The sequence below is a fragment of the Methylobacterium sp. J-088 genome (assembly GCF_022829295.1).
GTDB lineage: Bacteria > Pseudomonadota > Alphaproteobacteria > Rhizobiales > Beijerinckiaceae > Methylobacterium.
Genome location: NZ_JAKSYH010000089.1, coordinates 1 through 52,227, shown reverse-complemented (window position 1 = coordinate 52,227; position 52,227 = coordinate 1). Strand labels below are relative to the sequence as shown.

Here is a 52,227-nt window from a genome sequence, read left to right as displayed (position 1 = left end):
CCGCCGCCACGCAGGCGCGCACGCCCGCGATCCGCGGGGCGGCCGGTGAGGCCGGGCTTTTACGAGCCAGGACCGGCTGGCGGCCCCGGATGGGCTGGGACGCGCCCGTGAACCGGGTGCTGTACGCCGCGCGGGCGCGGCTGGCGACCGAGAACACCCCCCAAGCTTGAGCGCGGGTTCCCCTCGCCACGCCTGCGGGGAGAGGCCCGAACGGACCGGGGCGTCCGTGCGGGAAGCGGAGGTGAAGCCGCAGCGGCGGTGAGGGGGCGGCTCCGGAAGAGACTCCTCCGTTCGTGCCCCCCTCACCTTCGGCTGCCGCCTCGCTCCGGCGACGACAAGGTCGCCGGAGCGCTCTCCCCGCAAGCGGGGCGAGGGGATCACCCGGCTTTAACGATGCAGCCGAATCAAGAGCGGCAGAGCGCTGTGTGAATCCGGTAGCCCCTCTCCGGAGGAGGGCGTTTCGCGGCAAGTTCACAGCTCAACCTGGGCCGCCTCCGGATCCATCCAGTGCCAGCCCTCCCCCATCTGGTGGCGGAACCACGTGAACTGGCGCTTGGCGTAGGCGCGCGTATCCGCCTGCCCCCGAAGAATCGCGTCTTCGAGGCTCACCGCCCCGTCGAGATGGGCGATCAGGCCCGGCACCCCGTGGGCGCGCATCACCGGCAGCATCGGGTCGAGACTCCGCGACCGCAAGCGGGCAACCTCATCCAGCGCGCCCTCCGCGATCATGGTCCGGAACCGGACATCGATCCGGGCGCGCAGCACCGCGCGATCGGGCGCCAGGAAGATCTTTTCGAGGTTCCATCCGGCCAGCGGGCCGGGAACGGGATCGCCGTAGAAGCTCGCGATCGGACGTCCGGTGGCGAAAAAGATTTCCAGGGCGCGCATCACGCGCATCCGGTCGCTCGGGCGCAGGCGTGCCGCCCCCTCGGGATCGTGCCGGGCGAGGTCGGTGTGCAGCGCCTCGGTCGGGCGCCCCTCCGCCGCGCCCCGCACCTGGGCGCGCACCGCCTCGGGCACGGGCGGCAGCTCCGAAAACCCCTGCTCCAGCGCCCGGAAATACAGGCCCGTTCCGCCCACGAAGACCGGCAACCGTCCGTCCAGGGTCAGGAGCAGCGCCGTCGCATCCCGGGAGAAATGCCCCACGGAATAATTCACGGCGCCGTCGACATGGCCATAGAGCCGGTGGGGCACCCGCGCTTCCTCGTCGGGATCGGGCCGGGCGGTCAGACGCCGAAGGTCGGCGTAGACCTGCATGGAATCGGTGTTGATCACCACGCCGTCGTGACGCTGCGCCAGCCGGGCGGCGAGCGCCGACTTGCCCGAGGCGGTGGGCCCTGCGATGAGGATCGCCGCCGGGCGCCCCCCGGCCTCTCGGTCTGGCAAGGCGAACCTCCACGATGCTGGTCGCGGTCCTGATAGCAAACCCGGATCGGCCGTCCATCACCGACGCGGTGCTGGCCGAGACACGCGCGGTGCTGCGGACGGAGCACCAGCCCCGAATCCTGCACGGTGAGGTGGCGGCCGAGTTGCTGGTGCCCGGCGAGCCCGCGGCTGCAGCGGCCCTGACCGACGCACTGCGGACGGCGCTGGCCGGGGAGCCGATCGACCTTGCGGTGCTGCCGGCCGATGCGCATCGGCGCAAGCGCCTGTTTCTGGCCGACATGGATTCCACCATGATCGAACAGGAATGCATCGACGAACTCGCCGGGACCCTCGGCCTCAAGGACCACGTGGCGGCGATCACCGAGCGGGCGATGCGGGGCGAGATCGCCTTCGAGCCCGCGCTCCGGGAGCGCGTCGCGCTCCTGAAGGACATTCCGGTCGATGCGGTCGACGGGCTGATCGCCGAGCAATTGAGCCTCACGCCGGGCGGTCCCACGCTGGTGCGGACCCTGCGGGCACACGGCGCCCGGACCTGTCTCGTCTCCGGCGGCTTCACCCTGTTCACCGGCCCGATCGCCGCGATGATCGGCTTCCACGAGCATCGATCCAACGTGCTGGGTGTGGCGGACGGCCGCCTGACCGGCACGGTCGAGGATCCGATCGTCGGCAAGGCGGAGAAGCGTGCGACGTTGATCGAACTGCGCGGCGTGCTCGGCCTCGACGCCGCCGACACGCTCGCGGTCGGTGACGGCGCCAACGACCTCGATATGCTGGCCGAGGCCGGCCTCGGCGTGGCGTTCCGGGCCAAGCCCGCGGTGGCCGCGGCGGCACAGGTCCGCGTCGAGCACGGCGACCTCACCGCGCTCCTCTACCTGCAGGGCTACGCGGCTGCGGAGTTCGTGGGGTGAGCGCTCAGGGGATGGTCCGGGTCAGGGCGACCACGGCACCCAGCACGGCCAGCGTCTGAAAGCCGATCGCGCCGACGAGCCAGCGCACCGTCTCGACCTTTGCGGCGGCGATCGCACCCTTCACGGCTTCGATCTCGACCTTTGTTTCCAGGCGCAGACCACCGATGTCCGCCTGTGTCGTGAGACGCAACGCTTCGATATCCGACCGGGTCTGAATCTTCAGGGCCTCGATATCGCTTCGAACGATTTGAATCTCGGCTTGCACATCCCGGATATTGGTTTGCAGGTCACGGATGTCGGCTTTCGCAGCGATGTTCCCATCGAAGACGTCTACGAGTGCGTCGGCCAAGCCCTCCGCCTGTTCGGGCGCCAGCTTTGCCTTATCGCGCAACGCCCGGGCAAACTTCAGGGTATCGAAGGCGACAGCTGTCATAGGTCCAGGACTGTCCGAGCCGCACCGACTCGCCGGATCAGTGTGCCGCCCCGCAGCGCCGCGTCAATGCGGCGTCCCGCATGCAAAAGGCCGCCGCTTCTCACGTAGCGACGGCCCCTGATCCTGCGTGAGAGCCCGCTCAGTCCAGCCCGACCGCCACGAAGCGCACGTCGCCCGTCGCGCTCGCCACCAGCAGCAGCACCGACTTGCGCCCATCCTTCTTCAGGGCATCGATCCGCTTGGTCACGTCAGCCGGCGTGTTCACCGCCTCCTGGCCGACCTCGACGATCACCTCGCCCGGCTGGATCCGCTTGTCGGCCGCCGTCGAGTTCGGATCGACGCGGGTGACGACCACGCCCTTCACCGTGTCCTTGATGGAGTACTTCTTGCGCAGATCGTCGGTCATGCCGGACAGGTTGAGGCCCAGCGCCTGACGCGTGGCGCTCTCCGGCTCGGGCTGGCGCAGGTTGGCGGGCTGCGGCTTGTCGCTGTCCTCCAGGCGGCCGAGGGTGACGGGCTTGGTCACCTCCTCGCCCTTGCGCATGACGATCACATCGACCTTCTGCCCCACCGGGGTGGAGGCCACGATCCGCGGCAGGTCGCCGGAGGCCTTCACGGGCGTGCCGTTGAACTTGAGGATCACGTCGCCGACCTCGATCCCGGCGGTCTTGGCCGGGCCCTTTTCGTCGACGCCGGCGACAAGAGCGCCCCGCGGCCCACCCTTGAGGTTCAACGCCTCGGCGGTGGCATCGTCGACGTTCTGGATCCGCACCCCGAGCCAGCCGCGGCGAACCTCGCCGAACTCGCGGAGCTGGTCGATCACCGGCTTGGCCGTGTCCGAGGGGACGGCGAAGCCGATGCCGACCGAGCCTCCGGTGGGCGACAGGATCGCCGTGTTGATGCCGATCACCTCGCCGTCCATGTTGAACAGCGGACCGCCGGAATTGCCCTTGTTGATGGCCGCGTCGGTCTGGATGTAGTTGTCATACGGACCGGACTCGATGTTCCGGCCCCGGGCCGAGACGATGCCGGCCGAGACCGAGCCGCCCAGCCCGAACGGGTTGCCGATGGCGATCACCCAGTCGCCCGGCCGCATCTTGTCGGAATCACCGAACGGCACCGCTTTCAGCGGCCGATCGGCTGTGGGCTTCACGCGCAGCACCGCGAGATCGATCTTCGAATCCTTGCCGACGATCTCGGCTTTCAGCTTGGTGCCGTCGTGCAGGATCACCTGGATGTCGTTGGCATCGCCGATGACGTGGTTGTTGGTCACCACGAGCCCGGAGGCGTCGATGATGAAGCCGGAACCCAGCGAGTTCGACTTGCGCTGCGTCCGCGGCGTGTCGTTGTCGCCGCCACCTCCCCCGCCTCCCCGACCGCCGCGGCGATTGAAGAATTCCTCGAACAGATCCTCGAACGGCGTACCCGGAGGCACCTGAGGTCCGGCGCGGCTGCCGCCGCGTGCCTCGACCGTCGTGGAGGCGGAGATATTCACCACCGCATCGGTCACTTGGTCGGCGAGGTCGGCGAGCGACGCCGGACCCTTGGCGAAAGCCGGGATCGGCAGGGCCGCCGTCACCGCGGCGGCGCCCACGAGGACGGCCGCCACAAGGCTGCGGGCGCGGGAGCGGGCCAGGATACGGGGCTGCGCCTCAGCGCGGCCGAAGGGCGCCACGGGGGCGCGCACGGCGGGGTGCATGATCGACCTCTTCAAGACCGCGTTTCCGGCTCCGCGGATCCCTCACCGGAGATCAGGGTCCGCGTGTTGTCGCACTCAGTAGTCCCGGGGGGCCGGGACGCCGACACGCTCAGCGTGCGGCGCCCGCGGTGGACCCGGTGGTCGCGTTCGGATCTGCAGGGCGCGGGGGACGCGTTGCCGCGGCGCGGCCCTGTGGATCGCTGAAGTAGCGGAAGAAGTCCGTATTCGGGCTGATCACGAGGCGCGTGTCCGATCCCTTCAGCCCAACCTCGTAGGCCTGCATCGAGCGGTAGAAGCTGAAGAAGTCCGGGTCCTTGCCGAACGCCTCGGCGAGGATCCGGTTCTTGTCTGCGTCACCCTGACCGCGCAGCTGCTCGGATTTCTGGGTCGCCTCAGCCAAAATCACCGTGACCTCGCGATCGGCCTTTGCACGGATCGTGGCGGCGATCTGATCGCCATTCGCCCGGATGTCGGCGGCCTCGCGCTCGCGCTCGGTCTTCATCCGCTTGTAGACAGCGGCCGAGTTCTGCGCCGGCAGATCGACGCGGGTCATGCGCAGATCGACGATCTCGATGCCGAGCGCCTTGGCCTGCCGGTTCACGTCCTCCTGGATCTGGTGCATCAGCTGGCCGCGATCGGTCTTCACGATGGCGTCGCGGGTCGAGCGGGCCAGCACGTTGCGCAGACCGGAATTGGTGAAGCTCGCGAGCCGCTGGTTGGCCAGCCCGATATTGCCCACCGCCTGATAGAAGCGCAGCGGATCGAGAATCCGGTAGCGGGCGAAGGCGTCCACCTCCAGGTTCTGACGGTCCGCGGTGAGCACCGTCTGAACCGGTAGATCGAGGTCGAGCACGCGCTTGTCGAAGATCACGACGTTCTCGACGAACGGGACCTTGAAGTAGAGCCCGGGCTTCTCTTCGCCGGTGGCGTTGAGGACGGCGCGGACCCGGCCGAATTGCAGGACCAGCGCCTGCTGCATCTGGCCGACGGTGAAGATCGAGGCGTAGAGCCCGATCGCGACGATTGCGGCGACCGCGATCAGGCCGGTGCGAAGAGCCTGCTTCATCGGGCGGCTCCCGTCTGGGTCTGGGTCTGGGCCCGGGCGCCGAACTCCGAGAGCGGCAGCACCGGCAGCACGCCGGCCGCCGTCGCGGCGCCGGGCTGTGTCCCGTTCTGGTCGATGATCACCTTGTTCACGGAGCCCAGAACCTTCTCCATCGTCTCCAGGAAGATCCGCTCGCGGCTGATCGCCGGGGCAGCCTTGTAGGAGGCGTAGACCTCGCTGAAGCGCGCCGCCTGGCCGGTGGCATCGGCGGTCGCCTTGGTCCGGTAGGCCTCGGCCTGCTGGAAGATCTGGGACGCCTTACCGCGGGCCTGAGGGACCTCGCGGCTGGCGTAGGTCTTGGCCTCGTTCTGCGCCGTATCGGCATCCTGCTGGGCGGCGTTCACGTCGATGAAGGCCGGGCGCACCTCGGGCGGCGGGTTCACCGAGACAAGCTGCACCACCTCGATGCGCACGCCGGCGCCGTACTCGTCCAGCGCCTTTTGGACCATCTCCTTGACCTCCTGGGCGATGCTCGACTGCTCGTTGGTCAGGATCGCCTGAATGTTGCGGCGGCCGATCACCTCGCGCATCGCGCTCTCGGAGATCGCCTTGATGGTGCCCTCGGGGTTCTGGAGGTTGAACACGAAATCGGAGGCCTTCAGCGGGTTGATCCGCCACTGCACCTCGAAGTCGAGATCGACGATGTTCTCGTCGCCGGTGAGGATCAGGCTCTCGTCCGGCACGTCGCGGTTGCGGCCCTGGCCGCCGGGACCGGCGCGGAAGCCGATCTGGATCGAATTCTGCGATCCGACGTCAGGCTTGACCACGCCGCCGATCGGATAAGGGAAGTTGTAGCGCAGGCCCTCGCCCTTGGTGCCGACGTAGCGGCCGAAGATCGTCTCGATGCCGACCTGACGCGGGTAGACGGTGTAGAAGCCGGTGGCGAGCCAGACCGCGACGGCGAGCGCCGCGATCACCGCCGCGCTACGACCGCCACCGAGGCCGGTCGAGCCGCCGCCGCCATAGCCGCTGGAGCCGCCACCGCCCGGGATCAGGCCGCGCAGCCGGTCCTGCCCGCGCCGAAGCAGGTCCTCGAGGTTCGGCGGGGTCTTACCGCCGTTGCCCCACGGACCTCCACCGCCGTTGCCGCCGTTCCCGCCGGGCCGGCCCCAGGGGCCTCCGCCGCCGCTCTGATTGCTCCAAGGCATCCTAGCCGTCGTCTCCCGCCTGTCCGCGCCCGACCTTCATGCCGGCCGGCGCCCCTTGCCTGAACGGCCACGCTCGCCCGCCTAGTCCCGCCGATCCGGGTCGATAGCCGGGCGACCTGGGCCTGTCGGAGGCCTAAGAGCCTGCACGCACGCATCTTCCTGTAAGATACGCAAGCCCGACGTGAGCACGCGCACCAGACAGGCACCTGCGGGCGCACGCCCCGTGCTGTCAAGGCTGGCAGGTGGGCATCCCGGTCCCCAAAGGCAAATGCGGCCGCGCGCCTCAGCGCACACGTTCCCAATCTACGAACGCGAACGCGTGCTCGTCGCGGGGGCCGGCGGGGTGCGCCTCGCGCAACGTCTCGCGGAACCAAGCTCGGTCGAAGGCCGGGAATCGCACGTCGCCTTCGGGCTCGGCCGCAACCTCGGTCAGATGAAGGCGATCGGCCTGCGGCAGTGCCAGGGCGTAGATCTCTGCGCCGCCGACCACCATCAGCTCAGAGCCGGACGCGGCCGCCAGTGCGGCTTCCCAGTCGTGAACGACCTCGACGCCCTCGGCCCGGAAAGCGCGGTCGCGGGTCAGGACGAGCGTGCGGCGGCCCGGCAGCGGTCGGCCGATCGAGGCCCAGGTCCGGCGGCCCATCAGCATCGGCTTGCCCATGGTGAGCGCCTTGAACCGCTTCAGGTCGCTGGACAGGTGCCAGGCGAGGCCGTTGTCGCGGCCGATCACGCCATTGCGGGCGACGGCCGCGACCAGGGAGACGATCGGTCTCATACCGCCACCGGCGCCGCGATGGCCGGATGCGGGTCGTAATTCTCGATGGCGATATCCTCGTACCGGAAGGCGAAGAGGTCCCGCACCGCCGGGTTCAGCCGCAGCTGCGGCAGCGGACGCAGCTCCCGGGCCAGCAGGGCCCGGGTCTGCTCCAAGTGGTTCCGGTAGAGATGCGCATCGCCGAAGGTATGGATGAAGTCGCCGACCCCGAGGCCCGTCACCTGCGCGATCATATGGGTTAGGAGCGCGTAGCTCGCGATATTGAACGGCACACCCAGGAAGGCGTCGGCCGAGCGCTGGTAGAGCTGGCAGGAGAGCCGCCCCTCGCTTACGTAAAACTGGAACAGGCAGTGGCAGGGGGCGAGCGCCATCCTGTCGAGATCGGCGGGGTTCCAGGCCGAGACGATCAGGCGGCGCGAATCCGGGTTGCGCCGGATCTCGTCCAGCACCCAGGCGATCTGATCGACCGTGCCGCCATCGGGCTTCTGCCAGGAGCGCCACTGTTTGCCGTAGACCGGGCCGAGGTCACCGTGCGCGTCGGCCCACTCGTCCCAGATCGTCACGCCGTTCGCCCGGAGCGCGGCCACATTGGTGTCGCCGGCCAGGAACCAGAGCAGCTCGTGAATGATCGAGCGCAGGTGCAGGCGCTTCGTGGTGACCAGGGGAAATCCGGCCGACAGGTCGAAGCGCATCTGGTGGCCGAACACCGAGAGGGTGCCGGTGCCGGTGCGATCCTCCTTGGGGGCGCCCGCGTCGAGGATGCGCCGGAGCAGGTCGTGATAAGCGTCCATCCGCCATTCCTGCGCGCGACCGGGCCGCCGGGCAAGCGCGCCGGCAGCATCTATGCACCGCCGTCGCGCATCAGGGTGATCAGCTCGGCCAGAGCAGATAGGTCACGAGCGCGAGGTTCGACCAGCCGTGCAGGGCGATGCCAGGCCAGAGCCGGCCGGTCCGCCAGCGGAGCCAGCCGAGGGCCAGGGCCAGCGGCAGCAGCGAGACCGGCCGGGCGAGCCCCCAGGACGAGACATGGGCGGCCGCGAAGATCAGAGCGGTGACCAGGATCGCCCCCACGGGCCCGACGGCGGCCTGGGCGCGGGCGAAGGCCTCGCCGCGCAGCAGCAGCTCCTCGGCCACGGGGGCCAGGATCGTGAGATAGGCGAGCCACGCCGCCACTGCGGCCTGGCTCATGAAGGGCGACAGCCGCACGTGCTGGCCGAAGCTCGCGCCGAACAGCTCAGCCGTACCGGTCACCCACACGATGTGCAGCACCGGCCAGGCCAACAGGATCCCCAGAAGGAGGACGGGTCGCATCCCGTTCGGGCGCTCGCGGTCGAGGGCAAGGCGGCGGCGCCACCCGGCCCGGTCCCGTAACCACGCCCCGCCGATGACCAGGAGGGCGAGGAAAACCTGCCGCAGGGCGTCGACCGCGAAGGCCCGGTGGGCGAGTTCCACCGCGCCGAGGAACGGGCGCCGCTCCGGCGGCAGGAACGGGTCGATCCCGCTCCACAGATCGAACCCGACGCGTACGGCGGCGAGCGACAGCACGCTCGCTGCGCCGAGATAGAGGATCACCAGGCCGATCAGGGCACCGAGGCGCCAAGTCGCGGACCAGATCCGGTCGAGACGGCCTCGCTGATCCGGCATGGGGGCGCCCGACTGCGCACTTCCGGCAACAGCCTCGCCCGGAGGCGCGATAAGAGGCGGTGGCGCGACACGATCGGGCTTCAAAACCGGACCGATCCCCTCTATATCTCGGGAGCCGGTCGCGAGGCCGGCTATGGCGATAAACGTTCTTCGCAATAAACCTATCGGACCCGGGGGCGGTACCCGGCGCCTCCACCGGAACCCAGGACATGCTGCCGCAAGGCGCGTTGTCAGAAGCCTGGGCTCCGGCGGGGGCGACTTAGGATCGACGAGGGCGTAAAGGTTGGACTTTCGCTCGGCATGGTTCCGCCGTTATCGGGCCGTTGCAAGAGTTGCCAACGACAACTTTGCTCCGGTGGCGGTGGCCGCGTAAGCGGCCCCCAATACCGACTTGAAGACCTAGCGGGTAGCACCGCATAGGCGGGGTTCGGAGGCACCCGGCACCAGAAGCTTCCACTCCAAGTCCTCGGTCCGGCCATCCGCGGCGGGGCGCCGGGCAGACCGGGCGAGAGCGCAACCGCTGATGGCAGACGACCTGATCCGCTACGATCTCTTGGTACAGGACGCCCTGCGTGGCGTCGTGCGCAAGGTGCTGACCGACGCGGCCCGCGAGGGGCTGATGGGCGAGCACCATTTCTACGTCTCGTTCCGGACGGAGGCGCCCGGCGTGCGGATGTCGCAGGCCCTGCGCGAGAAGTACCCGCAGGACATGACGATCGTCCTGCAGCATCAGTTCTGGGACCTCAACGTCACCGAGCACGCCTTCGAGGTCGGCCTGTCCTTCTCGGGCGTTCCGGAGCGGTTGCTGGTGCCGTTCGACGCGCTGTCAGGCTTCTTCGACCCCTCCGTGCAGTTCGGGCTGAAGTTCGATCTGAGCGAGGCCGGCGAGGCGCCCGAGGAGGCGAACGCCACCCCGGCCAAGGCCGGCCCGCGCGGGGCTGGTTCCGAGCCCGGCGAGGTTCGCCCCAAGGGTGCGGGGCTCGCTACGATCGGCGCAGCTGCGCCGAAGGGTCTGCCGGCTCCCGCGGCGGCGAGCGACAAGGGCTCGCCCAAGCCGGACGAGAAGGCACCCCGACCCGCCGCCAAGAAGGAGGGCGAGGAAGCCGGCGCCGAGGTCGTGAGCCTAGACGCGTTCCGCAAGAAGAGCTGAACCGGCCGGGCCGAATCACATGTCGGCCCTCGGCCTCGGCGATCTCATCATTGCGTCCCGGCTTTACGATCGCATTACCCGTCAGCTTGAGGCGTGACGGGGCGCTTAGCCCCGCCCCTCGGCCTCCATGCGCAGCCCGTGCTCCGGCCGCAGCGTCACCCGGTGCAGCGGCGTGACCGGCGGGTGATCGGCCGGCAGGTGGAACCGCACGGCCCGCACGATATGCGCCAGCAGGATCACCGCCTCCTGCACCGAAAAACTCTGCCCGATGCAGACCCGTGGCCCCGCCCCGAACGGCAGGTAGGTGAAGCGCGCGATGCTGTCACGGTTCTCGGGAAGGAACCGCTCCGGAACGAAGGCCTCCGGATCGTCCCAGAGCAACTGGTGGCGGTGGAGCACCCAGGGGGCCACCATGACCAGCGAGCCCCGCGGCACCTTGATCCGGCCAAACCGGTCGTCCCGCACCGCCTGTCGGCTAAGGAACGGCACCGGCGGGAACAGCCGCATCGCCTCCTCGATCACCGCCCGCGTGTAGGGTAGCCGCTCCACGGAAAAGTCCCCCGGTCCGGCGGCATCGATTTCGGCTTCGATCCGGGCTTGGGCAGCAGGATCCTGCGACAGGCAATACAGCGTCCAGGTCAGGGAATTGGCGGTGGTCTCGTGACCGGCGGCGATGAAGGTCACGATGTTGGCCTTCACGGCGAGGTCCGAGAGGCCGGTGCCGGTCTCGGGATCCTGCGCGGCGAGCAGCAGCGTCAGCAGATCGCGCGGCGCCTCGTCCTGCGCCATCAGCGCCCTGCGCCTGGCGATCAGCTCATCGACTACCTCGGCGAAGAAGCGACCCGCCGGGCGCGCCCGCAGGCGGCCGATCCGCGGCACGAAATCGGGTACGCCGAACACGTCGAGCGGGTCGATCGGTCCCACCGCCTCTAAAAACCGGGTGATCGCGCGCCCGAGGGCGTCCGGATCGCCCGGCAACCCCTGCGTAAAGATCGTCCGCTCCAGCACGTCCAGCGTGACCCGGGTCATCTCCAGGGCGACGTCGACCTGCTTGCCGGCCCGGCGGGCGAGACGCCGGCCGAGCCGCGCCCCGGCGGCGTTCATGGCGTCGGAAAAGCCCTGGACCGTGCGGGCGTTGAAGATCGGTGCCAGCGTCCGGCGCTGAAGCCGCCACTCGTCGCCCTCGGCACTGAGCAGGCCGTTACCGAGCCCAGGGGCGAGAACCCGGCGCTGGAGGTCGTCCTTGCGGTAATTCTCGGCGTCCTCGATCAGCACGTAGCGAACCAGCGCCGGGTCGCTCACCAGGGTGATCCGGCCCATCGCACCCTCGGCCGCCACCACCGGCAGCTTGAAATGCGCGTCCATCCACGTGGTAATCGGATTCTTCCGCGCCGCCCGCAGGAACGCGAACAGGCCGAGCGGTTCCTTGAGCGGAGGTGGCACGGTAGGGCGGAACCGGGTGGCGGGCTCGGGCAGGTCGATCGTCGCGCTCATCGGCTCCTTCCGGCGGGAACAGAGCCCCGCCCTTGTCGGCGCGCTGCGGAAAACCGGCATCGCGATTCATCGGCGCCTCATTTAAGTAGGCACCGCACTGCACCAGACGTAGAGGCCACGATGTCGCCCACCGAGACCGCCACCCGCACCGAGTCCGATACGTTCGGTCCGATCGAGGTCCCGGCGCATCGCTACTGGGGCGCGCAGACGCAGCGCTCGATCCAGAACTTCAAGATCGGCACCGACCGGATGCCGGCGCCGCTGGTGCACGCCCTCGGGGTGGTGAAGCAGGCCGCCGCCCTGGTGAACAAGGATCTCGGCGCCCTCGACCCGAAGCTGGCCGACGCCATCGCGACCTCGGCCGCCGAGGTCGTGGAGGGCCGCTACGACGACGAGTTCCCCCTGGTCATCTACCAGACCGGCTCGGGCACGCAGTCGAACATGAACGCCAACGAGGTGATCGCGAGCCTCGCCAACGAGCGGCTAGGGGGCCAGCGCGGCGGGAAGTCCCCGGTCCACCCGAACGACCATTGCAACCGCGGCCAATCCTCCAACGACACTTTTCCCACCGCCATGCACATCGCGGTAGCCCGCGAGATCCAGGGGCGGCTGCTGCCGGCGCTCTCCCACCTGCATGGAGCGCTCGACGCCAAGGCCCAGGCCTTCGCGTCGATCGTCAAGATTGGCCGCACGCACCTTCAGGACGCGACGCCGGTCTCGCTGGGCCAGGAATTCTCGGGCTACGCCGCCCAGGTGGCGCTGGGCGGTTCGCGGGTCGCCGCAACGCTGCCGGGGGTGCTGGCGCTCGCCCAGGGCGGCACCGCGGTCGGCACCGGCCTCAACGCCCATCCGGAATTCGCCGAGCGCTTCGCCGCCAAGGCCGCGGAGCTGACTGGATTGCCCTTCACCTCGGCCGACAACAAGTTCGAGGCGCTGGCCACCCATGACGCCCTGGTGTTCACGCAGGGCGCGCTCGCCGCGCTCGCCGCCGGCCTGTTCAAGATCGCCCAGGACATCCGCTTCCTCGGCTCGGGCCCGCGCTCCGGCCTCGGCGAGCTGTCGCTGCCGGAGAACGAGCCCGGTTCGTCGATCATGCCCGGCAAGGTCAACCCGACCCAGTGCGAGGCCTTGACCATGGTCTGCGCCCAGGTGATCGGCAACGGCACCACAGTGAGCTTCGCAGGCTCCCAGGGCAATTTCGAGCTCAACGTGTTCAAGCCGGTGATCGCCAACGCGGTGCTGCAATCGATCCGCCTGCTCGCCGATGCGGCGATCAGCTTCACCGACAATTGCGTCGTGGGCGTCAAGGCCAACGAGGACAAAATCGCCGACCTGATGAGCCGCTCGCTCATGCTGGTGACCGCGCTGGCCCCCTCGATCGGCTACGACAAGGCCGCCGAGATCGCCAAGACCGCGCACAAGAACGGCACCACCCTCAAGCAGGAAGCGCTGCGCCTCGGCTACGTGACGGAGGAAGAGTTCGAGCGCGTGGTCCGGCCGGAGACCATGCTGGCCCCCCGCGTCGACTAAATTTGCGACTTGGCCGGCGCGGATGTCACGCGCCGGTCGGCACTATCGGGAGGCGATCCGTGGCCGAGATCATCAACCTGCGTCAGGTCCGCAAGGCGAAGGCTCGCGCGGCCGACGATGCCAAGGCAGAATCGAACCGGATCGCGTTCGGGCAGCCGAAGAAAGCCAAGACCCTGCAGCAGCGGCGCAAGGCCCTGGAGACCGAGCGCCACGAGGGCCATCGCCTCGAACGGGGCGAGTCCGATCCGGCGGAATGAGGATCCGATCCTATACCCGTGCGGCCGCCTCTGTATGAGCGCGGGCCTTACCAAGCACTCCGTGATGATCGCGGGTCACCGCACCAGCGTGTCGCTGGAGGATCCGTTCTGGGCGGCCTTGCGCGAGGTCGCGGCGGCACGGGGCCAATCGGTCCAGGCGCTGATCGGCGCCATCGATGCCGGGCGCGGCGGCCAGAACCTGTCCTCGGCGATCCGGGTGTTCGTACTGGAGGCCGTGCGCCGACCGCCGATCCGGCAAACGTGAAGCAGCCCCAGGCCAGCCCGAGCTTCCCGCCTGCGGCAAAGTGTGACATCTGCGCGACAGACCAACGTAGGGTGCATCGCTCATGACCACGCGCGAACCGCTGCTCAAACCCGTTCCGATCGCCGACTTGCGGCCGACTCAGATGACGGTCGGCTACCGGGAGGTTGCGGAGAAGCGCCGTCGCTGGCGCAGCTATGACGGCGAGAAGAAACGGGCCTTCCTCGGCGCGCACATGATCCCGACGGTGCTGGGCCCCAAGAAGCGCCATTACGTGGTGGACCATCACCACCTCTCCCGCGCCCTGCAGGAAGAAGAGGTGAAGGAGGTGCTGGTGACGGTGATCGCCGACCTGCACCATCTTGAGAAGGATGCGTTCTGGACGGTGTGCGACCACAAATCCTGGGTCTACACCTACGATGCCGAGGGCGTGCGCCGGGATTTCGAGGATCTCCCGAAGGCGATCGCCGATCTGGCAGACGATCCCTTCCGCAGCCTCGCAGGCGAGTTGCGCCGGGCCGGTGGCTTCGCCAAGGACACGACGCCGTTCAGCGAGTTCCTGTGGGCGGATTTCCTCCGGCGCAACATCAAGGAGAAGCGGGTCGAGAACGATTTCTCCGACGCCCTTGAGAAGGCCATGGCGCTGGCTAAGTCGAAGGGCGCCGGGTACCTCCCGGGCTGGTGCGGCCCCTCGGAAGGCTGATCAGATCCCCCAGTAGGGCGCCACATCGTAGTAGCGGTGGATCTGCTCCACCCAGGCGCCGTCCGCGGCCGGATCGGTGCCCTCGGGGGAGCGAGCCGGGGCAGCACGCAACTGCTCTTCCGTGAGGTCGAGCACGTAGGCGTCCTGCCGGGGCTCGAACTGGAGCACCGACCAGGGCAACGTGTAAAAATCTTCACCAAGCCCCAGGAAGCCGCCGAAGCTCATCACCGCGTAGACGACCCGGCCGGACACCTTGTCGAGCATCAGACGTTCGATCCGGCCGATTCGACTCCCGTCGCGCCGGCGCACATCGGTGCCGATGACCCGGTCGCTGGCGATCAGGCGGCGGGGTTCCCGCGGGGCAGGCTGACCGGTCCCTGGCATGGGCGCCTCCCGATATGTCGCGTGTTTGCCCGAAAAACGCCCCGGGCGTGGGCCACGTTCCAGCACGCACCCGCCGGCACGCACCCGCGCCCGCGCTTCTAGACGGACGACCATCACCGCATGCCGATGCCGCGCCTCGCCTCGTCCTTGGCCCAGAGCCTCGCGCTCGCCGCCCTGCTCCTGCCCGCTGCTGCGCAGGCCCAGGACCGCGGCAGCGTCGCCCCGAAACCCCTGCCGCCCCTGGAGCATCCGGACGCGCCCTCGACGCCCGCCAAGGCGTTGTTCGGGCGCGTGACGAAGGCCACCGCGGGACCGGCCCACATCTATGGATTCTACGCGAAGGGCTGCTTCGCCGGCGGCGAGGCGCTGCCGCTCGACGGACCGAACTGGCAGATCATGCGCCCGTCCCGCAACCGGATGTGGGGCACGCCCAATCTCGTCGATTTCGTCGAGCGTCTGTCGCAGAAGGCCGCCCGGGTCGGCTGGCCTGGGCTGCTCGTCGGCGACATGGCCCAGCCCCGGGGCGGTCCGATGATCACCGGCCACGCCTCGCACCAGATCGGCATCGACGCCGACGTCTGGCTGACGCCCATGCCCGATCACCGCATGAGCCGGGCGGAGCGCGAGGAGACCTCCGCCACCGACATGGTCCGACCCGACCGGCTCGACATCGACCCGCGCGTCTGGACGCCGACGCACCTGCAATTGATCAAGCTCACCGCCGAGCAGCCGGAGGTGGAGCGCATCTTCGTCAACGCGGCGATCAAGAAGGCCCTTTGCCGTGACGCCGCGGGCAGCCGCTGGATGTCCAAGGTGCGCCCGATGTACGGGCACAATTACCACTACCATATCCGGCTCGCCTGCCCTGCCGACCAGGAGGATTGCCAGCCGCAGGGCGCCCCCCCGAGCGGCGACGGCTGCGACGACCTCGGCTACTGGTTCTCGGATGCGGTGTTGCACCCGAAGCCAACGAAGGTGCCGCCGAAGCCCAAGCCCGCCATGACCATGGGGGCGCTCCCGAACGCGTGCCGGGCGGTGCTGAAGGCACCGTGAGGCGATCAGGGGCAGTTCACGAACCGGCGCGATGTGCTAACGCCCCGGAATGCCCCGCTGGCTCTTCCTCATCTTCGCCACCGCCATCGCCCTCTCGGTCCTGGGCAGCGTGCTGATCGTGCTGCGCAGCCCGAACAGCACGCCGCCGCTCGTGGGCAACGCTCCCGCCCCCGCCTCGACGGGCATGCCGCCCAAGCCCCGCGGGAGCCCGTAAGGATCGTCCGGCGGCAAGTCCTGAAAGGCGTCAGGCGGCGACGCCGGTCCCCACCGGGCAGCTGACGCCGGTGCCGCCGAGGCCGCAATAGCCGCCCGGGTTCTTGGCGAGGTACTGCTGGTGGTAGCCTTCCGCGAAGTAGAAATGCTCCAGCGGCTTGATCTCGGTGGTCACGTTCGGGAAGCCGCGCTGCCGCAGTGCTTCGGCATAGGCTTCGCGCACCGCCCGGGCGGTCGCCTCCTGAGCGGGGCCGTTCGTGTAGATGCCTGAACGGTATTGGGTGCCGACATCGCTGCCCTGGCGTAGGCCCTGGGTCGGATCGTGGCTCTCGAAGAAGGTCCGCAGCACCGACTCCAGCGGCAGCAAAGCCGGGTCGAAGGCGACCAGCACGACCTCGTTGTGGCCTGTCTGGCCGGTGCAGACCTCCTCGTAGGTCGGGTTCGGGGTGTAACCGCCGACATAGCCCACGGCCGTCGCGAACACGCCCTCGGGCAATTGCCAGAAGCGACGCTCCGCGCCCCAGAAGCAGCCGAGCCCGAGGACGATCGTCTCGATGCCCGGTGGATAAGGCCCTTTGAGCGGGTTGCCGTTGACGAAGTGGGTCTCGGCCGTCGACAGCGGCGTCGGACGCCCCGGCAGGGCCTCGGCGGGGCTCGGCATCTCGGGGCGCTTGCGGAACAGAAACATCGGGTTGCCTCCCGGTCTCGGGTCCCGCCCAATATGGGTAGATGTCCACTTCGGAGAAAGCATCCGGCAGCCGGGGGACATCCGGCTCATCGACGGCCGATAGAGGGCCCTATGCGTTCCGGGCAGGCGACGCCGTCACGGGTGTCGTCCCACTCACGCCCTCATCCTGAGGTGCCGCAGCGCAGCGAAGGCCTCGAAGGTGCCCTTCAGAGGGCGCCGCGATCCCTGGAGCCTTCCTTTGAGGCCCGCTTCGCGGTCACCTCAGGATGAGGGAGCAGGTGTGATAGCCGCATCCCGAAACCGTCCGGCATCCCTATCTTGGATTGTGCTTGGCGATCAGGGCTTCGTGAGGAACCCGATCGGCTCACGGCCCGGCTGGCCGAGCCAGAGCAGGACCGCGCCGAGACCAAGCCCGATCAGCGAGGCCGGCGCCAGGGTGAGCGGCAGGCCCAGCACATGCCAGAGCCAGGGCGCCGCCCCCTCGACGCTGCCCTGCAGGGCGCCGGCCCGGTCCTTGAACAGGGCGGCGATCACCTCTGAGAGCGGCGTCACCCGCAGGCCGTTATTGGCGATGGAGCGGGCACCGTCATAGACCAGCGCGACGAAGCCGCCGGCCATCAGCAGGAAGCCCAGGACGCGGACCAGGAAGCGGAACATCGCGGACGTCTTCGAAGCCTTGCGCGCCCGGCGGGCGCCCGTCCCGGGAGTATGGGGCCGGGCCGCCGGTTGCAACCACCGGCGCGTCCGGTTGCCGGTCCGGGACGCCCATGTCACAGGCAGCGGGCGGCGGCGGGCCGTGCGGGAACGGTCGGCCTTGGACGCACGCGCGACGTCACTCTCCCTCGGCCTCGTGATCTTCGATTGCGACGGCGTCCTGGTCGACAGCGAGCCCCTCAGCCTCGCCTGCCTCACGACCGGCCTCAACCGGATCGGCGTGGCGATCGACCTCGCCACCGTGCGGGCGCGGTTCACCGGGACCTCCATGCCCTCGATCATGGCGCATATCGCCCGGGACTATGGGGTTACGGCGCCCGAGGGCTTTGTCGAGGCGGTCAAGGCCGAGACGCTCGCGCTGTTCGATGCCGAATTGCGGGCGATGCGTGGCGTCGCCGAGGCGGTGGCGGCCCTCGGCCTGCCGCGTTGCGTGGCCTCCAGCAGCGATCCGGTCCGGCTGCGCCATTCCCTGACGCTGACCGGGCTTCTGCCGCTGTTCGGCGCGCATGTGTTCTCCTCGGCGCAGGTGAAGCGGGGCAAGCCGTTCCCGGACCTGTTCCTGTTCGCCGCCGACCGGATGGGGGTCCCGGCCGAGGCGTGTCTGGTGATCGAGGACAGCGTGCCGGGCGTCACGGCCGCCCGGAGCGCCGGCATGCGGGTCGCCGGCTTCACCGGCGGCGGCCATTGGGTCCACGACCTCGCCGGAGCGGACCTCGTGCACGCCGGCGCCACCCGGATCTTCTCGGATTTTTCCGATCTTGCCGCGGTGATCGCGGAGGCTTGAAGGGTCTCGTCTCTAGTGCATCGATCCAGACTGAGGCGTCAGCCAAGTCTGGAAAAATTGATGCAAAACCAAAGAACTAGTGCTCACTCGCATGAACGAAGTGAATGCGTCAGAGCACTAGGAAGCGGAACCGGGGCCACTTCCCTCCCAGGCGCAGCTCCGAAAACGGAAATCGCTTCCGTTGACGGTCCGTCGCCGCATCGCCATCTTCGGAAGTGCCGATGTGGCTTCGCGCCCGCGTCGGTCGCGGTGATTTGAGAAGCGTAGCTTGCGCCGCGTCATCAAACGCTAAAGCACTGCGACGGCCTTCGTGCCGCGCGGTCCTTCAGTCTGGAGGACATCCGATGTCGAAGAGACCCCCGGTCGACCACCCTACGCTCCCGAACGTGCCTTGCTGCCGCGCCCGACACCGGCGCTGTCGACGCTAGCGTGTCGACCATCATCCAGCAGTCATCGCTATCCGGCATGGCTTCACGCCGGCCCAGGGAGTTCCAAGTGCCATGCACAGTCTCTTTGCAGAACACATGCCCGGAGAGGGCCTGAAGGCGGCCGATCCGGCCACCATTCCGTTGCCTGGTCCGGCCGGGCCGCCGCGGGTGATCGAGATCGGTGAGATCACCGCCGGGATCGCCGTGCCAGAAGGGCGCGGGGTCCGGTTCTTCTCATCCGCCCGTGATTTCGATGGGCTCGACGGCACCCTCTTCCGGACCGCCGAGCAGGCGACCCGCGCGGCCCGGGAGCGCGTGCGCGCCCGCGCTCACCCCGGCGCCGGGCAGGAGCGGGCCCAGCTCCGCCGCGCTTGATCGGTGCATCGCAACACCCCTCCGCTGAAGCAGCCGACACGCTTCGGCGGAGGGGGGATCATCCGGTTCGAGCGCGCTACCGCCCGCATTCCTCGCGGGTGCGCTTCATGGCTTCGGCGAAGCCGCCGAGCGCGTACTCGTCGCTCGTGGGATTACCGCGCATCGACGTGGTCTTGATGATGAGCTTCGGGTTGCGGGTGCTCATCTCGGAAACGACCCGGGCCTCCTCGGCCGGGTTCTGCAGCCACGCGTTCCCGTCCTTCACCACGAGGCCGTAGCGGTTGCTGCCGAGGTTGAGGCTCGGGTCCGTGGGGGTGGCGGCCGAGCCGGGTTTGACTTGGGAGGCCGCGGGCTTCGAGGGGAAGCCCAGCATCACCGCCACCTCGTTCTGGACGTTCTCGCCCTTGCGCACGCTGACGAACAGGTAGGCGGTATCGCGCTTGAGGGTCTTGGGCGAGCGGGCCTGCGGCTGCGCGATCGCGTAGCAGAGCTTGGTGCGGCCGTCGCCGTTCACGAATACGTTCCAGTCACCGAAGATCGCTACCGGTGTGGCCTGCTGCATGCCAGGGGGCGTCACCGCCCTCTTCTCGGCCCGGGCCGCCGGCCGCTGGCGACCGCGCCGACGCCCACGCTGGGCCGGGGCCGCATCGTCCCCACTGGTATCGACCGCAGCGTCCTGTGCCCACGCGACCGTGGCGGACAGGCCCGGGACGCCGAGCAGACCTCCGAAGACACCGGTGACGAGACCGGATGAGAGCAAGAAGAGAGCTCCGACCGGGAGCAGACGTGAGGCGCGGACCATCTTCACTTCCTGACGACGGGCGGCCCTTTCAAGGGCCGGACCGGGGTTCAGGATTAGTGAAGCTTGCGTAAAACGTCTGCAAGATGGCGAGAGAGCGCCATCCGCATCAGATCGCGCGTGCCTCCACGGCCTGCGCGGCGATCACCACCGCTGCGGCGGCAACCGGTTCGACCGTCTCACCGATAGCCATCGGAACGGCGTTCGGTTGCGCGGGGACGGCCTGCTTGCGGGGCGGATCGTTGTAGGGGGTGTTGTAGCCCTTGCGCACGGCGGCCCAGTAGGCCTCCCGGGTCAGGCCGGAACCGGTCAGGGCGGCATCGATCATCGCCGTCGCCCGTGCCGCCAGATCCGAAACCTCTTCCGGCTGCAGCCAACTCTCGACAGGCATCCTGCGCACTCCGTTCCACACGGCAAAGCTTGTAGCGGGTCGGACTTAGCCAGATGGTGAACGCACGACTTGGCGGATGGTTGCACCGCACAATTTTCTTCCCCGCCTGTGGGTAAGCGGGATGGCGCACACACTGGCCTGGCGTGAGCCGGGACCAGCCCCGCGCACCGGTTTTTGTCATCAAGGATTCGCTGACCAAACCAAGAAGCATCCGGGCAAGCCATAGAATTGCCCTGCACCTAGGAGGCTAATCCGCTCCAGATCGGAGCTTACGGCTCCGGGCAAGTCAGGCCCTCGCCAAATAATTCGCTTTCTAATTCCAGATGCTGCGAACTCATCTCGACATTCGGATTTTATCACTTGCAAATCCCGCGTCGATGCGGGACCATTTCTTTGCCGCATCGTATGAGTCCGTCACTCAACTCAGGGCCGCTCCCACGGACGGTGAAGCCGCCATGATCGGAGCCGTGAACAGGGTGCTGCCGGTCCCGCGCTCCGCGACGGCGGTGAGGGATCCGGCTCCCGGGGAGCGCCGGGCGCGGGCGCAGGACGACGTCCGGACCGACCCCGCCCTGGAAGCCCTGCGCCGCGCGCGTCGGGCCGAGATGGAGAGCCTGCTCGCATCCATGGCTTCGGCCCCGCCGGGCGCGCACGCCGTGGCGGCCCATACGCTGCAGGAGGCGGAGCGGAAGCTCGCGCGGCTCAAGGCGGAGGCCCGGGCGGCAGCGGCCTCCAGCGACCGGAAGGCGGCCCGCCAGATCGCCCGGGATCTGGCCATGCTTGCCCGCGTGATCGCTGATGCCGCCCAGGATTACGCCGTCGCGGAGGCGCAGCCGGACGTCGTATCGCCCGCCCTGGCCAAGGCCGCCGCGCGGATGAATGCCCCGTCCCGGGCCGGAGACGCGATCGATGCGGGATCCCTGATCGGAGAGGCAGCCTCGGCCGCCGCCGAGGTGACGCAGGCCAAGACGAAGAGCGAGGCGCCGGATACGGCAGCGCCGAAGAAGGCCGAGGCCAACGGCGAGATCCGGCGGCCGGTGGATTCCGGAACCGCACCCAACAGCGCTTCTCCGAGTGGAGCGGGCAGCCCGGGCGATGAGGACATCCTGGTCAAGGCCCACAGACTGTTCGAAGAGGCCGTGGCGTGGCTGCACGCGATGGCGGCCTTGATCAGCAGGCGGCCGAGCCGGGCAGGCCACGCCGAGCCGGACGAGCCGATTCCGGTCTGGCCTTTGGGACTGTCCCTGCCTTCCACCAGCGCCCCTCGACCGGTTGCCTCTCACGGCTGGTGAGTGACGAGATCGAAGCCTTCCTCCGGCGCGGGCGGGACGACATAGCGGCTGACCAGATCGAAATCCGCCTCCGTCACCGTGAAGTCGTGCGTGCCTTCGGCGTTCCGTCGGAGCAGGCGGGCCTTGCAGACCGCATCGGGCACATCGAAGACGTGGAGCTGGTGCGCGACACCGGCCGCCTCGAACAGGGTCCGCATCCAGGCCCGGTTGGTCAGCGTGTTGGCCGGAAAATCCAGAACCACCGACACGCCGAGGCTCAGAAGGGACACGATGTGCGGCCCCATAGCGTCGCGCAGCCGCGCCGCGTTGCGGGCGTAGTCGGCGAGACAGGTCTGCGCGTCGGGATAGAGCCGGGCGAGCCAGTGATCTTCTGCGATCACGACGGTGTCGGGTTCCTGCCCGAGGCGGGCGGTGAGCGTCGATTTTCCGGCCGCGATCTTGCCGCACACAAGGTGCAGCGTCGCATCGTTCCTGGACATGGTGGGAGACCTTGAGCTTGCGGCACCGAGGCCGCGAAGGCGTTCACATGCGGGATCGCCCGGCCTGACGGATCAGACCGGGTATCAAATGCGACCGCGAATCGCGGTCCCCGCGCTGTGAACCCACAAGGTCATGGGCGAACCGTGCCATCGCCCGGCCGCCTTGGCCAGGGGGTGTCCTGCACAGGGCGGCCGGATCCGCTCAGCCGAGCCGCTCGATCCAGCCCTGCGCCTGCTTGCGCACGTTCACGGGCGCGGTGCCGCCGTAGCTGGTGCGGCTCGCCACCGAGTTCTCGACGCCGAGCACCGCGTAGACCGCCTCGGTGATCCGCGGCTCGGCCTCCTGCATCTCGGCCAGCGACAGTTCCTCAAGCCCGACACCCTTGGCCGAGGCGGCGCCGACGAGGCGGCCGGTGACATGGTGCGCCTGACGGAACGGCAATCCGAGTTCGCGCACCAGCCAGTCGGCGAGATCGGTGGCGGTGGCGTAGCCCGAGCCGGCGGCTTGGCTGAGCACCGCGGCGTTGGGCTCGAGGTCCTTCACCATGCCGGTCATGGCGGCCAGGCACAGGGACAGCGCTTGGAGCGCGTCGAACGTGCCCTCCTTGTCCTCCTGCATGTCCTTCGAATAGGCGAGCGGCAGCCCCTTCATGACGACGAGCAGGCCGGTCAGCGCGCCGATGATCCGGCCGGACTTCGCCCGCACCAGCTCGGCGGCATCGGGGTTGCGCTTCTGCGGCATGATCGACGAGCCGGTGGTATAGCCGTCCGACAGCCGCACGAAGTTGAACTGCGCCGAGGTCCAGACCACCAGCTCCTCGGCGAAGCGCGACAGATGCACGGCGCAGATCGAGGCAGCCGCGAGCGATTCAAGGGCGAAGTCGCGGTCGGCGACCGAATCGAGGGAGTTGGCGGTCGGCCGGTCGAAGCCGAGCGCCGACGCGGTGGCGTGCCGGTCGATCGGGAAAGAGGTGCCGGCGAGCGCGGCGGCGCCGAGCGGGCATTCGTTGAGCCGCGCCCGGGCGTCGCGGAACCGCCCCCGGTCGCGGGCCAGCATCTCGACATAGGCCAGGCAATGGTGGCCGAAGGTCACCGGCTGGGCCGATTGCAGATGGGTGAAGCCCGGCATCACGGTCTCGGCGTGCGTCAGCGCCTTTTCGGCCAGCGCCCGCTGCAGGTCGGCGGCCTGCTGGTCGAGGGAATCGAGGGTGTCGCGCACCCAGAGCTTCATATCGGTGGCGACCTGATCGTTGCGCGAGCGCGCCGTATGCAGGCGCCCGGCGGCCGTGCCGACGATCTCGGTAAGCCGACTCTCCACCGACATGTGGATGTCTTCGAGTTCGCGCTTGAACACGAAGGTGCCGGCTTCGATCTCGTCGCGCACGGACTTGAGCCCGGCCTCGATCGCAGCCACATCCTCCGCGGGCAGGATGCCGGCTTGGCCGAGCATCGCCACATGCGCCAGCGAGCCGCGGATATCCTGGGGCGCGAGGCGCTTGTCGAATCCGATGGAGGCGTTGATCTCCTCCATGATCTCCGCCGGGCCGCTCGCGAAGCGGCCGCCCCACATCCGGTTGCTCATGTCGATCCTTCCGCGCCCTGAACGTCCCGGCAGGCAAAGCTGATGCCCAGCCGCACACCCATCCTGGCCGGCGCAGGCGTCGTCGCGCTCGCCGTCCTCGGGATCGCCCTATACGGGAGCGGTCTCCTGCCCGGCAACACGGGCGGGGCGCTCCAGCCCTGCGCTGCCGCCAAGCCGGCACTCGCCCGGGTCGACGCCGCCGCGAAGGGCGAGGTCGCCGCCATGCAGGCCCTGCCGCAGGCCCGGCCCGCTCCCGAGATCCGGTTCAAGGGCCCGGGCGGGGCCGAGACCGAGCTCACCGATCTCAAGGGCCGGCTGCTGCTGGTCAATCTTTGGGCGACGTGGTGCGCCCCCTGCAAAGCCGAGATGCCGGCGCTCGACCAGCTTCAGACGCAACTCGGTGGGTCGGATTTCCAAGTCGTCGCCATCAATGTCGACACCCGCAACCTGGAGAAGCCGCCTGAATGGCTGAAACAGGCCGGCATCCACGATCTCGCCTTCTATGCCGATCCCGGCGGGCGCGTGCTCCCGGCGATCCAGCGCGACACCCAATCCCCCGGCCTGCCGACCACCATGCTGATCGACGCGCAGGGCTGCACCCTCGGGGTGATGAAGGGGCCGGCCGCGTGGTCGAGCCCGGATGGGCTGGCGCTGATCCGCGCGGCTCTGGGGCGGACGTCGTAGAGGTTTTCTGTCCAGCTTGCTTGCCCCCGCCTCCGATGCGCGGCAAGGCCTGCCGCGATGACATCGCCAGCCCCCCATCGCACCCCGCCGAGGCGCGGCCCGCGCCCCCTTTCGGCCATCCGCACGCTGCTCGCCAGTGAGGCGGCGGGCGGGCTGATCCTGATGGGCGCGGCGGCGCTCGCCCTCGTCATCGCCAACGGGCCGTTTGCCGGGACCTACGCGCACGCGCTCCACAACGCCCTCGGGCCGATGAGCGTCCAGCACTGGATCAACGACGGGCTGATGGCCGGGTTCTTTCTGCTGGTCGGCTTGGAGATCAAGCGCGAGGCGCTGGACGGGCGGCTGCGCACCTGGCCGGACCGGATGCTACCCGGCTTCGCGGCACTCGGCGGCATGGCGGTTCCGGCCGGATTCTACGCGCTCGCCAATGTCGGCAGTGACACCCTGCGGGGCTGGGCAATCCCGGCCGCCACCGACATCGCCTTCGCGCTCGGTGTCCTGGCACTCCTCGGGTCCCGGGCACCGGTCTCCCTGAAGATCTTCCTCAGCGCGGTGGCGATCATCGACGATCTCGGCGCCGTGTTGATGATCGCACTGTTCTACAGTTCCGGCCTCGACCTCACGATGCTGGGACTGGCCGCCCTCGTGGTCGCCGGCCTCTACGGACTCAACCGGGCCGGCGTATCGTGGCTTCCGGCCTACCTGATTCTCGGCCTCGTGCTCTGGGTCCTCGTGTTGCGCTCCGGGATCCATGCGACCATCGCGGGCGTGCTCCTGGCGCTCACCATCCCGATCCGGGTCAGCCCAGGTCGCCCCGAGGACGCGCTCTCGCCGCTGCATCGGCTGGAGCACGCGCTGGCCCCCTGGATCACCTACGGGGTGGTGCCGGTCTTCGGTTTCGCCAATGCGGGCGTGAACCTGACCGGCCTGACCGGCGACGCGCTGCTCCAGCCCGTGACGCTCGGCATCGCGGCCGGCCTGTTCCTGGGCAAGCAAGCCGGCGTATTCGCGAGCCTGCGGCTCGCCGTCGCGCTCGGGCTCGGGCAGCGCCCGGCCGGCGCGGGGTGGGGGCAGGTCTACGGCGTCGCCGTGCTGTGCGGCATCGGCTTCACCATGAGTCTGTTCATCGGCGGCCTCGCCTTTGCGGACCCGCAGCACGAGACCGCGGTGAAGCTCGGCGTGCTCACGGGCTCCGCGCTGTCGGGCCTCGTGGGCGCGGCGATCCTCCTCCTCGCCCGGCCCCGCGCTGCCGCGGCCTGAACCCGTCCGCGCGACCCCGGCTTCGCGGCACGGGCCGAAATGCGCTACCCCCTGCTGGCATGCGCTTCTATCTTGGCCTCGCCACCACCTTTCACGATCCGGCCCTCGCACTGGTCGGGCCCGACGGCACCCTGCTCTTCGCCGAGGCTGCGGAGCGCCACCTCCAGTACAAGCGTGCGCCGAACTGCGAGCCGGACGCCCCGGCCCGGATGGCCTCACTGCTGAAGGAGCACGTGCCGCCGGGCTCGGAACTCGTGATCGCCTCCACGTGGGGTGCGCAGTTCAGCGACTTCCTGCGGGGCCAAGCCGGCGCCGGCGCCTTCGACCTGATGGCGCTCGCCGCCCACACCACCGCGCTCAACCGCTCCTTCGTCCCCGAACAGGCGGAGCGGGTGTTCATCGCCGATCTTCACGGCGCGCAGGAGCGGGCCGGCCACGGCACCCTGCTGGCGCTGAACCAGGAGGCGCGGATCACCGGTGCGGCCCCCCGGGCCACGATCGCCGGGCAGCGGCGCTACCCGCACCACCTCTGCCACGCCGCCTACGGCCTCTGGGGCAGCCCCTTCGCGGAGGCCACCGCCCTGGTGGTCGACGGCATGGGCGAAACCGGCGCGGCTGCGATCTACCGGATGGAGGAGGGCCGGATCACCGAGCTGCGCCGCCATCGCGGGCGCGGGTCGCTCGGCTTCCTCTACGGGCTGATCACCGATCTCGCCGGCTTCGACCAAGTGAAGGGCGAGGAGTGGAAGATCATGGGGCTCGCCCCCTACGGCCAGCCCGATTTTGACCTCGCCGCGCTCCTCGCCCGCCTCTGCACGGTCGAAGCCGGTCGCCTGCGCTACGCCGACGCCGAGACGATCCGGGCCGTCGCCGAGGAGATCCGCGCGCGTCGCCCGGCGGATGCCCTGGAGAACGGCTGGGCCAACCTCGCCCGCTGCGGCCAGGATTTTTTTGGGATTTTGATGGACGCGTTGGTGGCGGAGGCGTACGCGCTGGCGCCCTCCGAGAACCTGGTGATCGCCGGGGGCTGCGGCCTCAACTCGTCCTTCAACGGCCGGGTTCTGGGCCGCTCCGGCTTCGCCCGGCTGCACGTGCCCTCGGCCCCGGCCGATGACGGCAACGCGGTCGGGGCCGCGTGGCTCGCCTACGCGGAGGATCATCCGGACTGGGCCGGGCCGCCGCGCGAGCAACGCCCGCTCTCACCCTATCTCGGCTCGCGGGTCTCGACCGCCCCCATGGAGCGCCTTGCCGAGCAGGAGCCCCGCGCCCGGCGTGTCGGCCACGCGGAGGCGACGCAGGCCGCGGCGCGAATCCTAGCGGAGGGCGGCCTCGTCGGCTGGGTGCAGGGCCGGGCCGAGTTCGGGCCCCGGGCGCTCGGCAACCGCTCGATCCTCGCGGATCCACGGCCGGAGGGCGCCAAGGACGCGCTTAACGCCAAGGTGAAGTACCGCGAGGCGTTCCGGCCCTTCGCCCCCTCGGTCCTGGCCGAGGCCGGGCCGGACTGGTTCGAGGATTACGCCGACAGCCCCTACATGGAGCGCACCCTGGTCTGGCGGGAGGCGGTCCGTGCCCGCGTGCCGGCGGTCGTGCACGCAGACGGCACCGGCCGGCTCCAAAGCGTCACGGCGGCGCGCAACCCCGCCTACGCCGCGCTGATCGAAGCCTTCGCCGCTATCACGGGCGTGCCGATCCTGCTCAACACCAGCTTCAACGTCATGGGCAAGCCGATCCTCCACAGCGCGGAGGACGCGATCCTGATGTTCTACACCACCGGCCTCGACGCCCTCGTGGTCGAGGATTGGCTGGTGGTGAAATGAGACGCGCCGCGCCCGGAAGAGACGCGGCGCGTGATTTGGTGCTGCAGCCCGTGCGAAAAGCTTACTCGCAAACCTCGACGCGGCGGTAGGTGAACTCGCCGTCGCCGAGCCACTCCTTGCGGCGCTCGTAGTGGCAGATCGGGCCGCGGCGCTCGCGGATCACGACGGGCTCGGGCTCCTCGACGAGCACGCGGCGCGGACGGTACTCCGGCGGCGGGGGCGGAGGCGGGTTGTTGGCGCCGTTGATGAGGGCGCTGCCCACGACGCCGCCGACCACGCCAGCCGCGAGGCCGCCGACGATGGCGCCGGTCTGGTCGCGGGCGGTGGCCGGGGCGACGGCCCCGAGCACCAGGGTCGTCGCAAGGGCGGCGGCCCCGGCGCGAGTCATCGTGAAGGAACCGCTGAAGGACACGCGCAACATCTCCCGTTCGTGTTGAGCACAATCCAACACCGGAGGATTAAAAATCCCCGAAGCCGCCCAATGCGAACATGTGCCATATGAACCGGACGATTCGAGCTCGGATGGGATCAGAGCAGCCCGTCGAGGCTCTCCACCACAGTCATTGGGGCGAGGTCGGCGTATTCCTCCGGCAGCCCCTTGCGGTTGACCCAGGCGGTGCGGAACCCGAAGGCGGTCGCCCCCGCCACATCCCAACGGTTTGAGGAGCAGAACAGCACGTCCCTTGCCCCGACAGCGAGCCGGGTCAGGGCGCTCCGGTAGGCGTCGGGGTGAGTCTTGAAAACCTGCGCGTCGTCCACCGACAGCACGGCGTCCAGGTGATCGGCCAGCCCCGCCGAGGCTACGGCGCGGTCGACCATGGCGGCGTTGCCGTTAGTCAGGATCGCGGTGCGGATGCCGCGCTTGCGCAGGGCCGCCAGCACGCCCGGCACCTCCGGATAGGCCTCGAGGTCGCGGTAGGCGTCGAGCAACCGCTCCCGCAGGCCCGCATCGACGTTCGGGTGGACCGCGAGCGCGTAGTCGAGGGCCCGTACGGTCAGGTCCCAGAAGGCGGCGTAGCGACCCATCAGCGACAGGGTCCAGCTGTATTCGAGCTGCTTGGTGCGCCAGACCTCGGACAGGTGGTCGGCGTCCGGCCCCACCGCCCCAGCGTAGCGCTGGACCGCGGCGTTGACGTCGAACAGCGTGCCGTAGGCGTCGAAGACGGCGGCCTTCACGCCCGCGAGCAGTCCTGATGCGTCGGTCATGGCGATCCTCTCTAGGTGCTACCGCCCGATCTGGGGCCGGACCCGCACCGCGGCGAGCCCGACCTTTTTCTCACGCACGGCGCAGGCGCAGGCCGAACAGGTGCAGCAAACCTGCCAGCAGGCCGCCATAGACCACCGCGCCGGCGAGCCCGAGCAGTGCCAGAACGGCGAGTTCGCGCCCGTGCGACAGGGCCGGAACCAGCGCCTGGGCGAGGCCCTGGCCGTAGACGGCCACCACCGCGAGACCGAGGCAGGCGAGCACGACCCCCGCGACGGTGAGCCCGAGCGTGCGCCCCGGTGCCGTCCAGTTCCGGCGTTTGGCTAGGACGAGCAGCAGGATCAGGTTCACCCACTGGGCGACCGCTGTGGCGAGCGCCAGTCCGGTCACACCATAGGGACCGGTGAGCCAAAGCTTAAGGGCGACGTTCACCCCGATCGCCGTGAGCGAGGCCCAGAGCGGGGTCTTGGTGTCCTGGCGGGCATAAAAGCTCGCCGTCGCGCTGCGGACCAGCACCACGGCCGGCAGCGCGAAGCCGTAGGCCGCCAGCACCGAGGCGGCCCGGGCGGCATCTTCCGCGCTGAAGGCGCCGCGCTGGAACAGGGCCGCCATGATCAAACCCGGGATGGTCAGGAACGCCACCGTGAACGGCGCCGAGAGCGCCAGGGAGAAGCCCGCCGCCCGGTTCTGGGCCGCATGCGCCCCGGCGACGTCCCCAGCGGCGATCCGGCGGCTCATCTCGGGCAGCAGCACCGTGCCGGCCGCGATGGCGATGACCCCGAACGGGAGCTGGTAGAGCCGATCGGCGTAGTAGAGCGCCGAGACCGCGCCGGTCGGCAGCCAGCTCGCGATGATCGTGTCGGCGAAGGCCGCGATCTGGAATCCGGCGGAGCCGATCACCGCCGGCCCGAGCACCGCAAAGAAGCGTTTCAAGGCCGGATCGGCCCGCGGCACGGCGAGGTCCGGCATCACGCGCACTCGCCGGCAGCCCCACCAGAGCAGGCCGAACTGGAGCACGCCCGAGACGGCCACTCCCCAAGCGGCCGCGTAGGCAGCGTTCGGGAACAGGAAGCTCACCGACAGGGCCGCCAGCATGGCGAGGTTGAGCAGCACCGGCGCGCCGGCCGCCACGGCGAAGTGCCGGTGGGCATTGAGGATGCCCGACAGCAGCGTCACCAACGTCATGAACAGCAGGTACGGGAAGGTGATCCGGGTCAGCGCCACCGCGAGCTGGAAACGCTCGCCATCCTCGGCGAAGCCCGGCGCCAGGGCGTGAACCACCCAGGGCATCGCCGGAAGAGCAAGGTTGAGCAGCACAAGCTGCACGATCAGCATCAGCGTGAAGACGCGATCGGCGAAGCGGTGCGCGACCCCCGGTTCACCGGCCTCCGCGAGCCCGGCATAAGCCGGCACGAAGGCGGTGTTGAACGCGCCCTCGCCGAAGATCGCGCGGAAATGGTTCGGCAGCCGGAACGCCACCACGAACGCGTCCGCCATGGGCCCGGCGCCCATCACGGCGGCCATCACAACGTCCCGGGCGAAGCCGGTGACGCGCGAGACCAGGGTCCAGCCGCCGACCGAGAGGATGGAGCGGATCATGGATTCGGGCGCAACGCTGTTCGGCGCCGCTCTCCCCGCAGAAGGGTGAAGGAGCGCTGTTCCACCGTCACGGATATTGATCGCAAAGGAATGGCCGGACCCTTCAGCACCGGGTCATCCGATGATGCGCGCATCAAGAGCCGGTTTCTTCGGCCACCTCAAGGGTGCCGCGGACACAAGGCCCGCGACACCGGCTGGACGCCTCAGGCGGTTGCCTCGGCGTACATCTTCTCGACGTGCTCCCAGTTCACGAGGTTCTCGATGAACGCCTTGAGGTAGTCGGGCCGGCGGTTGCGGTAATCGATGTAGTAGGAGTGCTCCCAAACGTCGACGCCGAGGATCGGCTTCGCACCGTGGACCAGCGGGTTCTCGCCGTTCGGGGTCTTCATGATGGCGAGCTTGCCGTCCTTGACGGCCAGCCACGCCCAGCCCGAGCCGAACTGGCCAATGCCCGCCTGGATGAAGTCCGCCTTGAACTTCTCGGCGCCGCCGAGATCCTCGTCGATCTTCTTGGCGAGCGCACCCGGGATCGCGCCGCCGCCGTTGGGCTTCATCCACTGCCAGAAGTGGATGTGGTTGTAGTGCTGGCCGGCATTGTTGAAGAGCGGCTGATTCGTGTTGTAGGCGGCCTTGACGATCTCCTCGACGCTCTTGCCCTGGAGATCGGTGCCCTCGAGCAGCTTGTTGCCCGTATCGACATAGGCCTTGTGGTGCTTGTCGTGGTGAAACTCGAGGGTTTCCTTCGACATGTACGGCCCGAGCGCATCATACGCGTAGGGCAGTTCCGGCAGGGTAAAGGTCATCGCGTCTGTCTCCGCTTGGCAAAGAACATGGGCAAAGGGCAGCCTCGTCCCGGCGGGGGCTCCCGAGTCGAGAGACCGCTAGGTAAGTCGGGCGCCGCAGGACGGCAACGCCGTTCCGGGCCGGCCACGTGGGAACTTCCGGAAACGGAAGCCGCTAGGCTGCTCGGGCCCCGCCACAGACAACCGGCGGCGTGCGCTATCCCGGGAGATCTCGCCGTCCGGTTTTGCAATATCCCGGCCAGGCCTTACTGTGCGCAACGCCTTTAGGGCCGGCGGGAGCCGGCACGTGCCAGAGAGTCTCATGATCGCTGCGCTGTTCGCGCTCGCCGCCGCCATGATCATCGGGGGCTGCGCCGCCGTGATCCAGGGCTTCCCGTATGTACGGTTGGAGAGCGGACTCGCGATGGTGATCGCGGGCTCGGTGGCGGCCTCATCGGGGGCGGTCCTGCTGGGCCTCGGCGTGCTCGCCGTCAGCTTCCGGCGCGTCGCGCGGGCGATCGAACAGGTTCCGACATCGGGGCCGCGGCAGGTCTCGCCCGAAGCTGCGCTCCTTGCCTCGCCCGGCGCGGCGCCGAACACCGCCGACGAGGGCCGGGCTCGGCTGCCGATTCTGCCCGCGGCCCCAGCCTTCATCGTGCCATCGGTGGTCGAGCCGCCCTTCGATCCCGAGCGCCCTCGGATCGAGCCAAACCTGGATCTCCGGCCGGAGGCGGCTTCACCTGTGCCGGCCGATCTACCGAAACCGGTCCGGTCCGAGCCGACCCTGTACACCCCTGTACCGCCCATCGTCCCGCGGGGGCCGATCCCCCCGTCCCAGCCGGAGACGCCTCGATCCGAGGCGGTGCAGTCCGTGGGGGTGCAGCCGGCAGGCGTGATCGCCCCCGAGGATGATCTGTTCGCCGCGCCCGAGTCCCTCCTTGGACCGGGGGCAGGGCCGCCTGCGCATCTGACCCCCGAGCCCGAGCCGAAGCCCTCGGCCCCGCAGCCCGACACGCGCACCGTGGTCGGGCGCTACGCCTCGGGCGGCAACACCTACGTGATGTTCGAGAACGGCTCGATCGAGGCAGAGACGCCGCAGGGCCGGTTCACCTTCGCGTCCCTCGACGAGCTGAAGGCCTTCGTGGACGGAGGCGGCGAATCCGGCACGCGGGGCGCAGCCTGAGCGCCCGTTTCGGGGGGATCACACCAGCGGGTTGAGGCTGTCGTTGCGCGGCGGGATCGGGGCCCGCATGGTGAGGGCGAAGCCGCCGGGGGCGTAGTCGGTCGTCACCTCGGCCTGGACCTGTGCGATCAGGACCCTCTGGAGCAGCCGCGAGCCGAAACCCTGGCGGCTCGGCGGTGCCACCGGCGGCCCGCCGGTCTCCCGCCACGAGAAGCGCAGGATCCCGGCCGGTCCGCCGGGCTCCAGGGTCCACTCCACCGCGACCCGTCCCGTGCGGTTCGAGAGCGCCCCGTACTTGGCGGCGTTGGTGGTGAGTTCGTGGATCGCCATCCCGATCGGCACCGCGATCTCGGAGGGCAGGTCGATGGCCGGCCCCGACAGGCTGATGCGACCCTCCGCGCCGCCGTCCGCGGTCACCTCCGCGTAGGGCTTCAGCTCGTTGAGCAGGAGGTTCTCCAGCGAGGCCATCTGCCACGTGTCCTCGGTGAGCACCGAGTGCGTGTGGGCCAACGACTTGATGCGCCCGACGAAGGCCTCGTAGAAGCTCTCGATGCTGGACGCCGTCCGCGCCGTGGAACCCACGATCGCCTGGACGGTGGCCAGCGTGTTCTTCACCCGGTGGTGCAGTTCGCGGATCAGCAGGCTCTGGCGTTCCTCGGCGAGGCGCCGGTCGGTCACGTCCGCGACCACGCCGATCAGGCGGCGCGGCAGGCGGCCGGGGGCATCGCGCTCGAACCGGCCGGCCATGTCGATCGTGCGCCAGGCGCCGTCCGATTTGCGCCGGATGCGGCCACCGATCTGCAGGATCCCGTCCTCACGCAGCGCCCGCGAGATCGCCTTGCGCACGGCCGGGCGGTCCTCCGGGTGGAGGATGTCGTTCAGGAACTCGGCCTTGCCGATGGTGCCGTCCTCGGGCGCGTGCCCGAAGATCTCGTACATGTGCTCGTTCTCCCAGATCGCTTGGTCCTCGAGCATGTGCCACTCGAAGATGCCGAGCTTCGCGATCGTGGTCGCGACCCGCAGGCGCTGGTCGCGGGACAGGATCTCGTCCCGGGCCTCGACCCGGGTGGTGATGTCCTGGATGACGCCGACCATGCTGGCGGGCTCGCCGTCGGAGCCAAGCACAGCCTGTCCCCGAACGCGCAGGATCACCGTCCGCCCGGCCACCGTGATGGGCGTGTCGAACTGATAGGGCGAACCGGTCGCGCCCGCCTCGGCGATGAGCGCGCTGAGGCGCGCGAGTTCGGCCTCCGACAGGCTGGTCTTCATGTCCTCCCACGAGACGGAGCGGCCCGGCGGCCGGCCCAGGATCCGTGCCGCGCGCCGAGACAGGGTGAGGAGACCCGTCGCCCGGTCCCAGCGCCATTCGCCGAGACCCGCGGCGGACAGCGCCTCGCTGTTCGCCTCGGAATGGGCGGCCACATCCACGTCGACGGCTTCAACCACGAGGGTGCGGCCGGCCCGGCTTACCCGCACGTCGAGGGGGCTGCCACTCGTCCGTCGCCAGACCTGGAGGCCAGCCTGAAGGCCGATCTGACGGTCTCCTGGGCCTCCGCCAAGCACGTCGGCCACCGCCCGGCCGGGCAGCGTGCCCGGCGCCCATCCGATCAGATCGTGCAGGGTCCGGTTTGCGGCGGCGATCACGCTCTCGTCCGCCGACAGCACGAGGAGGCCGATCGCGGCCTCCTCGAAGCCGGCGCGATATGGGTCGTCCGCCGCCGGGCCCTGGGCCACCCGCTCACTCACTTGGACGAATCCTCGAACCCGCCCCAGCGCGCTCCCGCAGGAGCTGGCCCCTCGCCCGCCACGACCGAATCAGGATGGCGCCCGAGCGTGGCCGTGGCAAGGTGGTCCACTGGAATTGCGGTGCCCCGTTCCCGCGGGCTTAGAGCCTGGGCGGCCGAAGGGGAAGCCGGGCTTGCGTCAGGCCGAAGTTTCGGAGCCGCGCGGCAGGCGGGCGAATTCCAGGTAGGTCGGCCGCCGTCCGGCCGCCAGCGCCTTGGCCTCGTAGCGGGTGCCGGGCCAGCCCGGGAAGGCTCTCGTCCAGTCCGACGCTGCCCGCGCCGTCCAAGTCAGGACCGGGCAGCGCGCGGCCCGCACCAGGGTCCAGCCGGCATAGTCGTCGATGTCGCTGGCGAAGCGGAACAGGCCGCCATCCTTGAGGACCCGGCCGATCTCGGCGAGCGAGGCGTCCGAGACGAAGCGGCGCTTGCGCTGGCGCCGCTTCGGCCACGGATCGGGATAGAGCAGGTAGACCCGGTCCAGGCAGGCATCCGGCAGGCGCGCCAGCAGGGCGGTCACGTCTTCGTCGAGGATGCGGATGTTGCGTACGGACCGCGCCTCGATCGCGGCGAGCAGCTTCACCACGCCGTTGACGAAGGGCTCTGCCCCGATGAAGCCGATCTCGGGCTGGGCCGCGGCCTGCGCGGCGAGGTGCTCTCCGCCGCCGAAGCCGATCTCGAGCCAAACCGCTTCGGGTGGAGCGGGGAAGAGCGTGCGCGGATCGAGGGTCCGATCGTCCGGCGGCAGGCTCACGCGCAGGTTAGGCAGCAGATCGGCGAGTCGCCGCTCCTGCTCGCCTCGCAGACGCTTGCCCTTGCGCCGGCCGAAGAAGGCGCGTTCCGGCTCCTCGGCCGAGGGACCGGGCTGCCGGCTCATCTCAGACATGGCAACGACTTGGTCTCGGCCCGTTCAGCGCAGAGCGAAAGGATTCCAACGGGCGCGAGCCCTTTGGCGGGTCGTCAGGGCTGAGCCCGACAGCAGGGCTCCGCCCTGCACCCGCAAAAGGTCTCGACCTTTTGAAACCAGATTGCGCGAGGCTCAGGCCAGCGCCGACTTCAGCTTGTCGGCGAGGTCGGTCCGCTCCCAGGAGAAGCCGCCATCGGCCTCGGGGGCGCGGCCGAAATGGCCGTAGGCCGCGGTGCGCGCGTAGATCGGCTTGTTGAGGCCGAGCGCCGTGCGGATGCCGCGGGGCGAGAGGTCCAGGGCGTCCATCAGCACGCCCTCGAGCTTGGCCTCGTCCACGTTTCCGGTGCCATGCAGGTCCACATAGATCGAGAGCGGCTTCGACACGCCGATCGCGTAGGCGAGCTGGATCGTCGCGCGGCGGGCGAGCCCGGCGGCCACGACGTTCTTGGCGAGGTAGCGGGCCGCGTAGGCCGCCGAGCGGTCGACCTTGGTCGGATCCTTGCCCGAGAAGGCACCGCCGCCGTGGGGCGCCGCGCCGCCGTAGGTGTCCACGATGATCTTGCGGCCGGTGAGGCCGGCATCGCCGTCCGGGCCGCCGATCACGAACTTGCCGGTCGGGTTGACGTGCCAGGCCGTGCTCTCGTTGACCCAGCCCTCCGGCAGGGCCTTGCGGATGTAGGGCTCGACGATGGCGCGCACATCCGCCGAGTCCAGGGACTCGTCGAGGTGCTGGGTCGAGAGCACGATCTGGGTCACCTCGACCGGGCGGCCGTTCTCGTAGCGGACCGTCACCTGGCTCTTGGCGTCGGGGCCGAGCTTGGCGGCATCGCCCTGCTTGGCCCGGCGGGCGTCGGCGAGGTCCTTGAGGATCCGGTGGGCGTAGAAGATCGGGGCCGGCATCAGCTCGGGCGTCTCGTCGGCGGCGTAGCCGAACATGATGCCCTGGTCGCCCGCACCCTCATCCTTGTTGCCGGCGGCGTCCACACCCTGAGCGATGTCGGCCGACTGGGCGTGCAGGTGGATGGCGACGTCGTTGTTCTTCCAGTGGAAGCCGGCCTGCTCGTAGCCGATATCCTTCACCGCCTCGCGGGTCAGGGCTTCGAGATCCTTGAAGGTGACCGAGTCCGGCCCGCGCACCTCACCGGCGATGACGATGCGGTTGGTGGTGGCCAGCGTCTCAACCCCGAGCCGCGCTTCCGGCATCGCCGTCAGGTAGGCATCGACCACGGTGTCCGAGATCCTGTCGCAGACCTTGTCCGGATGCCCCTCGGAGACGGACTCGCTGGTGAACAGGTAGTTGGAACGCGGCATGGACGGCCTCGCCTGCAGAGCACGCCTGCGCGATCGCGGCGCTTGACCCTAGTTTGGGTCGGGGTTCTCGCACCCGACCCGAGTCCGGTCAAGACGGATTGCCGAACGGATCCGCTATAACGGACGATGTGAGTGGAAAAACGGCCGGTGCTGAATACCGAGTCCATCGTGTCGAAAATCGCAATCGACACGATGCTGTCAGTTATCGCTCGGGCTCAGCTTTTTGCCAAAGCCGATGATGCCTGTCGGAGCACCGTTCTAGTTGCCGAGCTTGCTCTCCAGGGCGCGGATCGCGTCGGCGACGTCGCGGCGGGTCTCCTCGGAGCAATTCTCGATGATGTGGCGACCCACGACCTCGGCCAGCCCCTTCAGCCCGCTGTCGGACAGGGATGCCTGCTCGCGCTCGCCGAATCCGGGGGCGACGAAGTCATCGGTCCGCGGCATGCCCTTGAAGAAATAGTCCATCGGCACACCGGTCATCCGGGAGAAGATGTCGAGATGGACGGCGCTGATCCGGTTCGTGCCCTTCTCGTACTTCTGGAGCTGGGCGGCAGACATACCGAAGCTTTGCGCGACGCGGCGCTGCGTGAGGGATGCCTTCCGCCGCTGCTCAGCGATGCGCTGCCCGACATAGACGTCGCGCTGATCGGTTTTCTGACCCGCCATGAAGAAGCTCGCCCACCCCCTTGCCACGATTCCTGGCGGCAAAGCTTAGCGCGCGCCGGCGATCTTGTCACCGGTGGGCGATCGACAAGGTGAAGGATCCGGCTGTGCGGCACCTTAGGACCGGAAAGGATGGCGTCCCCGGCAGGGCTCGAACCTGCGACCCCAGGTTTCATACCACTTCGGCTTTCGCCGCCGCACCCCGAGGGCTGCGTTCGTGGTCTGGACTATCCCTTCACCTTGGACCGGACTCGCGCCCGGCCTTTAGGTGCCGCCCGTCTAGTCTCTACACCTTCCTGCGAGGCGCGGGTGCGCCGGGCGGGCTTGGCTCGGGATCGGCAGGGTGCCGGGCGGTGAGGCGCCGGCGCCGGAAGCTTTCCCCGACTTTGAGCGGATCCGCCGCGCGGTTTCCCGATGCGACGCCCAATTGAACCTGTCTAGGAAACCTGTGCTCTGTCCAGCTGAGCTACGGAGACAACCGCAGGCTCCATAGCATTTCCCCCGCCGCAGGCCAACTACGCCCGGGTGGACAGGCGCGTTTCACGGCGCATGATGTCCCGGGGTGTCGGATGCGCGGTACGGTGGGCGCGGCGAAGCGGATCGGGGCCGCGCTGCTGGCGGCGTGGGCGACGGTGACCTCCGTGCGGGGCGCACCGCGAGGCGGTGTGGCGGATTGCATGGCGGGACCGGCGCGCGCCGAGGTGTTGGCGGGCGTCGGGCTCCGGGGCGAGATCCGCCTCGCCTCGGGGGGCCGTGCGGTGCTTGACTCGCTGCGCTGGCCGGACGCCCCGGAACCCGCCGCCGCGGCGCGGGGCTGGCTTGAGGCCCGGCGGGTTAGCGGACTCACGGTGATGCCCCGCGGGCAGCCCGATCGCTGGGGCCGGGAGCGGGCCGACATCCAGGTCGCGGAGGGCGACACGGATCTCGCGGGCGGGCTGATCGGCGAAGGTCTCGCCTTTGCCGACGCGAACGAGGCCGATTCGCTGTGCCGCCCGGCCCTGCGTCTGGTCGAGGCCGCTGCGCAGGCCAAACGCCGCGGCCTGTGGCGGGAGCCGCTCCCGGCGGCAACCGACGGCCCGGCGCTCCGCGCGTTCTCCGGGCGCTTCGTCGTGGTGGAGGGCCGGCTGCGCCATGTCGGCGAGCGCGGCGCCCGGACCTATCTCGATTTCGGAGCCCGGGGCGCGGACGCGCTCACGGTGACGGTATCGAAACGCACTTGGCGAATGGTGCGTGCCCGTGGTTTGAGTGCGGCCTCGCTCGAAGGCCGGACCGTGCGGGTGCGCGGCATCCTGGAGATCTGGCGCGGTCCGACCCTGGAGGCCGGGGCCGACGCCATCGAGGTCCTCAGCGAGGCGGACCGGCCCGAGGCCGGCCCGGAGACGGAACGGGGGCTGCGGCGCTGATCGCGATGGGCGGGATCTCGGGGGAATTTCGGGGGGCGGGACGTTTCCCGCGCAAGGCGGCGGCAGCCTGTGCCGCGGCCGTGGCGTCCAGCATCCTGCTGGGTGCCTGCGTGGCCGACCAGACCACGGCGACCATTCAGCCGGCGGTGGTGCGGGTTCCTGTGGAGGCGCCGCGCACGACGGGCCGCGAGCGCGTCGCGGATGCCGACCATCTCAAGCTCGTGGCCTCCTTCGGGGGCGAGGCCCGCGCGCCCAACGTGACGCGGATGCTCACGGAGGTGACCGACCGCCTCGTGAAGGCGAGCGACCGGCCCGACCAGAGCTACGTGGTGACGCTGCTCGATTCGCCGGTGGTCAACGCCTTCGCGCTCCCGAACGGGCGGCTCTATGCCACCCGCGGGCTGGTGGCGCTGGCGAGCGACACCTCGGAGGTCGCGGCCGTGCTGGCGCACGAGATGGCGCACGTGACCCTCAACCACGCCACCGCCCGCAGCGAGCTGGAACTGCGCTCGGCGCTGGTCAGCCGGGTCGTGCGGGACGTGCTGAACGATCCCGATACCGGCGCGCAGCTTCAGAGCCAGTCGCGCTTCGCCCTGGCCCGCTTCTCCCGGGAGCAAGAGCTGGAAGCCGACGCCACCGGCGTGCGCACGCTGGCCAAGGCCGGCTACGATCCGTTCGCGGCCGGCCGCTTCCTCACCGCCCTCAACCGCTCGACGGGGCTGAAGGCGAACAGCGCCACCGAGCCCGACATGCTGGCGACCCATCCGGGCACGGCCGAGCGCATCACCCAGGTCACCCGGGCAGCCCGCCGCATCGGCGCGCCGGGCATCGGCACCGACGACCGGGCCGCCTACCTCGCCGCGGTGGACGGGCTCGCCTACGGCGACAACCCGCGCGACGGGGCCGTGCGGGGGCACCGCTTCATCCATCCGGGGCTGGGCATCGCGTTCGAGGTGCCGGAGGGGTTCGCCCTCGAGAACACCCGCTCGGCGGTCCTCGGCACGACCACGGACGGCAACCGCCGCCTGCTGTTCGACCAGATCGAAGCCAAGGACGGCCAGCCCCTCGACGCCGTGCTGAAGGCGAGCTGGAACGACGCGTTCGATCCGGCGGGCTTCGAGACCCGGGAGGTGGCCGGCCACCCGGCCGCCTTCGCGCTGTCGCGGGGCAAGGAATGGACCTTCCGCCTCGCGGCGATCCGGATCGGCGATTCGACCTACCGGATGATCATGGCTGCCAAGGGCGCGACCGATCCCGACCCGGCCTTCCGCCGCTGGACCGAGACCCTCGGGGCGATTTCCCCCGATGAGGCGGTGCTGCGCCCCCTGCATCTGCAGGTAGTCCAGGCGGCCTCGACCAGCGCCGAGGAACTCGCCCGCCGCATGGCGGTGCCCGATCGGGCGCTCGACCGGTTCCTCGTCCTCAACGGACTGGAACGGGGCGCCGCGCTGGTGCCGGGCCGCAGCTACAAGATCGTGACCGAATAGCCGCCCTGCGCGGTTGCGGCTTGTGCCGCGCGCGGCCCCGGACATTCTTCCGGGATCGTTCAGGGAGAGCGCCGTGATTCGATTCTTCTACAATCTCAGCCCCAACCCCATGAAGGTCGCCCTCTGTCTTGAGGAGATGGGCCTCCCCTACGAGACGGTGCCGGTGGATACCCGCAAGGGCGAGCAGTTCGACCCCGGCTATTCGGCAATCAACCCGAACGGGAAAGTGCCGGCAATCGTCGACGGCGACGTGACGGTGTTCGATTCGAACGCGATCCTGCTCTACCTCGCGGGCAAGACCGGGCTGTTCCTGCCCGAGGGCGAGCCGGCGCGGGGCGAGATGCTGTCCTGGCTGATGTTCGTGGCCACCGGCATCGGGCCGTTCTCGGGTCAGTGCGTGCATTTCCGCCACTTCGCGCGGGATGGCGGCGCCTACGCCACCGAGCGTTACACCTACGAGGCGCGCCGTCACTGGGGCGTCCTCGACCAGCAGTTGAAGGACCGCGCTTACGTGCTGGGCGAGACCTACACGATCGTCGACATGGCGGTGTGGGGCTGGGCCCGTATGGTGCCGTTCGTGCTCGGCGATGAGGCCTTCAAGGACATGCCCAACGTGAAGCGTCTTCTCGACGCGATCAACGCCCGGCCGGCTGCCCAGGCGGCGGAAGCGTTGAAGGGTCGCCACACGTTCAAGGCCGAGATGGATGACGAAGCTCGGGGCTTCATGTTCCGCGCCACCCAGACCGCCGCCTGACGGACGGACGATCCCCGAGCCCGGCCAACCTCCGATTCGGGATCGTCAAAGGGCTTCGCCCAACCCCCCCAAGGTGTTCGGGCCGATTGCAAGGATCGCAATTCGTGACTCTGCGGTATTGAAAGAGAACCGTGATTTGCCCTCCCCCCTTGCGGGGAGGGGTCGGGGGTGGGGGTGGTGCAGGATGGAGCGTTCCGGTGCCTTGTGCACCACCTCCAACGCCTCCCCGCAAGCTTGAGCGATCCCGGGCAAGCCCGGGATCGCCAAGAGAGGAGAGCGCGCTTGCCAGTGTCCCGGTGCTTCCGCAAACACCCTGAAAGGGCTGGGGCTTCGCCCTTTGGCGGGGTGCGCGGGGCAAAGCGCTGAGAGGGGTTCCAGGGCTCCGCCTTGGAACCGCGACATGTCTTGACCTTTCGGATCCATAATTTTCGATGGGCAGCCTTCAAATCCAAAATGTTTTTATGGTCGTTCCGATAAATCATTTAATCGCAATCGGCGACCAGTAGAAAATGTCAGATCGTTGTTTTTCAAAAAACGCAAACTCGTACCTAAGTCGAGATGAAGGATTTCACGGAACTGGGTGCGCAACCCCATTGTCACGGACACGATGCGCCGCTCGCGCTCGTCGCGGAGTCGAGCGGCGGCCCCGCACTCATCGTCGGGCTGCTGCTGTTCCTCGGGCTGGGAGCGGGCGTCTACAGCTACACCGTGCGGAACGCGGCATGAGGGGAGGCGCCTCAGGGCGCGGGGGCGGTCACCGTGAGCATCGGCAGCGTGATGGCGAGTGCGCCGCTTGGCGACCTGTCGGTGCCCAGCGTCAGGCAGGCCGCGAGTCCGAGACACAGGGCGAGACCGAGGAGCGAGGTCTCGAAGCCGCGGTAGAGCCAATCCATGGCGGTCCCCTTGCACGAGGCACCGCCAGAATGCGCCGGTCGGGTTAACGGATCGGTGTGCGGCGTCACCAGCCGGAGGCGACGAGGGCGGCCCCGGCGGCGATCAGAGCGACCCCGGTCCAGGCGGCGAGGCTGAGCGTTTCGCCGAGCAGGCTCGTCCCGAGGATCGCCACAAGCACGACGCTGAGCTTGTCGAGGGGCGCGACCCGGGCGGCATCGCCCAGCGACAGCGCCCGGAAGTAGCACAGCCAGGACGCCCCGGTGGCGAGCCCGGACAGGATCAGGAACACGAGGCTGCGGCCGGAAATCTGCGCCAGCCCGCTCGCCTGCCCGGAGGCGACGACGATCAGGCCGGCGAAGATCAGGATGACCGCCGTGCGCACGAGGGTCGCGACGTCCGACGGGACGCCCGACACGCCGAGCTTGGCGAGGATCGCGGTGAGCGCCGCGAACCCCGCGGCGGCGAGCGCCCAGAAGCGCCAGGATTGCAGCAGGTGGCTCACGGGCTTTCAGAGAGCGCCGCTATGCAGCGTGCCCTTACGCTGAGCCCCGGGTGGCATTCGGCTGATCCTGCATGCGCCCGGAAGAAGGCGGCGCGATTCATTCTGCGCCGCCCTTTCCCGAACAGGTTGAGCGTCATCGGAACCTGATCTCGGATCCCGCACACCTTCCACGAAGCGGCCCTCCGCCCCCGCACCTCACAGCAGCTTGTCGACCGTGATCGGCAGATGACGCACCCGCTTGCCGGTGGCGTGGAACACCGCGTTGGTAATCGCCGCCGCGGTGCCGACGATGCCGATCTCGCCGAGGCCCTTTACGCCCAGCGGATTCGCCTTGTCCTCCTCGTCCACGAAGATCACGTCGATGTCGTAGATGTCGGCGTTTACCGGCACATGGTACTCGCCGAGATTGTGGTTCATGAACCGGCCGACCCGGTGGTCGAGCATCGACTCCTCCTCCAGCGCCGAGCCGATCCCCATCACCACGCCGCCGAGGATCTGGCTGCGCGCCGTCTTCGGGTTCAGGATCTTGCCGGCCGCGATCGCCGAGACGATGCGTGTGACCCGAACCTGCCCCAGTTCCTCGTCGACCTTCACCTCGGCGAAGATCGCCGAATGAGTGTAGGCCTCGTAGGCCTGATTGAAGTCCTTGTCCGGGCCGGCTTCCTCGACCGCCTCGACCTTGTCGACGCCTGCCGCCTGCAGCACCTCCACCAGGGCAACGCTGCGGCCCGGATCGCCGGCGACCGCAATGCGGCCGTCCGCGAACACCGCCCGATCGAAATCGACATTGGCGAGCGGCGAGTGTTCCATCGCGCGGGCGAGCTTGAACACCTGTTCGCCGACGGTGCGGCAGGCCTTCATCACGGCGGTGCCCGAGGAAGCCGCCGTCCATGAGCCGCCCGCGACCGGAGCCTCGGGCAGGCGGGTGTCGCCGAGCTTGGTGGTGACCGACTCCATCGGCAGGCCGAGCGTGTCGGCGGCGATCTGGGTCAGGATCGTGTAGGTGCCGGTGCCGATGTCGCCGGTGGAATTGCCGACCGTCAGGCGGCCGTCCGGCGTCAGGGTCGCGATGGCGCTCGACTGCATCATCATCGATTCCCAGATGCCGGTGGCTACGCCCCAGCCGACCAGCTCCCGTCCCTCGCGAGTGGCGCGCGGCTCGGGCTTACGCTTCGCCCAGCCGAAGCGTTCGGCGCCGAGCGCGAAGCAGCGGCGCAGCTCCTTCGAGCCGAACGGCTTGCCTTCGGCGGTGGCGTCGGATTCGGCGTAGTTCTTCAGCCGCAGCGCGATCGGGTCCATCCCGATCGCGTAGGCGAGTTCGTCCATGGCGGTTTCGATGGCGAACACGCCGGTGACCGCGCCGGGGGCGCGCATGTCGCCCGGCGTCGGCGTGTCGAGCTTCACCAGCCGGTAGCCGAGGGCGACGTTGTCGCATTTGTACAGGACGCCCGACCAGTTGACGACGACCTCCTGGTAATCCTCGTACTGCGAGGTGCCCTGGACGGCGTCGTGCCGCAGAGCCGTCAGCGTTCCGTCCGGCTCGGCGCCGAGCGCGATCGTCTGCAGCGCCTCGGACCGGTAGGTGAAGCTCCACATCTGATCGCGGGTCAGGGTCACGCGGACGGAGCGCTTCAGCTCCTGCGCGGCCAGCATCGCCAGGAACAGCTGGTACTGCGGGCGCAGGCCCGAGCCGAAGCCGCCGCCGAGATAGGGGTTGAGCACCCGCACCTGATCGGGCTTCAAGCCGAAGACGTTGGTGAGATACTGGTGGCTGTTCGAGACGCCCTGGATCTTGTCGTAGACCGTGTAGGTCCCGTCCTGCTCCACAACGACGGTGGAGGCATGCGGCTCCATCGGGTTGTGGTGCTCGTCGGCGAGGCTGTAGGCGCCCTGCACGCGGACCGGTGCGCTGTCGAAAGCCGCGTCGGCGTCGCCCCAGGGCTTCGGCGGCGGCTTGATGCCCTGGCGCTTGCCCGGCGGGTCGTAGGCGGTGCCGCGCAGAGCCCCCAGGTCGGTCCGCGGCTCCTGCGCCGCGTAGGTCACGTGGACCAGTGATGCGGCGTAGCGCGCCGTTTCGAAATCCTCGGCCACCACCAGGGCGACCGGCTGGCCGCTGAAAGCGATCAGGTCGTCGTAGAGGGCGCGGAACGGCGAGCCGGGGGGCGCCACCTGATCCTGGAAGTTCTTGTCCCGCCACGCGGTGCGCGGCCGATTTTCGTGGGTGAGCACCTTGAGGACGCCCGGCACCGCCTCGGCCTTGGTCGCGTCGATCGCCGCGATCCGGCCCTTGGCGATGGCGCTCGACACCACGTACCCATAGGCGAGGTTGGGGGCGGCGAACTCGCCCGCGTATTTGGCGAGGCCGGTAACCTTGGCGGGGCCGTCGATGCGGCTGCGCGGGGTGCCCACGAAGGTGTCGCGGCCGGTGGAGCTGAAGGTCTGGGTCATGGCGGGCCTACTGGATGCGCTTGTCGCTGAGCGACTGGGGCGTGCCGGCAGCGGCCTGTTCGAGGCCGCGCACAATGGCTCGCCGGGCGAGATCGATCTTGAAGCCGTTCTCCGATTGCGGCTTCGCCTCGGACACGATCAGGTCGGCCGCCGCCTGGAAGCTCTCGCGCGTGGCGGACTTGCCTTCGAGCAGGGCCTCGGCCTCGCGGTTGCGCCAGGGCTTGTGGGCGACGCCGCCGAGCGCGAGGCGCGCGGTCTTCACCCGGTCGCCGTCGAACTCCAGGGCCGCCGCCACCGAGACCAGCGCGAAGGCGTAGGACAGGCGATCGCGCAGCTTCAGGTAGGTGTAGTGCTGCGGAAAGCGGCTCTCCGGCAGGTCGACCGCGACGATGATCTCGCCGGGGGCGAGATTGGTGTCGGTCTCGGGCGCGTCGCCCGGCAGGCGGTGGAACTCCGAGAACGGGATCGAGCGGTCGCCCTGCGGCCCGCTCACCTGCACGGTGGCCTCCAGGGCGGCCAGCGCGATGCACATGTCGGAGGGATGGGTGGCGATGCAGTTCTCGCTCGTCCCGAAGATCGCGTGGATGCGGTTCATCCCGCCGATCGCCGGGCAGCCGGAGCCGGGCTCGCGCTTGTTGCAGGCGGTGGCCGTGTCGTAAAAGTAGTAGCAGCGGGTCCGCTGGAGCAGGTTGCCGCCGGTCGAGGCCGCGTTACGCAGCTGCGCCGAAGCGCCGGCCAGGATGGCGTTGCGCAGCAACGGATAGCGCTCAGCGACGCGGTCGTCGTAGGCCACCTTCGCGTTGGTGGCGAGCGCTCCGATCCGCAGGCCGTTCCCGTGAGCCTCGATCCTGTCGAGGGGCAGGCGGGTGATGTCGATCAGCCGGCCCGGCTTCTCGACGTCGTACTTCATCAAGTCGATCAGGTTGGTGCCGCCCGCGATGAAGCGGGCACCCGCCCCAAAAGCCTGCACCGCCTCCGCCACTGTGCCGGCGCGGACGTAATCGAAGCGGTTCATCGGGCGCCTCCCTGCATGACGTCCTCGATGGCGTCGACGATGTTGGTGTAGGCGCCGCAGCGGCAGATGTTGCCGCTCATCGCCTCGCGGATCTCATCGCGGGTGTGGGCGTGGCCCTCGTTCATCAGGCCCACCGACGAGCAGAGCTGGCCCGGCGTGCAGTAGCCGCACTGGAAGGCGTCGTGCTCGATGAACGCCTCCTGGATCGGGTGGAGGGCGTTGCTGCCCGCCCGGTCGCCGAGGCCGGCGAGGCCTTCCACCGTGGTGATCTCGGCGCCGTCCTTCATCACGGCGAGGGTCAGGCAAGAATTGACCCGGGTGCCATTCACCAGGACCGTGCAGGCGCCGCACTGTCCGTGGTCGCAGCCCTTCTTGGTGCCGGTGAGATCGAGCCGTTCGCGCAGCAGATCGAGCAGCGTGGTCCACGGGGCGACCTGCAATTCGCGCCGTTGCCCGTTGATCGTGAGCATGATGCCAATGGGCGTATCCGCCGACACGGGCGGCTGGTTCTTAAGGCGCATGGCGTGTCCATGGTGCGGGGCGGCGGGTTCTGTCGATAACCGTTCCAATCTGCGCCCGTTCCGGGGCAGCGATTCTCGGTCTCGGATCGGACGCCTGTGGCTGCGGATTCGTGGGGACGCGGTGTCGCTCTGCGACGTCTTCGTGTGCTGGATCCCGGATGAGGTTCCGTTTCACTCCACCTGTCCGGGCAAGGCGACAGTGCAACATGAAGCGCGACGCCCCCTCCCGGGCGCATGCCGCGCCAGCGGAATGCGACCCGGGATCCAGCACAAGACGCGCCGCGCAGCGGCTCCAGATCCAATCCATCGGCCGCCCGACATTGCCGCCCGCACCCCGCCTCGGCTAACCCTCGTCCCGCGAGAAAACCCCGGAGCCCCCGATGGCCGCGCTCGACGCGATCCTCAACGACATCGACGCCGATCTGGAGAACGCCCTGGAGCGGCTGTTCGCCTTCCTGCGGATCCCGTCGATCTCCACCGATCCGGCCTTCGCCGGCCCGTGCCGGGAGGCCGCCGCCTGGCTGGCCCAGGATCTCACGGCGCTGGGCTTCGAGACCTCCGTGGAGGAGACGTCGCTCCACCCGGTGGTGTTGGCCCACAAGCCGAAGCCCGGGGCGCCGCACGTCCTGTTCTACGGCCATTACGACGTGCAGCCGGTCGATCCCCTCGACCTCTGGACGACGCCACCCTTCGAGCCGCACATCGCCGACGACGGACAGGGCGGAAAAAAGATCGTCGGGCGTGGCGCCTCCGACGACAAGGGTCAGGTGATGACCTTCGTGGAGGCCTGCCGGGCCCATATTGCCATGAGCGGTGAGCTGCCCTGCGGCGTGACGATCCTGATCGAGGGCGCGGAGGAGAGCGGATCGCAGGGCCTGCCCGAATGGGTCGCGGCCAATCGCGAGAAACTCGGCTGCGACGTGGTGCTGGTCTGCGACACCACCATGTGGAACCGCACCACCCCGGCCATCACCTCGTCGCTGCGCGGCCTCGCGTATTTCGAGGTGACGGTCACCTGCGCCGACCGCGACCTGCATTCGGGCTTCTTCGGCGGCGCGGCGCGCAACCCGATCCACGTGCTGTCCAAGATCATCGCCGACCTGCACGATGACGACGGGCGGGTCACGATCCCGGGCTTCTACGAGGGCGTACACGAGCGCCCGCCGGAGGTTCTGGAGCAGTGGCGCGGCCTCGGCCTCACGCCCGAGACGCTGCTCGGTCCGATCGGCCTGAAGGAGCCCGCGGGCGAGCGCGGCCGGCTGCCGATCGAGCTGGTGCAGTCGCGCCCCTCCTGCGACGCCAACGGCATCATCGGCGGCTACACGGGCGAGGGCACCAAGACCGTGATCGCCTCCACGGCCTCGGCCAAGGTCTCGTTCCGCCTCGTGGACGATCAGGACCCGAAGCGGCTGGCCGAGACGTTCGAGGCCTTCGTGCGGGCACGGATCCCTGCCGATTGCAGGGTCGAGGTCATCACCTACAAGGGTTCGCGGGCGATCACCCTGCCGTTCGACATGCCGCAGCTCGGCGCCGCCAAGGCCGCGCTCGCCGAGGAATGGGGCGTGCCGGCCGTGACCGTGGGGGCCGGCGGCTCGATCCCGATCGTGGGCGATTTCAAGCGGATCCTCGGGCGCGACACCCTGCTGATCGGCTTCGGCCTCGACGACGACCGGATCCACTCGCCCAACGAGAAGTACGATCTGACGAGCTTCCACAAGGGCACGCGCTCCTGGGCGCGGATCCTCACGGCCCTCGGCCAGGGCTAAGGCCTCAGCGCGCCGTCGCCCGCATCTTCGCGTCGATCCAGGCCCAGAGGGCCCGGATCTCCTCGGCGGCCGGGCCGCCGGGCGCGTATTCCGTCACACCGAGGCCTGTCGCCAGGGCGTCCTGGTGGTCGACCCGGTGGATGATGCTCGGCTCCGCCAGCACGCCCAGCCCGTGCAACTGCTCGGCATAGGCGCTGGTGCGTGGCGAAGGCAGCGGCGGACACTGGTTCAGCACCAGGGCCAGCCGCCCGCGCAGGCCGAGGCCGACCAGCGCCTTGAGCGTCGGGCGCGCCGCCACGATGTCGAGCCGCGAGGGCCGCACCGGCAGCAGCGCGAAATCGGCCGCCTTCAGGGCCGGCGCCAGCCCCGCGGAGCTACCGGCGGTGTCGAGGACGGCGAGCGTCGTGCCCTGCTCGGCCAGTTGGTCCAGGATCGCCGGGAGCTGCCCGATCTCCCAGGGCTGGACCCGATCGACCGCGACGGATCGCTCCGTCCGGAGGGCGCCCCAGCCCGCCAGTGAGTTCTGCGGGTCGAGATCGAGCGCGGCCACGCGCTCGCCCGCCTCCGCGGCGGCGACCGCCAGGGAAGCGGCCAGCGTCGTCTTGCCGGTGCCACCCTTCTGGACGGCGATCGCGAGGATCCGCAGCGGCCGAACGGCTGGCTGGGCCGAGGTCTCGGGCTCGATCCCGGATCCTTCAGGATCCATGCATCCCACCTGTCGATCGCCTGTGTTTCGGACGTGCCATCGCGGAACCGCCGCCTCCATCCACCGGATTTTGGCAGCCGTGTCCCGGAGCCCGAACTGCGGCCCCGGCTCGGCGACTCGCGCACGCGCGATCCCGCTTCGATGATGGTATTCCGGACTTCATGACGACGAGACTGTGAACACCCTGAGGCCGGCGGCCGGCCCTCGGATCGAATCAAGAGCGTGGAAAGAGAAGCGCCCGGGTCGAGACCGGCAGAACATCAATCCCAGCCCGACCGTGATCTTTTTGAAGACCGTGACCCGCGCTCACGGAACCTCGGTGACCTGACCATCGCAGCACCGATACTGATTGGTCTATAACGTCACCGATGCAAGTTCGTCAACCCGCTCAACCAATACGCGATACATTCTAAATCAAATTCCAAGTCAATTATTGAGCCAAGCATCTTACTTATCCAAAAGATTTATATTATCCAAAGATCGTGAAAACGAGTACGGCCACAAAATCTAGGGGATGCATCTGATGTGTTGACGAGAACGTATGTGTCAGCAGCCGCGGTTGCGGATCACCGCTGCACGCTGCGATCGAACCGGGTCCGACTGCATCCGGATGATCTACGGCCGCTTGGGCCGCCCCCTTTCCGGCACGCCATGACCGACCTCTCGCACGACCCGGACTTCTTCGCCGTGCTCACCGGCAGCTATGCGCGGCGTCTGGGCACGCCGCTGGTGCACGAAGGGGCGGCCGCGGCGTGGCTCTACGGGCAGGCGCCGTTCGCGGTCCTGGCCCATGACGGAGGCGCGGATCCGCGCTTCGTCTACGCCAACCAGGCCGCACAGGTCTGTTTCGGATACAGCCGCGAGGAACTCGTCGGCCTGCCCTCGCGGCTCTCGGCGGAAGCGCCCGAGCGCGCCGAGCGCCAGCGGCTGCTCGATGCCGTAACCCGGGACGGATTCACCCGCGGCTATCGCGGCCTGCGCATCGCCAAGGACGGACGGCGCTTCTGGATCGAGCGAGCGGTGGTCTGGCAGCTCGATCGCAACGGCGTGACGGTTGGGCAGGCGGCGACGTTTTCCGAGTGGCGCGACGCGTAACGGGATCGCCCCTCGGAACCCGCCCGGCGCGCTACCGCAAGGATATCGCGGCGCTCTGCGCGGTCGTGATTAACTTGCCCTGCTCCCTCTTGTCGGCCCGGCAATCCTGCCGCTCGCAATAGCCGTCCGCCTCGGTCACGATCGGGGCGGACGCCTGATAGGCGGCGATGTAGCGCTTGATGGCGCCATCGGGCTCCGGCATCGCGGGTGGCTGCGCCGTCGCGGCTTCCGCCTTCGCAATCTCGACGCGCCTATCGTAGAGCCCGTAGAGGCCATGGATGACGCGCTCACGGCCCGTCGGGCCTGTCTTCATGTTGACCCAGCTTCGATAGCGGCTGAGCTATTCCTGTGCCCGCAGGGTGCGGTTGAGGAGTACGACATAGGCGTTGAGCTTGCGGATCGTAGCCTGTTCGAGGCTCACGCCGGGCTTGTCCGTCTGCTGGGCCGGTACCGGCGTCTGCGCGAGAACCGGCGAGCCGGCGAGTAGCGCGGTCAGGATCACCCAGGTCGTCGCTTTCATGGGCCGGTTGCGTCCCCCCGATTCGTGCGACCGGTTTAGCCGGCCAGCGACTTAGGGACCACGATTCGACGCCGGAACGTGGATTCCGACCCTGCGTTTATGGAAGGCCGTCAGGCCCGCCCCTCGTGCACGGCGTGGCAGGCGACGCCGTCGAGCAGGGGCGGCACCTCGGTGCGGCAGCGGTCGTTCGCCAGCGGGCAGCGCGGGTTGAAGGTGCAGCCGGGGGGCGGATCGATCGGGTTCGGGATCTCACCGGAGACCGGCACCCGGGCGCGGCCGACATGGGCGAGGTCGGGCACCGCGTCGAGGAGCATCCGCGTGTAGGGATGGCGGGGCGCCGCGAACAGGTCCTGGGCGGTGGCGACCTCCACGAGGCGGCCGAGATACATCACCCCCACCCGGGTCGCCATGTGGCGGACCACGGCGAGGTTGTGGGAGATGAACAGGTAGGTCAGCCCCAGCCGGTCCTGCAGGTCGCGCATCAGGTTCAGGATCTGCGCCTGCACCGAGACGTCGAGCGTCGAGGTCGGCTCGTCGCCGACCAGAAACTCGGCCTGGCTGGCCAGCGCCCGGGCGATGGCGACCCGCTGCCGCTGGCCGCCTGAGAATTCGTGCGGGTACTTTTTTGAGTCATCCGCGTGAAGCCCGACGAGGCCGAGCAGCTCGCTGACCCGGGCGCGGATCGCCCCCTCGCCGTGGATCAGGTTGAAGGCCCGGATCGGCTCGGCGATGATCTTTCCGACCCGCCAGCGCGGGTTCATGGACGCGTAGGGATCCTGAAAGATCATCTGGATGCGCGCGCGCAGGCGTCGTCGGGCGGCGGCCTGGCGCGGGTCGGTCATCGACACGCCGGTGATCGTCACCTCGCCGGCCGAGGGCGGCAGCAGGCCGACCACCATCCGGGCCACGGTCGACTTGCCGGAGCCGGATTCGCCCACGATCGCGAAGGTCTCGCCCTTCTCGATCGCGAAGCCGACCCGGTCCACCGCGGTGAGGAATTTGCGCGGCTCGCGCTCGATCACCCGGTTGAGCCAGGGTTTCGAGACATCGAACAGCCGGCGCAGGTCGGTGACTTCGACGTAGGCGCTCACGCCGCTTGCTCCGCTGCATCGTAGAGGTGACAGGCGACCCGGCTCGCATCGACCGGGATCGGCTCCGGCCGCTCGACGCGGCACCGCGCAAACACCTTCGGGCAGCGCGGGTTGAAGGCGCAGCCCTGCGGGATGGCGGTGAGCCGCGGCATCGAGCCGGGGATCTGGCTGAGCCGGTCCGCCTCCTGCGACAGGGTCGGGATCGCCCCCATCAGGCCGACCGCATAAGGATGGTGGGGCTTCGCGATCACCGAGGCGACCGGGCCGATCTCGGCCACCCGCCCGGCATACATCACCGCAACCCGGTCGGCCGCCTCGGCAATGACGCCCATGTCGTGGGTCACCAGCATCACCGCGGTGCCGTGCTCGCGACAGAGGCGCTTGAGCAGGGTGATGATCTGGGCCTGGACCGAGACGTCCAAAGCCGTGGTCGGCTCGTCGGCGATGATCAGCTCCGGTTCGGCGGCGAGCGCGAGCGCGATCACCACCCGCTGGCGCATGCCGCCGGAGAATTCGTGCGGGTAGCCGTCGATCCGCCGCTCGGGCGCCGGGATGCCAACCTCGGCGAGCAGATCGATGGCGCGGGTGCGGGCGGCCCGGCCCGACAGGTCGGTGTGGGTGCGCAGGGTCTCGACGATCTGGTCGCCGACCCGGAACAGCGGATCGAGCGAGGTCAGCGGATCCTGGAAGATCATGCCGATGCGCCGGCCCCGCACCCGCCGCATCGCTTCGGATGAAAGGTTGTCGATGCGCGCGCCGCGCAAGTGGATCTCGCCGCCGGCGATCCGGCCCGGCCGGTCGATCAGCCCGATCACCGCCGAACCGGTCACCGACTTGCCCGCGCCGGACTCGCCGACGACGCCCAGGATCTCGCCGCGGCCGATGTCGAACGACACTCGGTCGATGGCGGTGAGCGGCCCGCGGCGGGTGTCGAACGCGACCGTAAGGTCGCGCACGGAAAGGATGGTTTCGGTCATGATGTCTGGACCTGCCACGCGCCCTCCCTCCCCCCTCTGCGGGGGAGGGAGACGCGGCGGTGGCCGGCTCGCACTTGATCACATCCACCATCATTGCAGCTTCGGATTGAGCGCGTCGCGCAGCCAATCCCCCAGAAGGTTGATGGCGATGACCAGCCCGGCGAGCGCCACGCCCGGGAAG

Annotated in this window: 54 protein-coding genes, 1 other RNA gene and 1 pseudogene; 22 read left to right on the top strand and 34 right to left on the bottom strand. The window is 69.3% G+C overall.

Annotated features, from left to right (window positions below; genetic code table 11):
* Positions 1-471 precede the first annotated feature (471 nt).
* On the bottom strand, positions 472-1,386 hold the full coding sequence (gene miaA, locus MKK63_RS10390; protein ID WP_244001325.1) for a tRNA (adenosine(37)-N6)-dimethylallyltransferase MiaA: 915 nt from the start codon (positions 1,384-1,386) through the stop codon (positions 472-474).
* Positions 1,387-1,400: 14 nt separating this feature from the next.
* Between miaA and serB the strand changes: the two genes are divergently transcribed.
* On the top strand, positions 1,401-2,294 hold the full coding sequence (gene serB / locus MKK63_RS10385; protein ID WP_244001323.1) for a phosphoserine phosphatase SerB: 894 nt from the start codon (positions 1,401-1,403) through the stop codon (positions 2,292-2,294).
* A 4-nt stretch (positions 2,295-2,298) separates the two neighbouring features.
* Here serB and MKK63_RS10380 read toward each other — a convergent pair whose 3' ends face one another.
* The 7 genes from MKK63_RS10380 to MKK63_RS10350 form a co-directional block, all read right to left on the bottom strand.
* Positions 2,299-2,727, bottom strand: a complete 429-nt coding sequence (locus MKK63_RS10380; RefSeq protein ID WP_244001322.1) for a CCDC90 family protein — start codon at positions 2,725-2,727, stop codon at positions 2,299-2,301.
* A gap of 139 nt (positions 2,728-2,866) precedes the next feature.
* Positions 2,867-4,426, bottom strand: a complete 1,560-nt coding sequence (locus MKK63_RS10375) for a DegQ family serine endoprotease (RefSeq protein WP_244001319.1) — start codon at positions 4,424-4,426, stop codon at positions 2,867-2,869.
* A gap of 109 nt (positions 4,427-4,535) precedes the next feature.
* Positions 4,536-5,492 carry a protease modulator HflC gene (gene hflC / locus MKK63_RS10370; RefSeq protein ID WP_243922011.1) on the bottom strand — a complete coding sequence of 319 codons (957 nt, stop codon included), beginning with the start codon at positions 5,490-5,492 and terminating at the stop codon, positions 4,536-4,538.
* On the bottom strand, positions 5,489-6,679 hold the full coding sequence (hflK, locus tag MKK63_RS10365; protein WP_244001317.1) for an FtsH protease activity modulator HflK: 1,191 nt from the start codon (positions 6,677-6,679) through the stop codon (positions 5,489-5,491). The genes hflC and hflK overlap by 4 nt, the downstream gene beginning before the upstream one ends.
* A gap of 283 nt (positions 6,680-6,962) precedes the next feature.
* A complete protein-coding gene (locus MKK63_RS10360) occupies positions 6,963-7,454 on the bottom strand; it encodes a dihydrofolate reductase (protein ID WP_244001315.1) in 492 nt (163 codons plus the stop codon).
* A complete protein-coding gene (locus tag MKK63_RS10355) occupies positions 7,451-8,245 on the bottom strand; it encodes a thymidylate synthase (protein ID WP_244001313.1) in 795 nt (264 codons plus the stop codon). The genes MKK63_RS10360 and MKK63_RS10355 overlap by 4 nt, the downstream gene beginning before the upstream one ends.
* 79 nt (positions 8,246-8,324) lie before the next feature.
* Positions 8,325-9,098, bottom strand: a complete 774-nt coding sequence (locus tag MKK63_RS10350; RefSeq protein ID WP_244001311.1) for a CPBP family intramembrane glutamic endopeptidase — start codon at positions 9,096-9,098, stop codon at positions 8,325-8,327.
* A gap of 75 nt (positions 9,099-9,173) precedes the next feature.
* On the opposite strand from MKK63_RS10350, the gene ssrA reads away from it, so the two are divergent.
* Positions 9,174-9,556, top strand: a transfer-messenger RNA (tmRNA) gene (gene ssrA / locus MKK63_RS10345).
* 65 nt (positions 9,557-9,621) lie between these two features.
* Complete coding sequence (locus MKK63_RS10340; RefSeq protein WP_244001309.1) at positions 9,622-10,248, top strand: SspB family protein; 627 nt, start codon at positions 9,622-9,624, stop codon at positions 10,246-10,248.
* A gap of 105 nt (positions 10,249-10,353) precedes the next feature.
* Here MKK63_RS10340 and MKK63_RS10335 read toward each other — a convergent pair whose 3' ends face one another.
* Complete coding sequence (locus tag MKK63_RS10335; protein WP_244001307.1) at positions 10,354-11,742, bottom strand: cytochrome P450; 1,389 nt, start codon at positions 11,740-11,742, stop codon at positions 10,354-10,356.
* A gap of 120 nt (positions 11,743-11,862) precedes the next feature.
* On the opposite strand from MKK63_RS10335, the gene fumC reads away from it, so the two are divergent.
* The 4 genes from fumC to MKK63_RS10315 all read left to right on the top strand — a co-directional run bounded on the left by fumC (position 11,863) and on the right by MKK63_RS10315 (position 14,494).
* A complete protein-coding gene (fumC, locus tag MKK63_RS10330; protein WP_244001305.1) occupies positions 11,863-13,272 on the top strand; it encodes a class II fumarate hydratase in 1,410 nt (469 codons plus the stop codon).
* A gap of 59 nt (positions 13,273-13,331) precedes the next feature.
* Positions 13,332-13,529, top strand: coding sequence for a DUF4169 family protein (locus tag MKK63_RS10325; protein WP_244001303.1), 198 nt, complete (start codon positions 13,332-13,334; stop codon positions 13,527-13,529).
* 34 nt (positions 13,530-13,563) lie between these two features.
* On the top strand, positions 13,564-13,794 hold the full coding sequence (locus MKK63_RS10320) for a ribbon-helix-helix domain-containing protein (protein ID WP_244001301.1): 231 nt from the start codon (positions 13,564-13,566) through the stop codon (positions 13,792-13,794).
* 82 nt (positions 13,795-13,876) lie between these two features.
* Positions 13,877-14,494: a ParB-like protein gene (locus tag MKK63_RS10315; RefSeq protein ID WP_244001299.1), complete on the top strand. Its 618-nt coding sequence runs from the start codon at positions 13,877-13,879 to the stop codon at positions 14,492-14,494.
* Here the strand turns inward: MKK63_RS10315 and MKK63_RS10310 are convergent, their stop codons facing one another.
* Positions 14,495-14,878 carry a PRC-barrel domain-containing protein gene (locus tag MKK63_RS10310; RefSeq protein WP_244001297.1) on the bottom strand — a complete coding sequence of 128 codons (384 nt, stop codon included), beginning with the start codon at positions 14,876-14,878 and terminating at the stop codon, positions 14,495-14,497.
* 120 nt (positions 14,879-14,998) lie between these two features.
* Here MKK63_RS10310 and mepA point away from each other — a divergent pair, with 120 nt between their 5' ends.
* On the top strand, positions 14,999-15,931 hold the full coding sequence (mepA, locus tag MKK63_RS10305) for a penicillin-insensitive murein endopeptidase (RefSeq protein ID WP_244001295.1): 933 nt from the start codon (positions 14,999-15,001) through the stop codon (positions 15,929-15,931).
* A gap of 49 nt (positions 15,932-15,980) precedes the next feature.
* Positions 15,981-16,145 carry a hypothetical protein gene (locus MKK63_RS10300; RefSeq protein ID WP_244001293.1) on the top strand — a complete coding sequence of 55 codons (165 nt, stop codon included), beginning with the start codon at positions 15,981-15,983 and terminating at the stop codon, positions 16,143-16,145.
* A gap of 30 nt (positions 16,146-16,175) precedes the next feature.
* On the opposite strand, the gene msrA is transcribed toward MKK63_RS10300, so the two are convergent.
* Both msrA and MKK63_RS10290 read right to left on the bottom strand, forming a co-directional pair.
* The gene (gene msrA / locus MKK63_RS10295; RefSeq protein WP_244001291.1) at positions 16,176-16,832 is read right to left on the bottom strand and encodes a peptide-methionine (S)-S-oxide reductase MsrA; all 657 of its coding nucleotides are present in this window, start codon (positions 16,830-16,832) and stop codon (positions 16,176-16,178) included.
* Between the two features lie 336 nt (positions 16,833-17,168).
* Positions 17,169-17,489 carry a PetM family of cytochrome b6f complex subunit 7 gene (locus MKK63_RS10290; protein ID WP_161392694.1) on the bottom strand — a complete coding sequence of 107 codons (321 nt, stop codon included), beginning with the start codon at positions 17,487-17,489 and terminating at the stop codon, positions 17,169-17,171.
* 157 nt (positions 17,490-17,646) lie between these two features.
* Here MKK63_RS10290 and MKK63_RS10285 point away from each other — a divergent pair, with 157 nt between their 5' ends.
* Together MKK63_RS10285 and MKK63_RS10280 are read left to right on the top strand one after the other, a co-directional pair.
* The gene (locus MKK63_RS10285) at positions 17,647-18,330 is read left to right on the top strand and encodes an HAD family hydrolase (RefSeq protein WP_244001289.1); all 684 of its coding nucleotides are present in this window, start codon (positions 17,647-17,649) and stop codon (positions 18,328-18,330) included.
* Between the two features lie 524 nt (positions 18,331-18,854).
* Positions 18,855-19,133 carry a hypothetical protein gene (locus MKK63_RS10280; RefSeq protein ID WP_244001329.1) on the top strand — a complete coding sequence of 93 codons (279 nt, stop codon included), beginning with the start codon at positions 18,855-18,857 and terminating at the stop codon, positions 19,131-19,133.
* 76 nt (positions 19,134-19,209) lie between these two features.
* Here MKK63_RS10280 and MKK63_RS10275 read toward each other — a convergent pair whose 3' ends face one another.
* Together MKK63_RS10275 and MKK63_RS10270 are read right to left on the bottom strand one after the other, a co-directional pair.
* On the bottom strand, positions 19,210-19,935 hold the full coding sequence (locus MKK63_RS10275; protein ID WP_244001287.1) for an invasion associated locus b family protein: 726 nt from the start codon (positions 19,933-19,935) through the stop codon (positions 19,210-19,212).
* A gap of 106 nt (positions 19,936-20,041) precedes the next feature.
* Complete coding sequence (locus tag MKK63_RS10270) at positions 20,042-20,323, bottom strand: hypothetical protein (RefSeq protein WP_244001284.1); 282 nt, start codon at positions 20,321-20,323, stop codon at positions 20,042-20,044.
* A 455-nt stretch (positions 20,324-20,778) separates the two neighbouring features.
* Here MKK63_RS10270 and MKK63_RS10265 point away from each other — a divergent pair, with 455 nt between their 5' ends.
* Positions 20,779-21,615: a hypothetical protein gene (locus MKK63_RS10265; protein ID WP_244001282.1), complete on the top strand. Its 837-nt coding sequence runs from the start codon at positions 20,779-20,781 to the stop codon at positions 21,613-21,615.
* On the opposite strand, the gene MKK63_RS10260 is transcribed toward MKK63_RS10265, so the two are convergent.
* Together MKK63_RS10260 and argH are read right to left on the bottom strand one after the other, a co-directional pair.
* Complete coding sequence (locus MKK63_RS10260) at positions 21,603-22,094, bottom strand: AAA family ATPase (protein ID WP_244001280.1); 492 nt, start codon at positions 22,092-22,094, stop codon at positions 21,603-21,605. The two genes, MKK63_RS10265 and MKK63_RS10260, sit on opposite strands and share 13 nt — an antisense overlap.
* Positions 22,095-22,296: 202 nt before the next feature.
* Positions 22,297-23,676 (bottom strand): argininosuccinate lyase, encoded by a 1,380-nt coding sequence (argH, locus tag MKK63_RS10255; RefSeq protein ID WP_244001278.1) that lies wholly within the window; start codon positions 23,674-23,676, stop codon positions 22,297-22,299.
* A gap of 42 nt (positions 23,677-23,718) precedes the next feature.
* Here argH and tlpA point away from each other — a divergent pair, with 42 nt between their 5' ends.
* From tlpA to MKK63_RS10240, 3 genes are read left to right on the top strand one after another with little or no spacing between them, the layout of a single operon-like run.
* Positions 23,719-24,360, top strand: coding sequence for a thiol:disulfide interchange protein TlpA (gene tlpA / locus MKK63_RS10250; protein WP_244001276.1), 642 nt, complete (start codon positions 23,719-23,721; stop codon positions 24,358-24,360).
* Positions 24,361-24,417: 57 nt separating this feature from the next.
* Positions 24,418-25,620, top strand: a complete 1,203-nt coding sequence (gene nhaA, locus MKK63_RS10245) for a Na+/H+ antiporter NhaA (protein WP_244001274.1) — start codon at positions 24,418-24,420, stop codon at positions 25,618-25,620.
* Between the two features lie 59 nt (positions 25,621-25,679).
* Positions 25,680-27,437, top strand: a complete 1,758-nt coding sequence (locus MKK63_RS10240; RefSeq protein ID WP_244001272.1) for a carbamoyltransferase — start codon at positions 25,680-25,682, stop codon at positions 27,435-27,437.
* Between the two features lie 61 nt (positions 27,438-27,498).
* Here the strand turns inward: MKK63_RS10240 and MKK63_RS10235 are convergent, their stop codons facing one another.
* The 4 genes from MKK63_RS10235 to MKK63_RS10220 all read right to left on the bottom strand — a co-directional run bounded on the left by MKK63_RS10235 (position 27,499) and on the right by MKK63_RS10220 (position 31,043).
* A complete protein-coding gene (locus tag MKK63_RS10235; protein WP_409564500.1) occupies positions 27,499-27,858 on the bottom strand; it encodes a hypothetical protein in 360 nt (119 codons plus the stop codon).
* 107 nt (positions 27,859-27,965) lie between these two features.
* Complete coding sequence (locus MKK63_RS10230) at positions 27,966-28,643, bottom strand: haloacid dehalogenase type II (protein WP_244001270.1); 678 nt, start codon at positions 28,641-28,643, stop codon at positions 27,966-27,968.
* A 70-nt stretch (positions 28,644-28,713) separates the two neighbouring features.
* Complete coding sequence (gene murJ, locus MKK63_RS10225; protein WP_244001268.1) at positions 28,714-30,240, bottom strand: murein biosynthesis integral membrane protein MurJ; 1,527 nt, start codon at positions 30,238-30,240, stop codon at positions 28,714-28,716.
* Between the two features lie 203 nt (positions 30,241-30,443).
* Positions 30,444-31,043 (bottom strand): superoxide dismutase, encoded by a 600-nt coding sequence (locus tag MKK63_RS10220; RefSeq protein ID WP_244001266.1) that lies wholly within the window; start codon positions 31,041-31,043, stop codon positions 30,444-30,446.
* Positions 31,044-31,344: 301 nt separating this feature from the next.
* Between MKK63_RS10220 and MKK63_RS10215 the strand changes: the two genes are divergently transcribed.
* The gene (locus tag MKK63_RS10215; protein WP_276081798.1) at positions 31,345-32,205 is read left to right on the top strand and encodes a hypothetical protein; all 861 of its coding nucleotides are present in this window, start codon (positions 31,345-31,347) and stop codon (positions 32,203-32,205) included.
* An 18-nt stretch (positions 32,206-32,223) separates the two neighbouring features.
* Here the strand turns inward: MKK63_RS10215 and MKK63_RS10210 are convergent, their stop codons facing one another.
* The 4 genes from MKK63_RS10210 to MKK63_RS10195 form a co-directional block, all read right to left on the bottom strand.
* The gene (locus tag MKK63_RS10210) at positions 32,224-33,951 is read right to left on the bottom strand and encodes a sensor histidine kinase (protein WP_244001262.1); all 1,728 of its coding nucleotides are present in this window, start codon (positions 33,949-33,951) and stop codon (positions 32,224-32,226) included.
* Between the two features lie 177 nt (positions 33,952-34,128).
* Positions 34,129-34,872, bottom strand: a complete 744-nt coding sequence (locus tag MKK63_RS10205) for a tRNA (guanine(46)-N(7))-methyltransferase TrmB (RefSeq protein WP_244001260.1) — start codon at positions 34,870-34,872, stop codon at positions 34,129-34,131.
* Positions 34,873-35,025: 153 nt separating this feature from the next.
* Positions 35,026-36,204: a methionine adenosyltransferase gene (gene metK, locus MKK63_RS10200; RefSeq protein ID WP_243921977.1), complete on the bottom strand. Its 1,179-nt coding sequence runs from the start codon at positions 36,202-36,204 to the stop codon at positions 35,026-35,028.
* Positions 36,205-36,462: 258 nt separating this feature from the next.
* On the bottom strand, positions 36,463-36,870 hold the full coding sequence (locus MKK63_RS10195; RefSeq protein ID WP_244001257.1) for a helix-turn-helix domain-containing protein: 408 nt from the start codon (positions 36,868-36,870) through the stop codon (positions 36,463-36,465).
* A 566-nt stretch (positions 36,871-37,436) separates the two neighbouring features.
* Between MKK63_RS10195 and MKK63_RS10190 the strand changes: the two genes are divergently transcribed.
* The 4 genes from MKK63_RS10190 (at position 37,437) to MKK63_RS10175 (ending at position 41,237) form a co-directional block, all read left to right on the top strand.
* Positions 37,437-38,270 carry a thermonuclease family protein gene (locus MKK63_RS10190; protein WP_244001255.1) on the top strand — a complete coding sequence of 278 codons (834 nt, stop codon included), beginning with the start codon at positions 37,437-37,439 and terminating at the stop codon, positions 38,268-38,270.
* Between the two features lie 5 nt (positions 38,271-38,275).
* Positions 38,276-39,757 (top strand): M48 family metalloprotease, encoded by a 1,482-nt coding sequence (locus tag MKK63_RS10185; RefSeq protein WP_244001253.1) that lies wholly within the window; start codon positions 38,276-38,278, stop codon positions 39,755-39,757.
* Positions 39,758-39,830: 73 nt separating this feature from the next.
* Entirely contained in the window at positions 39,831-40,511 is a 681-nt protein-coding gene (locus tag MKK63_RS10180; protein WP_244001251.1) for a glutathione S-transferase family protein, read from the top strand.
* A gap of 558 nt (positions 40,512-41,069) precedes the next feature.
* A complete protein-coding gene (locus MKK63_RS10175) occupies positions 41,070-41,237 on the top strand; it encodes a hypothetical protein (protein ID WP_244001249.1) in 168 nt (55 codons plus the stop codon).
* 11 nt (positions 41,238-41,248) lie between these two features.
* Here the strand turns inward: MKK63_RS10175 and MKK63_RS10170 are convergent, their stop codons facing one another.
* From MKK63_RS10170 to MKK63_RS10150, 5 genes are all read right to left on the bottom strand, one after another.
* Positions 41,249-41,404: a hypothetical protein gene (locus MKK63_RS10170; RefSeq protein ID WP_244001247.1), complete on the bottom strand. Its 156-nt coding sequence runs from the start codon at positions 41,402-41,404 to the stop codon at positions 41,249-41,251.
* A gap of 65 nt (positions 41,405-41,469) precedes the next feature.
* The gene (locus MKK63_RS10165; RefSeq protein WP_244001245.1) at positions 41,470-41,907 is read right to left on the bottom strand and encodes an EamA family transporter; all 438 of its coding nucleotides are present in this window, start codon (positions 41,905-41,907) and stop codon (positions 41,470-41,472) included.
* A gap of 195 nt (positions 41,908-42,102) precedes the next feature.
* Entirely contained in the window at positions 42,103-44,355 is a 2,253-nt protein-coding gene (locus MKK63_RS10160) for a xanthine dehydrogenase family protein molybdopterin-binding subunit (RefSeq protein WP_244001243.1), read from the bottom strand.
* A 7-nt stretch (positions 44,356-44,362) separates the two neighbouring features.
* Positions 44,363-45,370: an FAD binding domain-containing protein gene (locus tag MKK63_RS10155; RefSeq protein ID WP_244001241.1), complete on the bottom strand. Its 1,008-nt coding sequence runs from the start codon at positions 45,368-45,370 to the stop codon at positions 44,363-44,365.
* The gene (locus MKK63_RS10150; RefSeq protein WP_244001239.1) at positions 45,367-45,891 is read right to left on the bottom strand and encodes a (2Fe-2S)-binding protein; all 525 of its coding nucleotides are present in this window, start codon (positions 45,889-45,891) and stop codon (positions 45,367-45,369) included. Before MKK63_RS10150 ends, MKK63_RS10155 begins: the two co-directional genes overlap by 4 nt.
* A gap of 380 nt (positions 45,892-46,271) precedes the next feature.
* Here MKK63_RS10150 and MKK63_RS10145 point away from each other — a divergent pair, with 380 nt between their 5' ends.
* Entirely contained in the window at positions 46,272-47,657 is a 1,386-nt protein-coding gene (locus MKK63_RS10145; RefSeq protein ID WP_244001237.1) for a M20/M25/M40 family metallo-hydrolase, read from the top strand.
* 4 nt (positions 47,658-47,661) lie between these two features.
* On the opposite strand, the gene MKK63_RS10140 is transcribed toward MKK63_RS10145, so the two are convergent.
* A complete protein-coding gene (locus MKK63_RS10140; protein ID WP_244001235.1) occupies positions 47,662-48,363 on the bottom strand; it encodes a ParA family protein in 702 nt (233 codons plus the stop codon).
* A gap of 651 nt (positions 48,364-49,014) precedes the next feature.
* On the opposite strand from MKK63_RS10140, the gene MKK63_RS10135 reads away from it, so the two are divergent.
* Entirely contained in the window at positions 49,015-49,458 is a 444-nt protein-coding gene (locus MKK63_RS10135; protein WP_244001233.1) for an MEKHLA domain-containing protein, read from the top strand.
* Positions 49,459-49,489: 31 nt separating this feature from the next.
* Here MKK63_RS10135 and MKK63_RS10130 read toward each other — a convergent pair.
* The 4 genes and pseudogenes from MKK63_RS10130 to MKK63_RS10115 all read right to left on the bottom strand — a co-directional run.
* Positions 49,490-49,786, bottom strand: a pseudogene (locus MKK63_RS10130) (DUF3829 domain-containing protein); the annotation flags it as partial.
* Positions 49,787-49,798: 12 nt separating this feature from the next.
* Positions 49,799-49,978 (bottom strand): hypothetical protein, encoded by a 180-nt coding sequence (locus MKK63_RS10125; protein ID WP_244001229.1) that lies wholly within the window; start codon positions 49,976-49,978, stop codon positions 49,799-49,801.
* 110 nt (positions 49,979-50,088) lie between these two features.
* A complete protein-coding gene (locus tag MKK63_RS10120; protein WP_244001227.1) occupies positions 50,089-51,069 on the bottom strand; it encodes an ABC transporter ATP-binding protein in 981 nt (326 codons plus the stop codon).
* On the bottom strand, positions 51,066-52,046 hold the full coding sequence (locus MKK63_RS10115) for an ABC transporter ATP-binding protein (RefSeq protein ID WP_244001225.1): 981 nt from the start codon (positions 52,044-52,046) through the stop codon (positions 51,066-51,068). Before MKK63_RS10115 ends, MKK63_RS10120 begins: the two co-directional genes overlap by 4 nt.
* Positions 52,047-52,227 lie beyond the last annotated feature (181 nt).

Excerpts from the sequence above, each read along its gene's own strand:
- serB (WP_244001323.1), top strand. The coding sequence starts at position 1,401 with ATGCTGGTCGCGGTCCTGATAGCAAACCCGGATCGGCCGTCCATCACC.
- MKK63_RS10380 (WP_244001322.1), bottom strand. The coding sequence starts at position 2,727 with ATGACAGCTGTCGCCTTCGATACCCTGAAGTTTGCCCGGGCGTTGCGC.
- MKK63_RS10375 (WP_244001319.1), bottom strand. The coding sequence starts at position 4,426 with ATGCACCCCGCCGTGCGCGCCCCCGTGGCGCCCTTCGGCCGCGCTGAG.
- hflC (WP_243922011.1), bottom strand. The coding sequence starts at position 5,492 with ATGAAGCAGGCTCTTCGCACCGGCCTGATCGCGGTCGCCGCAATCGTC.
- hflK (WP_244001317.1), bottom strand. The coding sequence starts at position 6,679 with ATGCCTTGGAGCAATCAGAGCGGCGGCGGAGGCCCCTGGGGCCGGCCC.
- MKK63_RS10360 (WP_244001315.1), bottom strand. The coding sequence starts at position 7,454 with ATGAGACCGATCGTCTCCCTGGTCGCGGCCGTCGCCCGCAATGGCGTG.
- MKK63_RS10355 (WP_244001313.1), bottom strand. The coding sequence starts at position 8,245 with ATGGACGCTTATCACGACCTGCTCCGGCGCATCCTCGACGCGGGCGCC.
- MKK63_RS10350 (WP_244001311.1), bottom strand. The coding sequence starts at position 9,098 with ATGCCGGATCAGCGAGGCCGTCTCGACCGGATCTGGTCCGCGACTTGG.
- MKK63_RS10340 (WP_244001309.1), top strand. The coding sequence starts at position 9,622 with ATGGCAGACGACCTGATCCGCTACGATCTCTTGGTACAGGACGCCCTG.
- MKK63_RS10335 (WP_244001307.1), bottom strand. The coding sequence starts at position 11,742 with ATGAGCGCGACGATCGACCTGCCCGAGCCCGCCACCCGGTTCCGCCCT.
- fumC (WP_244001305.1), top strand. The coding sequence starts at position 11,863 with ATGTCGCCCACCGAGACCGCCACCCGCACCGAGTCCGATACGTTCGGT.
- MKK63_RS10320 (WP_244001301.1), top strand. The coding sequence starts at position 13,564 with ATGAGCGCGGGCCTTACCAAGCACTCCGTGATGATCGCGGGTCACCGC.
- MKK63_RS10315 (WP_244001299.1), top strand. The coding sequence starts at position 13,877 with ATGACCACGCGCGAACCGCTGCTCAAACCCGTTCCGATCGCCGACTTG.
- MKK63_RS10310 (WP_244001297.1), bottom strand. The coding sequence starts at position 14,878 with ATGCCAGGGACCGGTCAGCCTGCCCCGCGGGAACCCCGCCGCCTGATC.
- mepA (WP_244001295.1), top strand. The coding sequence starts at position 14,999 with ATGCCGATGCCGCGCCTCGCCTCGTCCTTGGCCCAGAGCCTCGCGCTC.
- MKK63_RS10300 (WP_244001293.1), top strand. The coding sequence starts at position 15,981 with ATGCCCCGCTGGCTCTTCCTCATCTTCGCCACCGCCATCGCCCTCTCG.
- msrA (WP_244001291.1), bottom strand. The coding sequence starts at position 16,832 with ATGTTTCTGTTCCGCAAGCGCCCCGAGATGCCGAGCCCCGCCGAGGCC.
- MKK63_RS10290 (WP_161392694.1), bottom strand. The coding sequence starts at position 17,489 with ATGTTCCGCTTCCTGGTCCGCGTCCTGGGCTTCCTGCTGATGGCCGGC.
- MKK63_RS10280 (WP_244001329.1), top strand. The coding sequence starts at position 18,855 with ATGCCCGGAGAGGGCCTGAAGGCGGCCGATCCGGCCACCATTCCGTTG.
- MKK63_RS10275 (WP_244001287.1), bottom strand. The coding sequence starts at position 19,935 with ATGGTCCGCGCCTCACGTCTGCTCCCGGTCGGAGCTCTCTTCTTGCTC.
- MKK63_RS10270 (WP_244001284.1), bottom strand. The coding sequence starts at position 20,323 with ATGCCTGTCGAGAGTTGGCTGCAGCCGGAAGAGGTTTCGGATCTGGCG.
- MKK63_RS10265 (WP_244001282.1), top strand. The coding sequence starts at position 20,779 with ATGATCGGAGCCGTGAACAGGGTGCTGCCGGTCCCGCGCTCCGCGACG.
- MKK63_RS10260 (WP_244001280.1), bottom strand. The coding sequence starts at position 22,094 with ATGTCCAGGAACGATGCGACGCTGCACCTTGTGTGCGGCAAGATCGCG.
- argH (WP_244001278.1), bottom strand. The coding sequence starts at position 23,676 with ATGAGCAACCGGATGTGGGGCGGCCGCTTCGCGAGCGGCCCGGCGGAG.
- tlpA (WP_244001276.1), top strand. The coding sequence starts at position 23,719 with ATGCCCAGCCGCACACCCATCCTGGCCGGCGCAGGCGTCGTCGCGCTC.
- nhaA (WP_244001274.1), top strand. The coding sequence starts at position 24,418 with ATGACATCGCCAGCCCCCCATCGCACCCCGCCGAGGCGCGGCCCGCGC.
- MKK63_RS10240 (WP_244001272.1), top strand. The coding sequence starts at position 25,680 with ATGCGCTTCTATCTTGGCCTCGCCACCACCTTTCACGATCCGGCCCTC.
- MKK63_RS10235 (WP_409564500.1), bottom strand. The coding sequence starts at position 27,858 with ATGTTGCGCGTGTCCTTCAGCGGTTCCTTCACGATGACTCGCGCCGGG.
- MKK63_RS10230 (WP_244001270.1), bottom strand. The coding sequence starts at position 28,643 with ATGACCGACGCATCAGGACTGCTCGCGGGCGTGAAGGCCGCCGTCTTC.
- murJ (WP_244001268.1), bottom strand. The coding sequence starts at position 30,240 with ATGATCCGCTCCATCCTCTCGGTCGGCGGCTGGACCCTGGTCTCGCGC.
- MKK63_RS10220 (WP_244001266.1), bottom strand. The coding sequence starts at position 31,043 with ATGACCTTTACCCTGCCGGAACTGCCCTACGCGTATGATGCGCTCGGG.
- MKK63_RS10215 (WP_276081798.1), top strand. The coding sequence starts at position 31,345 with ATGATCGCTGCGCTGTTCGCGCTCGCCGCCGCCATGATCATCGGGGGC.
- MKK63_RS10205 (WP_244001260.1), bottom strand. The coding sequence starts at position 34,872 with ATGTCTGAGATGAGCCGGCAGCCCGGTCCCTCGGCCGAGGAGCCGGAA.
- metK (WP_243921977.1), bottom strand. The coding sequence starts at position 36,204 with ATGCCGCGTTCCAACTACCTGTTCACCAGCGAGTCCGTCTCCGAGGGG.
- MKK63_RS10195 (WP_244001257.1), bottom strand. The coding sequence starts at position 36,870 with ATGGCGGGTCAGAAAACCGATCAGCGCGACGTCTATGTCGGGCAGCGC.
- MKK63_RS10190 (WP_244001255.1), top strand. The coding sequence starts at position 37,437 with ATGCGCGGTACGGTGGGCGCGGCGAAGCGGATCGGGGCCGCGCTGCTG.
- MKK63_RS10185 (WP_244001253.1), top strand. The coding sequence starts at position 38,276 with ATGGGCGGGATCTCGGGGGAATTTCGGGGGGCGGGACGTTTCCCGCGC.
- MKK63_RS10175 (WP_244001249.1), top strand. The coding sequence starts at position 41,070 with ATGAAGGATTTCACGGAACTGGGTGCGCAACCCCATTGTCACGGACAC.
- MKK63_RS10170 (WP_244001247.1), bottom strand. The coding sequence starts at position 41,404 with ATGGATTGGCTCTACCGCGGCTTCGAGACCTCGCTCCTCGGTCTCGCC.
- MKK63_RS10160 (WP_244001243.1), bottom strand. The coding sequence starts at position 44,355 with ATGACCCAGACCTTCAGCTCCACCGGCCGCGACACCTTCGTGGGCACC.
- MKK63_RS10155 (WP_244001241.1), bottom strand. The coding sequence starts at position 45,370 with ATGAACCGCTTCGATTACGTCCGCGCCGGCACAGTGGCGGAGGCGGTG.
- MKK63_RS10150 (WP_244001239.1), bottom strand. The coding sequence starts at position 45,891 with ATGCGCCTTAAGAACCAGCCGCCCGTGTCGGCGGATACGCCCATTGGC.
- MKK63_RS10145 (WP_244001237.1), top strand. The coding sequence starts at position 46,272 with ATGGCCGCGCTCGACGCGATCCTCAACGACATCGACGCCGATCTGGAG.
- MKK63_RS10140 (WP_244001235.1), bottom strand. The coding sequence starts at position 48,363 with ATGGATCCTGAAGGATCCGGGATCGAGCCCGAGACCTCGGCCCAGCCA.
- MKK63_RS10135 (WP_244001233.1), top strand. The coding sequence starts at position 49,015 with ATGACCGACCTCTCGCACGACCCGGACTTCTTCGCCGTGCTCACCGGC.
- MKK63_RS10125 (WP_244001229.1), bottom strand. The coding sequence starts at position 49,978 with ATGAAAGCGACGACCTGGGTGATCCTGACCGCGCTACTCGCCGGCTCG.
- MKK63_RS10115 (WP_244001225.1), bottom strand. The coding sequence starts at position 52,046 with ATGACCGAAACCATCCTTTCCGTGCGCGACCTTACGGTCGCGTTCGAC.